This is a genomic window from Bradyrhizobium sp. BRP23 (genome assembly GCF_020194135.1).
GTDB classification, from domain to species: Bacteria; Pseudomonadota; Alphaproteobacteria; order Rhizobiales; family Xanthobacteraceae; genus Bradyrhizobium; species Bradyrhizobium yuanmingense.
Window position 1 is genome coordinate 115,344 of sequence record NZ_JADYVW010000011.1, and the last position, 56,321, is coordinate 171,664.

Here is a 56,321-nt window from a genome sequence, read left to right on the forward strand (position 1 = left end):
ACGCCGCGGCAGCGGATCATCTCCCCGAAGCGGACGAGATCGCGCGCGGTGACCGAGATGCCGCCGGCAATGCGGCCCATGCCGTGGCTATCGAGTGTGAGAGAGCCGTCCTCCTCCGCGCCCAGGGGCTGCCACAGAAACTCGGAGAGAATAAGATGGTAGGGCATCCCGCAGGCGCGTTCATAGACCCAGCCGAGCACCTCGGTATTGGGCGAGACGTAGTGGAACACCTTGCCGTGCGGTTTGCCGCTGCCGCGCAGCGTCGTCAGATAAGCGCGCTGATGGCTGGGCTCGACGTCCGGCGGCGGCACGTCCCAGCCCGAGGAGAACCGATAGCGCGCGAGGTCGCCGGCGGGGTCCTCGTAATCCTCCTCGAACTTGATGGCGACGGCCATGTCGAGCAGGTTGCGGACGGTGCAGCCGGCGTAGGCCGATGTCTCCAGCTCCGGCACGTAGCGCAGCACCCTCGCCTCTGGATCGACCAGGCCGCGCGCGGCCAGCACGCCGCCGAGCGTGCCAGCGATCGCCTTGCTGATCGAGCAGATCAGGTGCGGCGTGGTCGCGCTCATGCCGTCGCCGTACCATTCATGGATCAGCGTGCCCTGATGCATCACGAGGAGCGTGTCGGCAAAGGTTTCGCGCAGCGCGCATTCGATCGTGGTCGCTTTGCCATCAGGCCCGGTGAAGCCGAGCTTTGCCAGTTCGCGCGGGGCGCTTCTCATTGGCGTCGGCCGGGCGGAGCGGCGAATCTCTGCGGTCGGCAGCACTTCGCGGGTGTGGGTAAAACCCCAGCGGATCGCGGGAAAGCTGCGCCAATTGGCGCGCGTCACCTGAGCCTCGGGTACGGGCGGGCTGCCGCGCATGACATCGGTCGATCGCATCTCGCTCCCTCCGCGAAGCGCCGTCCCGGCAGCGATGTCGGAACGGCAGGACGGAAGCCTGCACGGCGGCGCTGTCAGGCGTTATCGAGATCCGGCAATATTTTGCTGGACAGCGTCTCTGGCCGTGCCAGTCTGGCGCGGGTCCTGCTCGGTGCTGGACTCAAGGATTTCGACGTATTGCCATGGCCTTAAGGGCAACTCTTCCGATTCAAGACTCGGCTGCCGGCTTGCTCCAGGCGAACAGCACGGATGTCGATGAGCATTGCGCAAGCCTCGGCCGCTGGCGGCTGAGCTACGATCAGATCAGCGCCGGCGCGTTCCGGGGCAGTTTCACGCAACTCTCCTTGCCGCGGCTGGAGGTGTTCTGCGAGATCACCAGCCAGCAGGTCCGCCAATATGGCCAGCTTGGCGCCGACAGTTTTGGCATCGGCCTGCCCTGGCACGGCGACGGCGAGCTCAGCTTCAACGGGACCGGTGCCAGCGGCGCCCGCGTCCTCGCCAGCATCGACGCCGAGATCGACATGTGTACCCCGAAGGCCTTCGAGCTGCGCGGCGTCGTTGCCAGCACGGTGTTGATCGCAGAGCTCGCCGCCTGGCTCGACATCGAGCTGCCGCGCACCGCCTGGCACCGGCTGCAGGTGATCGAAATGGCGGAAGCGCCGGTCGCGCGGCTGCGGGCGCATCTGGCCGCCATTCAAGCGACGATCACGACCGCTCCGGCAACGTTCAACGATCCGGCGGCGAGGCAGGCCCTGGAAGACGCCCTCCTCGTCGAAATCATGGACATGCTGCCGACCGCACGTCCGAGCGATCCCGGCCGCAGTGCGGCGGCTCGGAAGCGAACCGTGGATCGTGCCCGCGAGCTGATGCATGGCAGGGGCGATCGCTCGCTCTCGCTGCTGGAGGTCTGCAAGGCCGTCGGCGCCAGCCCGCGCAAGCTCGGCTATTGCTTCCAGGAGGTTTTGGGCACGAGCCCGATGCACTATTGGCGCGCGATGCGACTGAACCGTGTGCGGCGCGATCTCAAGGGCGCCGGCGGCAACGAGACCTCGGTCTACGACGTCGCGGTGCTGCACGGATTCTGGCACTTCAGCCAGTTCTCGCTCGACTACAAGCGTCACTTCGGCGAGCTGCCCTCGCAGACGCTGCGTCGCGCGAGGTGTGCCGCCTGATCGGATTCAGCGATGCCGCAGCCGGCGGTTGACCCGGCGCGCCAGGTAATCGCCGGCGCTCTGGACTATCTGCACCAGTGCGATCAGCACGACCACGACGGCCAGCATCATCTCCGGCATGAAGCGCTGATAGCCGTAGCGGATGCCGAGATCGCCAAGGCCGCCGCCGCCGACTGCGCCGACCATCGCGGAATAGCCGAGCAGGCTGACCACCGCGAGCGTCAGCGCCAGCAGCAGGCCGGGCAGCGCCTCCGGGATCAGGACCTTGAGCACGATCTGGAGCGGCGATGCGCCGAACGAGGACGCGGTCTCGATCAGGCCGCCGTCGACCTCGCGGATCGCAGCCTCGACGAGGCGCGCGATGAACGGCGTCGAGGCGATGGTCAGCGGCACGATAGCGGCGGTCGAGCCGATCGAGGTGCCGGCAACGAGGCGCGTGAACGGGATGATGGCGACGACGAGGATGATGAAGGGCGTCGAGCGCGTCGCATTGACGACGATGCCGAGCACGCGATTGACGATGGGCGCCGCGAACAGCTCGCCTTTGCGGCTGGTGGCCAGGAACACGCCGAGCGGCAGGCCGAAGGCGGTGCCGAGCAGCGCCGCGATGCCGACCATGTACAGGCTTTCGAAGGTAGCCTGGACGATCAGGTTGATGAGTTCAGGCGACATAGCCGAGACGCTCCGCCGAGAATTGATATTGAGAGAGCCAGGCGAGCGTCCGCGTCACCGCGTCCTCGCCGCCGGGAATGCCGAGCGTGAGCGAGCCGACATGCTGGCCGCCGATCTCGTCGATGCGCGCAGACAGCAGCGCGACGTCGAGCCCGAGCTCGCGCGCGAGCCGGGCCACCACGGTGTCGCCCGCCCCTGCCCCGCGCACCTGGATCCGGATCACGGCCTGCCCGCCGGCAGGCTGCTTCGAAACGATTCGGCTCTCCAGCGAGACCGGCAGGCTGTCGCCGATCACCTCGGCCAGGAAGGACTGCGTGATCGGATGTCTTGGCTGCGTGAAGATGTCGGCGACGTGACCACTCTCGACGACGCGGCCGGCGTCCAATACCACCACCTCCTTGGCGAGCTGGCGCACCACGGACATCTCGTGGGTAATCAGCACGATGGTCACGCCGAGCTCGCGGTTGATGTTCGCAAGCAGATCGAGGATCGCGCGCGTGGTCTGCGGATCGAGTGCCGAGGTCGCCTCGTCCGACAGCAGCACGCTTGGCCGTGTCGCCAGCGCGCGGGCGATGCCGACGCGCTGCTTCTGGCCGCCGGACAGTTCGGAAGGATAGCGGTCATGCTTGTCGGCGATGCCGACCAGCGCGAGCAGCTCGGCGACGCGGGCCTTGATGTCGGCCTTGGTCCAACCGGCGATCTCCAGCGGCAGCGAGATGTTGTCGGCCGCGGTGCGCGAGGACAGCAGGTTGAAATGCTGAAAGATCATGCCGATCGAGCGCTGCGCCAGCCGCAGCTCGCGGCCGGCCAAGGCCGAGATATCGCGGCCGTCGACGATCACGCGGCCCGTGGTCGGCTTCTCCAGGCCGTTGATCAGCCGGACCAGGCTCGACTTGCCGGCGCCAGAGCGGCCGATCACGCCGGTGATGGAGCCGCGCGGAATGGCGAAGTCGATGTCTTGCAGCGCGTTGACGCCGGGCTTGCCGCGATAGGCCGGATAGGTCTTGGAGATGCCGGCGAAACGGACCATCGCGTCCGGCACGGCGAGCGCGGGTGAAATCGCTTCGAGCGTTTCGATTGGTCGTTCGATCGCGAGCGATTGGTGGGCATTCATGGAGATGGCCTTCATGCACGATAGCTCGGTCACCCGCATGCCCAGGGCACATGGGAACCGGTCGCGTCTGCGACGGGGTGAAAATGGCGATGGGGGCTCAATCGAGCGCGCTGCACCGCAGCACGCACCTTCGCTGTTTCTGGTCTTCCTTGCAATCTCAGATAATTGGAAGGACTTGGACGAAGTTTTCCCGATCGCCTCCTGGCGGAGAAGATTATCCGCCGACGATCGGCGCTGTGATCACCGACCCCGGAACCGCGGCTTGCGGCGCGTCAGGAACGCCTCGACGCCCTCCTTGTGGTCCTCGCTGAGGCTGGCGAGCGCGAACTGATCGACATCCATGTGGCTCGCAAGGTCGTCCAGCGCATGCGCGAGCCGGTTGACGGTCAGCTTGGTCATGGCGACGGACAGCGGCGGCTGCGCGGCAACCTTGCGGGCAAGCTCCATGGCGGCATCGAGCGCATGGCCGGGATCCGCCACCTGCTCGACGAGCCCCCATTCATAGGCCTCGTCCGCGCTGATACGCTGGTCGGCCAGGATCACCGCCTGCTTGGTGCGGGCCGGCCCGATCAGATGCAGCATGCGCGGGATGCTCTGCCAGCTCATATTCATGCCGAGCCCGATCTCGGGCACGCGCAGATGCGCATCGCGCCCCATCACCCGGAAATCGAGCGCCACCGCGAGGGCGACGCCGCCGCCGACGCAAAAGCCTTCGATCGCGGCGATGGTGATCTGCTCCATCTCTTGCCAGGCGTGCGTCAGGCGCGGCCCGAGCTTGAGGTGCCGCCGCAGCGCGCCGAGGTCCATCTCCTTGCGCGAGCGTCCCTCAGCGTCCTTGAGATCGAAGCCGGCGCTGAAGGCGCCCGAGCTGCCGGTCAGCACAACGACCGAGGTCGCTGCATCGTCCTCGAAGCTGCGCGCGGCCGCCGTGAGCTGGCGCAGCGCCTCCGGCGAGAGCGCGTTGATGCCGTCGCCGCGGTCGAAGCGCACGACCGCGATCCGCCCCTCCGGCCCGAGACCCTTCTCGATCTTCACGTAGTCGGTCACCATCATCTCCACGATGTTTGCGGGATGCTAGCGCACAACTGCCCTCACGCATACGTGCCAGGACTGCACTGCAACGAGCCCTCGACAGCCCCTAGCCATTGCGCCTATCTTCCGCCGCATGAGCCAAGATCACGACCATCATCACCACGATCACGATCATTCCGAGCTGTCCGAGACCGAGCTGCGCGTGCGCGCGCTCGAGACGATCCTGACCGAAAAAGGCTATGTCGAGCCGGCTGCGCTCGATGCCATCATCCAGGCCTATGAGACCAAGATCGGTCCGCACAATGGCGCGCGCGTGGTCGCCAAGGCCTGGACCGATCCCGCGTTCAAGACCGCGCTGCTGCAGGACGGCTCCAAGGCGATCGGCACGCTCGGCCATGTCAGCCGCGTTGGCGATCATCTCGTCGTGGTCGAGAACACGCCCGAGCGGCACAACATGGTCGTGTGCACACTGTGCTCCTGCTACCCCTGGGAAATGCTCGGGCTGCCGCCGGTCTGGTACAAGGCCGCGCCCTACCGCTCGCGTGCGGTGAAGGACCCGCGCGGCGTGCTCGCCGATTTCGGCGTCGCGCTGCCGAAGGACACCGAGATCCGGGTGTGGGATTCCACCGCCGAGACGCGCTTCCTGGTGCTGCCGATGCGCCCCGCGGGCACGGAAGGCTGGAGCGAGGAGCAGCTCGCCGAGCTCGTGACGCGCGACTCCATGATCGGCACCGGTTTCCCCAAGACGCCGGGCGCACCGTCGTGAACGGCGTGCACGACATGGGCGGCATGGACGGGTTCGGCAAGGTCGAGCCTGAGCCGAACGAGCCGATGTTTCACGAGGAATGGGAGTCGCGCGTGCTGGCCATGGTGCGCGCGATGGGCGCGGCCGGCGCCTTCAACATCGACACCTCGCGCTTCTATCGCGAGACCTTGCCGCCGCACGTGTATCTGTCGAGCTCCTATTACAAGAAATGGTTTCTCGGGCTCGAGGAGATGCTGATCGACAAGGGCTATCTCACCCGCGAGGAGGTCGCTGCCGGCCATGCGATGCAGCCTGCAAAGGCGCTCAAGCACGGCAAGTTCGACCGCGCCAATGTCGAGCGCGTGATGGTGCGCGGCAAGTTCGGCCGCCCTGCCCCGGCTCCGGCGAAATTCAACATCGGCGATCGCGTCCGCGCCAGGAATATTCACCCAGCCACGCACACGCGGCTGCCGCGCTATGTCCGTGGCCATGTCGGCGTGGTCGAGCTGAACCATGGCTGTCACGTGTTTCCTGACACGGCGGCGATGGAGCGCGGGGAGAACCCGCAATGGCTCTACACCGTGGTGTTCGAGGGCCGCGATCTCTGGGGCCAGGACGGCGATCCCACGCTGAAGGTCTCGATCGACGCGTTCGAGCCCTATCTGGATCCGGCGTGATGAGCAGCGCGCTTGCGGCCGCCGCGACGGCGGCGATCCCGAGCATTCCGTGCGACGACGACGGCCCGGTGTTCCGAGCGCCCTGGGAGGCGCATGCCTTCGCGATGGCCTTGAGCCTGCACGAGCGCGGCGTATTCACCTGGCCGGAATGGGCCGCAGCACTCGCAGACGAGATCAAGCGCGCCCAGGCCGCCGGCGACCCTGATACCGGCGAGACCTACTATCTGCACTGGCTCGCCACGCTGGAGGGCCTCGTCGCCCGCAAGGGCGTCGCGTCGATGGAGACGCTGCACCGCTATCGGAATGCGTGGGACCACGCCGCCGATCGCACGCCGCACGGCAAGCCGATCGAGCTCAGGCCGGAGGATTTTGGCTAGCTGATTGCTCCGTCGTCATTGCGAGCGCAGCGAAGCAATCCAGAATCCCTCCGCGGTGGCAGTCTCGATTTCTTCGTCGCAAGGGCTCCTCGCAATGACGACAGAGCGAGCCTACCGTCCCGCCACGTACTCGTTCCACCCCTTCGCCCGCAAACTGCAGGCCGGGCACTCGCCGCAGCCGTAGCCCCAATCGTGCCGTGCGCCGCGTTCGCCGAGATAGCAGGTGTGCGACTGCTCGCGGATGAGATCGACCAGCCCGGCGCCGCCGAGGTCATGGGCGAGCTTCCAGGTCGCGGCCTTGTCGATCCACATCAAGGGCGTGTGCAGCTCGAACTGCCTGGCCATGCCGAGCGAGAGCGCGGCCTGCATGGCGCGGACGGTCTCGTCACGGCAATCGGGATAGCCGGAATAATCGGTCTCGCACATGCCGCCGACGATGTGGCTGATGCCGCGCCGGTAGGCCAGCGCCGCGGCGAAGGTCAGGAACACGAGGTTGCGGCCCGGCACGAAGGTGTTCGGCAGACCGTCCGCGCCCATCGCGATCGCGACGTCGCGGGTCAGCGCCGTCTCGGACACCGCCGCCAGCGTCGGGATCGACAGCGTGTGGCTCTCGCCGAGCCTTGCGGCCCAATCGGCGCGCAGGCCCTTGATGCCGTCGAGCAGGCGGTCGCGGCAGGCAAGCTCGATGGCGTGGCGCTGGCCGTAGTCGAACCCCAGCGTCTCCACACGCGCGAAGCGGCTCAGCGCCCAGGCGAGGCAGGTGGTGGAATCCTGGCCGCCGGAGAACAGCACCAGCGCGGTTTGTGAGGAAAATGCATCACTCATGGCCCGCGCTTTAGCATCGCACGACTTGCCCGCCAATCGGTGGAAATCGGCCAGTTCCGCCGCCTTGCGCTGGGATCGGGGGCCCGCTTTTGGCATAAGGCTCTGTATCCCAGGAGACTGCCCGGCAATGACCCCTTCCCGCGACATTTCCCGCCTGATCGAGATCATGGCGGCGCTGCGCACGCCGGTGACCGGCTGCCCCTGGGACCTCGAGCAGAATTTTTCGACGATCGCGCCCTACACGATCGAGGAAGCCTATGAGGTGGTCGACGCCATCACCCGCGGCGATCTCGACGATCTCAGAGAGGAGCTTGGCGATCTCCTGCTCCAGGTCGTGTTCCACGCCCAGATGGGCTCGGAGCAGAACGCGTTCGATTTCGGTGATGTGGTCCTGGCCATCACCCGCAAGATGATCCGCCGCCATCCCCACGTCTTCGCCGACAAGGACGGCAATCTCGCCTCCTCCCACGTCAAGGAAGTCTGGGACCGCATCAAGGCGGAGGAGAAAGCCGAACGCGCCGCGCGCCGGCCGCCGGAGGAGGCGCCGACGCACAAGTCGCTGCTCTCGGGCGTGAAGGCCGGCCAGCCCGCGCTGACGCGTGCGATGGAGCTGCAGCGCAAGGCCTCCACCGTCGGCTTCGACTGGAACGACCCGCGCGCGGTGCTGCACAAGATCCGCGAGGAGGTCGACGAGATCGAGGCGGCATTGGACCGCAACGACAAGCGGGAGATTGCGGAAGAGACCGGCGACCTGATGTTCGCCCTCGTCAACCTCGCCCGCCATGTCGATGCCGATCCGGAGGCTGCGCTCCGCGCGACGAATGCAAAATTCGAGCGGCGCTTCGCCTATATCGAGCGCGCACTGGAGGCGCAGGGCCGGACGCTCGAGCAGGCCTCGCTGGCGGAGATGGATGCGCTGTGGAATGCCGCGAAAGTGGAGACGAAGGTGACTTCGGAGACGCGAACCGCGTAGTCCAGATGCGCGCCGGCCTCACGCCGGCAGATGTGGCACCGCGTCGAACCTGTTCACCACGATGTCCCGCTTGGTCTCGTCCACCCGCACGGTCATGTCGAAGCGGCCGTCGTGGAGCTCCTTCGACAGCACCTCGGCATTGCGGTGCAGCCAGCTGATGCCGGCGCCGTCGGCGGCGTCGATGGAGAGATCGAGCGTGGTCCTTTTCGCCGCGAGCCGCTGCTCGATCGCGGCGAGCAGAGCATCGACGCCCTCGCCCGACACGGCTGAGACCAGCATCGCCGGATGATCCTCCGGCCTGCGCGCGGCGATGTTGAGCAGCTCTTCGCGTTGCTCGGGGTCGAAACGGTCGATCTTGTTCCAGACCTCGATGATGCGGCCGGAATCATCAGGGTTGATGCCGAGCTGGCGCAGCACCGCATCGACGTCGCTCTGCTGCGCTTCGGCGTCTTCATGCGAGATGTCGCGGACATGCAGGATGACATCGGCTTCCAGCACCTCCTCCAGCGTGGCGCGGAAGGCGGCGACGAGCTGCGTCGGCAGGTTGGAGATGAAGCCGACGGTATCCGAGAGCATCGCCTTGCCGCCATGCGGCAGGTTGAGCGCCCGCAAGGTGGGATCGAGCGTCGCAAACAGCATGTCGGCCGCCTGCACGTCGGCGCGGGTCAGGCGATTGAACAGCGTCGACTTGCCGGCATTGGTGTAGCCGACCAGCGCGACGACACGATACGGCACGCGTTGACGGCCGGCGCGATGCAGACGCCGCGTCGCCTGCACCTTTTTCAGCTCGCTCTCCAGCTTGGAGATGCGCTCCTGGATCAGGCGGCGGTCGGCCTCGATCTGCGTCTCGCCGGGGCCGCCCATGAAGCCGAAACCGCCGCGCTGGCGTTCGAGATGGGTCCAGGAGCGCACCAGGCGCGAACGCTGGTAGTTGAGATGCGCAAGCTCGACCTGCAGCGAGCCTTCCCGGGTCTTGGCGCGGCGGCCGAAGATTTCGAGAATGAGCCCGGTGCGGTCGAGCACCTTGGCATGCCATTCCTTTTCGAGATTGCGCTGCTGGATCGGCGACAATGCGCAATCCATCACCACGAGCTCGACCTCGAGGGTCTTGATCAGCCCGGCGATCTCCTCGACCTTGCCTTTGCCGATATAGGTCGCGGGGCGGATCTGGCTGACCGGCGCGACGATGGCATCGGCAATGACGAGATCGATCGCACGTGCGAGGCCCGCGGCTTCATCGAGCCGGGCCTCGGTATCGCGCAAGGCATGAGTCTCCGATTGCGCGTCGGCGCTGCCCGCGCGCACGCGCAAGTAGGGGCCGATGACAAGCACCCGCCCCGTCTGCGTAGCCCCTGCCGACCGCGGACGGTCGGCATCCCCGTCGAAATTCCGGGGTTCCAATCAGGTCACTCTCAAGCCGGCTGGTCCTCGCCGCCTTCGAACAACTGAATCGGAGCGCCCGGCATGATGGTCGAGATCGCATGCTTGTAGACCAGCTGCGAATGACCGTCGCGCCGAAGCAGCAAACAGAAATTGTCGAACCAGGTCACGATGCCCTGGAGCTTCACTCCGTTGACCAGAAAGATCGTCAGTGGCGTCTTGGTTTTGCGAACGTGATTAAGGAAGGTGTCCTGTAGGTTTTGTGCGCGGTCTGCCGCCATTGTTTTTTTCTCGCTTTGAGTTTCTTTTTATTGCGCCGAATGCGGCCCTCTTTGTGGAGTTCGGGGCCTCCTCCGGTTGCCGTCCCTCATGAGATCCCCCTCGGAAGGAACAGCGGTTCGATTAGAGGACAGGTCGGGGTATTAGGCAAGCCGCTTGAAGCGGCAGGCGTGGCCCTATTGCCCCGAAAAATTACGGAAATCGATGATTTTCTTTGCCTATTCCCGAGATGCCGCCGCAGCGTCGCAGCATTAGCCGACGCCGAGCGCTTTCAACTTCCGGTGCAAGGCCGAACGTTCCATGCCAACGAACTCGGCCGTTCGAGAAATATTTCCTGAGAAACGGCTGATCTGTGCAATCAAATAGTCGCGCTCGAACACCTCGCGTGCTTCGCGCAGCGGCAGGCCCATGATGTGCTCGCCATTGTTGCTGGTCGGCATCGCCGGCACCATCGAGCCGACATCCTGCGGCAGCATGTCGGCGGTGATGATGACTTCCGGCCCGCCGGCGGCCAGAATCATGACTCTTTCAACGTTGTTGCGGAGCTGGCGCACATTGCCGGGCCAGACATGCGATTGCAGCACCGCCATTGCGTCCTGACCGATCTGGCGCTTGGGCAGGCCGCTGCCGGCCGAGATCTGCTCCATGAAATAATCGATCAGTTCCGGAATGTCCTCGCGCCGCTCCGACAGTGCGGGCACGCGGATCGGCACCACCGAGAGCCGGTGGTAGAGGTCCTCGCGGAAACGGCCGGCCGCGATCTCCTCCTCGAGATTGCGGGCGGTCGATGAGATGATGCGCACGTCGACCTGCACCTTGGCGGTGCCGCCGACGCGCTGGAACGACTGCTCCACCAGCACGCGCAGGATCTTGTTCTGGGTCTCGCGCGGCATGTCCGCGATCTCGTCGATGAACAGCGTGCCGCCATGCGCCTCTTCGAGCGCGCCGGGCTTGCGCGGCTGCTCGCCATTGGACTGCTCGACGCCAAACAGCTCATGCTCCATTCGCTCGGGCGTGATCGCGGCGGCGTTGATGACGACGAACGGACCGTCGGCGCGGCCCGAAGCGATATGCAGCGTGCGCGCGGTCAGCTCCTTGCCGGCCCCGGCGGGGCCGACGATCAGGATGCGGCTGTTGGCCTTGGCCGCCCGCTCGATGGTTTGGCGCAGCTGGTTCATGCTCGGCGAGCGGCCGACGAGCTGGCTGGCGCTCGGGGCGAGCTGCTTCAGTTCCTTGACCTCGCGCTTCAGCCGCGAATTCTCCAGCGCTCTGGTCGCGACCAGGATGAGGCGGTCGGCCTTGAACGGCTTCTCGATGAAGTCGTAGGCGCCGCGCTTGATCGCGGCGACCGCGGTCTCGATGTTGCCGTGGCCGGAGATCATCACGACGGGCAGATCGGCATTGTCCTTCTTGACCTGCTCCAGGAGCTGCAGGCCGTCGAGCTTGGAGCCTTGCAGCCAGATGTCGAGAAACACCAGATGCGGCCTGCGATTGGCGATCTCGGCGAGCGCCGTGTCGCTGTCACGCGCGGTCCTGGTGACGAACCCCTCGTCTTCGAGAATGCCTGCAACGAGATCGCGAATATCGGCTTCGTCATCGACAATCAGAATTTCACTTGCCATGGATCGCGCCTGTCTTGTCAGCTGCCTGTTGAGGCTTCGATTTTGGTTGAATCATTGGTCTTTTCAGCCGGCTCTTTGGTTCCGGCGGCCGGCTCTTTTGTTGCCTGGGTCGCGACGGATTCCGTCGCCGTTTGCGTGATGTCGGGCTTGGAGGTTGTCCCAGTCGCGTCGTTGACCGTCGGCACTTGCTCTGTTGTCGCGGACTTCGCGGGTTGCCCCGACACGGCAAAGCGCATGCGCATCCAGGCGCCGCGCTGGCCTGGGCGGAAGTCTGAGGCGTCCTTCAGCTCGATCCGCCCGCCATGGTCTTCCAGCACGCGCCCGACGATCGCAAGCCCCAGCCCGGTGCCCTTGGCACGCGTGGTAACGTAGGGCTCGAGCAGACGCGAGCGCGCGACCTTGGGCAGGCCGATGCCGTTGTCGATGACGTCGATCAGCACGTCGTCGCCCTCGCGCGACACCACGACGTCGATACGCCCCTTGCCGAGCTCCTCGGGCGGGACCTGCTCGATCGCCTCGGTGGCGTTCTTGACGATGTTGGTGACAGCCTGCGAGATCAGGCGCCGGTCGAACTGGGCGCGCAACGGATCCTGCTTGAACTCGGCCTCGATGTCGATTTCGGGATGGGCGACCTTCATCAGGAACACGGCCTGGCGCACCGTGTCGGCGACGTCCTCGCCTTCCATCACGGGCTTCGGCATCCGCGCAAAGCGCGAGAACTCGTCGACCATGCGCCTGATGTCGTCGACCTGGCGGACGATGGTATCGGTGCACTGGTCGAAGATCTGCTTGTCCTTGGTCTCGGTGATGTCCTTGCCGAACTTGCGGCGGATGCGCTCGGCCGAGAGCTGGATCGGCGTCAGCGGGTTCTTGATCTCATGCGCGATGCGGCGCGCCACGTCGCCCCAGGCCGAGGTACGCTGCGCCGAGACCAGCTCGGTGATGTCGTCGAGCGTGATGATGTAGCTGTCATGCGGCTGGTTCTTCTCGGCGCTGACGCGGACCGACAGGTTGCGCTCGGTGCCGTCGCGGGTGATCGTGATCTGGCCCTGCACCAGGCGCTGGGTGCCTTCCCGCGCCGTCTTCATCATCTCGTCGAGCTCGGGCAGCACGTCGGAGAGCGGATGGCCGAGCGTCTCGGCTTCGGAGTGCCCGATCAGTTTCTCTGCGGAGCGGTTGAGGATGCCGACGCTGCCGGACGCGTCGACGCCGATGATGCCGGCGCTCGCGGATGACAGCACCGCCTCGATGAAGCGGCGGCGGCTGTCGATGAGGTCGCTGGCATTGACCAGCTCGTCGCGCTGGCTGCGCAATTCCTGCGTCATCTTGTTGAAGGTCTCGCCCAGCTGGGCGAGATCGCCCTCCGACTGGTGCACGGGCACCTGGACGTGCAGGTCGCCGGTCGAAACTGTATGTGCCGCGTTCATCAGCCGCCGGATCGGCGAGACCAGCGAGTTGGCGAAGTTGAGACCGATCAGCACCGAAGCCATGAGAATGGTCAGCGCGATCACCGCGAACATCAGCGCGAAGGCGACCTGGATGCCGAGCCTGCGCGATTCGATCTGGGCGTATTCGGCGACGCTGACCTCGGTCTGCTTGAGCTGATTGACGACATTCGGATCAAGCGGCCTGGCGACATAGAGGAAGGTGTCGTTGAAGGCGCGCAGGCGGATCACCGCGGCAACGAAGCTCGCATCGGGAAGCACCGCGATCTCGGGCTCGTTCTCGTTGACGTTGCTGAGAAAGTCCGGCGCCGGTGGCGAATAAGCGAGCCGCATGCCGGTGTCGGCGGATTCCAGGATGTTGGTGTTCTTGTCGATGATCATCGCGCCTGGCAGGTTGCGCGACGCGGCGCTCGCCGTCAGCATCTCGCGGAACGAGCGGCGGTCCTGGTCGTAGAGCGGCCGGGCATGGGCGATGTCGTTGGCCATGCCGAGAATGTCGCCGCGGATCAGCTGGGCATGGTCCTGCATATAGGCCCGCGCGATCGTCAGCGAGTTCTGGATCACCTCCTTGGTCGGCCCGGAGAACAGCCGGTCGAGGCCGCGCTCGATGGTGACGTTGGCGACGACGGCGACCAGCACCGCCGGCAGCACCGCCACGATCGAGAACAGGCTGACGATCTGGACGTGGAGACGCGCCGCCGCCCTGCCCCGCCGCCGCGCCAGGATCAGCTGCCAGAGTTCCCGGATAATGATCCCGACCAGCAGCAGGATCGTGGCGGCATTGATCAGATAGAATGTGCGGACCACCCCGGGCGTCGGCTCGATCGTGCTCAGACCCGTCAGGACCAGGAAGGTCAGGAAGGCCGACAGCAGCGCCAGCGCGACGGCAAAGGGCGCCAGCCAGCGTCGCACCGACCAGCGCCGGGGCTCTTCCGCTGGGGCCGTGTCAAAGTGTGCGGCCGAGGTATCTGCGCTGGTCATTCCGGCAATGATGCTGAAAACGGGTCCGCGGACGCGCGGATACTGATGTATTCGTACCACATTGTTGCCGAATTGCGACAATTCCGCGGCGTGTTCGCCCTGACGGACCCGCGCAATCCACAGGCACATGCCGCCTGGGCGGAACGGATTCCCGCCGTCCCGGCTTAATCCGCATGGATAGGATCTTTCTCGCGACGATGGTTTCGGCCGTTCTGCTGCTGATCGTGGCCGCCGACCTCCTGGTCAACGGCCTCGGCCTTCAGCAGCCGCCGCTGAATGTCGCCAGCGTGGTGCCAGCCTCCGGCGGACTGGTCAGATAGGCGCAATGGCCGCGCTGCGGCCGACGACCAATTTGAATGTGCGGGCGGAACATTAGAGTCCCGTCAGGACTTGTGCTCACCGCGTCAGCCACAACGGCCAGCGCGATCCGGACAGGCTCAGCTCTGCCTTGGTAGGGGGAGCTGAGCCACCGGTCCGCGCTAGCGCGTTTGGCGTTCGTCGCAAGAAAGTCAGCCCCCGCTCCGATACACCTGGATGTCGAGATCCCGGATCTTCTTCCGCAGCGTGTTGCGGTTGAGGCCGAGCAGGTCCGCGGCGCGGATCTGGTTGCCACGGGTGGCGGCGAGCGCGGCCGTGAGCAGCGGCACCTCGATCTCCTTGAGGATACGGTGATAGAGGCCGGGCGGCGGCACGCCGTTCGGGAAGCCCTGGAAGTGCGAGGACAGATACGCCTCCACGGCGCCGCCGAGATTGTCGACCCCCTGCTGGACCGCAGCCCCCGGGCTGACCGAGGGCGGCGCGAGCTCGCCGTCGATGACGGAGGACGTGATCACGTCCTGCGGATAGAGCGCGGCGAGCCGCCGGGCGAGGTTTTCCAACTCGCGCACGTTGCCGGGCCAGCGGTGCTGCTTCAGCCGCTCCAGCGCCAGCGTGTCGAGCTCCTTCGGCGGCAGACCGTCCTTCTCGGCCAGCGTGAAGAAGTGCCGCACGAGATCCGGCAGGTCCTCGATGCGCTCGCGCAAGGGCGGCAGCCGCAGCGGGACGACGTTGAGGCGGAAGAACAGATCTTCGCGGAACAGGCCCTGCTGAATTAGCACGCGCAGGTCCTTGTTGGAGGCCGCGACGATGCGCACGTCGGTCTTGATCGGAGTGCGGCCGCCAACGGTGGTGTATTCGCCCTGCTGCAATACACGCAGCAGGCGGGTCTGCGCCTCCATCGGCATGTCGCCGATCTCGTCGAGGAACAGCGTGCCGCCCTCGGCCTGCTCGAACCGGCCGGAGGCGCGGGTGTTGGCGCCGGTAAAGGCACCGCGCTCGTGGCCGAACAATTCGGACTCGATGAGATCGCGCGGGATCGCCGCCATGTTGACCGCGACAAAGGGGCCGTTGCGGCGCTTGCCGTAATCGTGCAGCGCTCGCGCCACCAGTTCCTTGCCGGTTCCGGACTCACCCGTGATCATCACGGTGAGATCGGTCTGCATCAGGCGCGCCAGCACGCGGTAGATTTCCTGCATCGCCGGCGAGCGGCCGACCAGCGGGATCGCCTCCATCTCGGCGTCCTCGTCCGGCGACGAGGTCCGCTCCTTCGGCTCGGCGAGCGCGCGGCCGACGATGGCGATCAGTTCCTTCAGGTCGAAGGGCTTTGGCAGATATTCGTAAGCCCCGCGCTCGGAGGCGCGGATCGCCGTCATGAAGGTGTTCTGCGCGCTCATGACGATGACGGGCAGGTTCGGCCGCATCTTCTTGATCCGCGGCAACAGGTCGAAGGCGTTTTCGTCCGGCATCACCACATCGGTGATGACGAGATCGCCCTCGCCCTGGCTGACCCAGCGCCACAGCGTTGCGGCATTGCCGGTCAGCCGCACTTCGTAACCGGCGCGGGACAGTGCCTGATTGAGAACGGTGCGGATGGCGGTATCGTCATCGGCTACGAGAATGCTACCTGCGGGCATCGTTGATCCTCATTTTGCCCCCTGTGACGCAGGCGACGACTTCCCGGCAGAGCCGTCGCGACTGCTTTGATCGGCGTGTTTGACCGATGTGGAATACATCGGCATCAGCACGCGGAAGGTGGTCTTGCGCGGCTGAGATTCGCATTCGATGATGCCCCCGTGATCGCCGACGATCTTGGCGACCAGCGCAAGGCCGAGACCCGAGCCGGTCTGCTTGGTGGTCACGAAGGGATCGAACAGGTTGGGCAGAAGATCGTCGGGCACGCCGGGTCCGTTGTCCTTCACACAGAATTCGAGCGGAAGGGATACCCGCGATTTTTGACCGGGGACTGACAGGCGCACACCGGGTCGGAACGCGGTGGTGAGCTGGATCTCGGCATCGGGCACGTCGATCAGCGCTTCGGCGGCGTTCTTCACGAGATTGAGGAACACCTGGATCAGCTGGTCCTGGTTCGCCAGCACCGGCGGCAGCGAGGGATCGTAATCCTCGACGAAGCGGATGTTGCGGGCAAAGCCCGACTGCGCCAGCCGCTTGACGTGATCGAGCACCGAATGGATGTTGACGGGGCCGCGCACCACGGGGCGCTCGTCGCCGAACACCTCCATGCGGTCGACCAGCGTCACGATGCGGTCGGCCTCGTCGCAGATCAGCCGCGTCAGCATGCGGTCCTCGGACGAGGCCTGCTGCTCGAGCAGCTGCGCTGCGCCGCGAATGCCCGAAAGCGGATTCTTGATTTCATGCGCGAGCATTGCTGCTAGCGCTATCACCGAGCGCGCTGCGCTGCGATGGGTGAGCTGCCGATCCATCTTGTCGGCGATGGTGCGCTCCTGCAGCATCACGACGATATGGCCGGGCCGCTCGGTGAGTGGAGCCACGTGCAGGTCGACCTGGCGGTCGCCGCCCATGCGCGGCGTGCCGAGATCGACCTTGTATTCGTTGACCGGCGCGTTCGAGGAGCGCACTTGGTCGATCAGCGCCAGCAACGGGCTGCCGAACGGCACCAGCTCCTTTAGCGACTGCCGCTTCAGGAATTGCGTGGAGATCTCGAAGAAGGCTTCGGTGGCGATGTTGGCGGCGACGATCTTGCCGTCGGGCCCGATCATGAGCACGGGGTTGGGCAAAGCATCCAGGATTGCGTCGCTGTCGGACTGAAGCGGCCGACGATGTTCAGCGGCTGAACTCATGCAGCAGCGCTCCATGCGAAGTCGTCGAAGGCGTCTTGCAGTGCATCGTGAACGAGGCGCGGATCCTCCGAGACCAGGATCTTCTGCCGCCAGGATTTCAGCTTCTCGGCCGGCGCACGGCTCGCCTGCGCTGCGACGTCGAGCGCCCAGCCCAGATGCTTGCGGGCGTGCCTCAGTCCGATGCGCAGGCCATAGAGCGCACAAACGCCGTCATAGAGCGTGCGGACATAATGCAGCTGCGTCTGGAGCGAGGGCACGGCTTCCTCGGCCCCGCCGTTCAGACGGCGGCCGATCTGGCCAGGCAGCCAGGGCTGGCCCTGCGCGCCGCGGCCGATCATCACGGCGTCGGCGCCCGAGGCGTCCAATGCCGCCAGCGCCTTCTCGTAGGAGGTGATGTCGCCGTTGACGACGAGCGGAAGGGAGGTGGCCTCGCGCACGGCGCGGATCGCATCCCAATCGGCCTCGCCCTTGTAGAACTGGCAGCGGGTGCGGCCGTGCACGGTGACGAGCTTGATTCCGGCGGCCTCGGCACGTCGCGCCAGCTCCGGCGCGTTGCGGCTGCGGTCGTCCCAACCGAGGCGCATCTTCAGCGTCACCGGCACCTTCACCGCCGCGATCGTCGCTTCGATCAGGCTGACGGCATGGTCGAGGTCGCGCATCAAGGCCGAGCCGGACTGGCCGCCGGTGACGTGTCGGGCGGGACAGCCCATGTTGATGTCGATGATATCGGCGCCTTCCGCTTCGGCGATCCGGGCGCCTTCGGCCATCCAATGCATCTCGCAGCCGGCGAGCTGGACCACATGCGGGCCGATGCCAGTGGCTTCGCAGCGCAACCGGGACATCCGGTGGCCATTGGCGAGCTCATCGCTCGCGGTCATTTCAGACACAACGAGACCAGCCCCAAGCTCGGCGGCCAGCCGGCGGACGGGCGAGTCAGTCACACCCGACATCGGCGCCAGGAAGACCGGGGTGGCGACTTCAATATCGCCTATTTTCAACGGCTTAGAGCCTGATACTGCCGAGCCGGTCACAGGGGTCCCGTTGACTGGGCAGGGCCTCATCGCGCCTGCCAGGATCTATCTTGCGCACAATTCTTGTGCAGTCAAGCGTCATGCCTACAGTTTAGACAGTTCTGTAGATCTTTCAAGTGCAGTGCAGCAAAATGCTGTTTCCCACAATCCGGGGAAACCCCCTTTTTTTGCGGGCCTGCCGTGCTAGAGGCATGCCGGCAAATCACCCCTGCTCTTTCATTAGCAATTGAGTATTTGAGTCCTATGGCGAAATCACAGCGCACCGCGGTCGTCCTCGTCGCAGCCGGGCGTGGACTGCGCGCCGGCGCCGGCGGGCCGAAGCAATATCGCGAGATCGGCGGCGTGCCCGTGATCCGCCGCGCCATGGAAGCCTTCAGCGGTCACACTGAGGTGTTCGCGGTGCAGCCGGTGGTGAACCCCGACGACAGCGCCATGTTCACCGCAGCGGTCGCAGGGCTCAGGCACGAGCCACCGACCAATGGCGGCGCGACGCGGCAGGCTTCGGTGCTCGCCGGCCTCGAAGCGCTGGCCAAGCACAATCCGGACATCGTGCTGATCCACGACGCCGCGCGCCCCTTCGTCTCGGAAGGCGTGATCTCGCGCGCGATCGAGGCGGCGAGCCGCACCGGCGCTGCGATCCCCACCGTTGCCGTCACCGACACCATCAAGGTCACCGGCGAAAGCGGCAACGTCGAGGCCACGCCGGAGCGCGCTTCCTTGCGGATCGCACAGACGCCGCAATCCTTTCGTTTCGACGTCATCCTCGAGGCGCATCGTCGTGCGGCAAGGGATGGACGCTCGGATTTCACCGACGATGCCGCGATTGCCGAATGGGCAGGATTGACGGTTGCAACCTTTGAAGGCGATGTTGCCAACATGAAGCTCACAACTCCCGAGGATTTCGTGCGCGAGGAAGCGCGCCTGGCCGCCCAGCTCGGCGACATCAGGACCGGCACCGGCTACGACGTGCACGCCTTCGGCGAAGGCGACCATGTCATGATCTGCGGCGTGCGCGTGCCGCACACCAAGGGTTTCCTGGCTCATTCCGACGGCGATGTCGGCCTGCATGCGCTGGTCGACGCAATTCTCGGCGCTCTCGCCGACGGCGACATCGGCTCGCACTTCCCGCCGAGCGATGCGAAGTGGAAGGGCGCCTCCTCCGACCAGTTCCTGAAATATGCCATCGAGCGCGTCGCAGCGCGCGGCGGCCGCGTCGCCAATCTCGAGGTCACGCTGATCTGCGAGCGGCCGAAGATCGGCCCGTTGCGCGACACCATGCGGGCGCGCATCGCCGAGATCTCCGACGTCGACATCTCGCGCATCGCAGTGAAGGCGACCACCAGCGAGCGGCTCGGCTTCACCGGCCGCGAGGAAGGCATCGCGGCCACCGCGAGCGCCACCATCCGCCTTCCCTGGGGCATCTAGGCCATGGGCGGCAGCGACGCACGCGCCCTCTCCCGCTCGCTGCTCGATCTGTGCCGGATGCGCAAGCTGACGATCGCAACGGCCGAATCCTGCACCGGCGGTCTCGTCGCGGGCGCACTGACTGACGTCCCGGGCTCGTCCGATGTCATCGACCGCGGCTTCGTCACCTATTCCAACGAGGCCAAGCGCGCGATGCTTGGCGTCGAGGCGAGCACGTTGGCCAATTTCGGCGCCGTAAGCAAGGAGACCGCGACCGCAATGGCAATCGGTGCGCTTGAGCGCGCCGATGTCGATCTCGCGGTCGCCATCACCGGCATCGCCGGCCCGGGCGGCGCCACGCCTGGCAAGCCGGTCGGTCTCGTGCACTTCGCCGCCGCCGCCCGCGACGGCCGCATCATCCACCGCGAGCACCGCTTCGGCGCCATCGGCCGCAGCGCGGTGCGCGCCCGCTCCGTGGTCGAGGCGCTGCGCATGCTGATGGATCTGGCCCGCGGCCCGCAAGTCGCGGCCAAGCCGCAGCGCACCGCCGCCAGCCGCCTGCGCCCGCGTGTGACGCGCTCACCGCGCCGGCATGTGGTGAAACGCAGGCCGCCACGTCCGCCGCGGGGATAAATCGTCTCAGGCGGCCGTGGCAAGCAGCGCGCTCGCATGATCGAGCACGCACTGCTTGACCGCGCCAGCTTCAGACGGTTTCGCCTTGGCGCTAACCGTCAATTCCAGGATCGGCGCGGCGGGATTGGCGACATCGAGGACCTTGCTGACGGAGACGGCAGGTTGCGCCTGATCGTCGATGCGGGAATCCTTGCGAAGCTCCTTCAGGATGCGATCGGCCAGCGCCGGAGCGGCGCCGGCGGGGACCGGAAACGTCACCTTGATCTCGCCCGTGCCAGGATAGGCGCTGTGGTTGATGATGGCCGCGCCCCAGACCTGTCCGTTCGGCAACAGGATCTGCGTGTTGTCGGGCGCGACCAGCTCGGTCATGAACAGCGACAGCGACCTCACCTTGCCCGCCTTGCCGGCGACCTCGACATCATCGCCGATGTGAAATGGCCGGAACAAGAGCAGCATCACGCCGGCGGCGAGATTGGACAGCGTGCCCTGCAAGGCAAGACCAATGGCGAGCGAGGTCGCACCCAGTACGGCAACGAGGCTCGCCGTCTGGATGCCGAACAGCTGCAGCACGGCGATGCCGACGACCGCGAGCACGCCATAGCGCGCAAGGCTGCCCACGAACAGCGTCACCAGCGGGTCGACGCGATGCGTCACGCTGAGAACGCGCGTGACGAAGCGCTGCATCGCAGCGGACAGATACCAGCCGACCGCGAGCAGCAGGACCGCGTAGATCGCGTTCAGGCCATACAGGACAAGCGATGCTTTCAACGTGTCGAAGTTGATGGTCATGGCGGCTCCAACCCGGTCAGTCGGTTGAGAACGCGCCGCGATGCGAAATGATCCCGGTGGATGCTGATGGGGAACACGGAGCGATGTTGGATTGGGAGGGGCACGCCCGCCGCTCCATTGTCATTGCGAGCGCAGCGAAGCAATCTAGAATCCCCCCGCGGAGACACCCTGGATTGCTTCGCTGCGCTCGCAATGACGGTGGAGAGAGCAGTGCTGATCGCGACTACGTCGACGCCAGCTTCGGCCGGCCGTAGATCGCGTCCGCCCGTTTCTCGAACGCCGTCGAGAACCGCGCGAAGGCGGCATCGAACATCGAGCCCATCAGCATCGCCAGCATGCGGCTCTTGAATTCGTAGGCGAGGAAGAAGCCGACGTCGCAGACGCCCTCGCCCTTGGGCTCGAACGTCCAACGGTTTTCCAGATTCCTGAACGGACCTTGCAGATATTCGACCAGGATCTTCAGATTGGCGCGGTCGAGCGTCACGCGGCTGGTGAAGGATTCCTTGACCAGCTTGAACGACACCGTCATGTCGGCGACCAGCACCTCGGTGCCGTCGGGTTTCGCCATGCGCTGGCGCACCTTCAGCGCGCTGCACAGCGGCACGAATTCCGGGTAGCGCTCGACATCGGCGACCAGATCAAACATCTCGGACGCGCTGTGGTTGACACGGTGCTTGCTCGAAACTCGATGCATGGTACGTCAGCGGGCGTGAGCTGCCCGCGCAGCCTTCAGTCTCGCGAAATCCTCGCCGGCATGATGCGACGAGCGGGTGAGCGGGCTTGCCGACACCATCAGGAAGCCCTTGGTGTAGGCGATCTTTTCGAAGGACGAGAACTCGTCCGGCGGCACGTAGCGCATCACCGCGTGATGCTTGCGGGTCGGTTGCAGATATTGTCCGATGGTCAGGAAGTCGACGTCGGCCGAGCGTAGATCGTCCATCACCTGCTGCACCTCGTGGCGCTCTTCGCCGAGGCCGACCATGATGCCGGACTTGGTGAAGATGGTGGGATCGAGCTCCTTGACCCGCTGCAGCAGCCGGATCGAATGGAAGTAGCGCGCGCCGGGCCGGACCGTGAGATAACGCGACGGCACCGTCTCGAGATTGTGGTTGAAGACATCGGGCTTCGCCGCGACGACGATTTCGAGCGCCCCCTCCTTGCGCAGGAAGTCGGGCGTCAGGATCTCGATCGTGGTCGAGGGACACGCGGCCCTGATCGCGCGGATAGTCCGAGCGAAATGCTCGGCACCGCCGTCAGTGAGGTCGTCGCGGTCGACCGAGGTGATGACGACGTGGGCCAGGCCGAGCTTGGCCACGGCCTCGGCAACGTGCTGCGGCTCGGCCGCGTCCAGTGCATTGGGCAGGCCGGTCTTGACGTTGCAGAAGGCGCAGGCCCGGGTGCAGGTGTCACCCATGATCATAAAGGTCGCGTGCTTCTTGTCCCAGCACTCGCCGATGTTCGGGCAGCCCGCTTCCTCGCACACCGTATGCAGGCCGTTGGCGCGCACGATGTTGCGGGTATCGGCATAGCCGCGGGTGTTCGGCGCGCGCACGCGGATCCAGTCCGGCTTCGGCGGCGAAGCGGAATCGGGCCGATTCACCTTTTCGGGGTGGCGCGGGCGCAGCGGGTTCGAGATGGTATCGACAATAACGACCATGGGGTGTCCGGTCTGTTCAGGTCCTACCTAGTCGGTCTGGCCTGGCATCGCAACCCGGCTCGCCCCGCTTCAGGGAACATGGCAGATATGGGCAATATCTTGCTCTGTTCTCAGGCGATTCTCACCTCGAATGGCTCCAATCTCGAACGCTTCACCACCGCGGCTCGGCAAGCCCCTGAAGCGCGCCTTCTTCGGACGCAGCGTCCATGAGGTCGCGCCCGACCTGATCGGCGCCACCATGCTCGTCGACGGCGTCGGCGGGATCATCGTCGAGGTCGAGGCCTATCACCATACCGACCCGGCGGCGCACTCCTATCGCGGGCCGACGCAGCGGAACCAGGTCATGTTTGGCCCACCTGGCTTTGCCTATGTCTACCGCTCCTACGGCATTCATTGGTGCGTCAACTTCGTCTGCGAGGAGGAAGGCTCGGCCAGCGCCGTGTTGATCCGTGCGCTGGAGCCGACGCATGGCCTGGCTGCGATGCGCCGACGCCGGCATCTGCAGGAGGTGCGTGCGCTGTGCTCGGGCCCTGGCAAGCTGACCGAGGCGCTCGGCATCACCATCGCGCACAACGCCCTGCCGCTGGACCGGCCTCCCATCGCGCTGCATGCGCGAACCGAGGATGTCGAGGTCGCAACCGGCATCCGCATCGGCATCACCAAGGCGGTCGAGCTGCCCTGGCGCTACGGCGTCAGGGGCTCGAAGTTCTTGAGCAAGCCGTTTCCGAAATAAGCCTAAAGCGCGATGAATCATCATCGCGCTTTAGGTTATTGTTTGAGCATGATCTTTCCGGAAAACCGCTGCACACTTTTCCGGATCATGCTCTAAGACGCCTGCTTCAGCCGCTCCATCGCCTCGAGCAGCTTGGCCTTGCGGGCCAGCGCCGCCTCGCGCTTTTCGCGCTCCTCCTCGACGACTTCCTCGGCCGCGTTGGCGACGAACTTCTCGTTCGCCAGCTTCGATTCGGCGCGCTTGATGTCGGCCTCGGCCTTGGCGATCTCCTTGTCGAGACGCGTGCGCTCGGCGGCGACGTCGATCACGCCCTTGAGCGGCAGCGCGGCGACCTCGCCGCGCACCAGCAGTTGGACAGCGCCGTCAGGCGCGCGGTCGGCGAACGAGATGTCCGACAGCCGCGCCATACGCTTGATGACATCGGTCCAGCGCGGCGCGCGCTCCTTGGTTTCGGCCGAAGCGCCTGCGAGCACCAGCGCCGTCAGCGTTGCCGGCGCGATATTCATCTCGGCTCGCACCGAGCGGATCTGCGTGACGAGGTCGATGACCCAGCCGATCTCGGCTTCGGCAGCCGGATCGGTGAAGTCGGCATGATCGAAGATCGGCAGCACCCAGGCCGGCGAGACGAGCGCATCGGTCGGTCCCGTGGTCGCCGCAAGCATCGCGAGCTGCTCCGGCGTCGGCTCGACGGGCTTCAGCGGCCACGGCGCCAATGCGAGCAGGCCCTCGCGCCTGGCCGTCACCTCCCACAGCTCTTCGGTGATGAAGGGCATGAAGGGATGCAACAGCTTCAGGATCTCGTCGCGCGCCCAGGCGACCATGGCGCGGGTCTCGTCCTTGGCAGGGTTGTCCGGACCGAGCAGCACGGGCTTGGCGAGCTCGACATACCAGTCGCAATAGACGTTCCAGACGAAGCGATAGATGCTGCCGGCTGCATCGTTGAAGCGATAAGCTTCGATCGCCTCGGTCACCTCGCGCGTGGTGTGGGCGGTCTCATGCGCGATCCACCGGTTCAGCGTCTCCTTTGCCTTCGCCGGCTCGAAACCATCAGGCACGGCGCAGTGGTTCATCTCCGCGAACCGGCACGCGTTCCAGAGCTTGGTCGCGAAATTGCGGTAGCCTTCGACGCGGCTAGTGGCGAGCTTGATGTCGCGCCCCTGCGCCGCCATCGCGGCCAGGGTGAAGCGCAGCGCGTCGGCGCCGTATTCGTCGATCAGGTGGAGGGGATCGATGACGTTGCCCTTCGACTTCGACATCTTGGCGCCCTTCTCGTCGCGGACGAGGGCGTGGATGTAGATGGTCGAGAACGGCACTTCCTTCATGAAGTGCAGGCCCATCATCATCATGCGGGCGACCCAGAAGAAGATGATGTCGAAGCCGGTCACCAGCGCATTGGTCGGATAATAGCGCTGCACCTCGGGCGTCTCGTCGGGCCAGCCGAGCGTCGAGAACGGCCACAGCGCCGAGGAGAACCAGGTGTCGAGCACGTCCTCATCGCGCGTGATGAAGCCTTCCCGCTTGTTGCGGTCGAGCGCCATCTCGCGGCCCTGCTCGGGCGTAATGACCTCCTGCTCGACGTAATAGCCGAGCGCGTGGCTGATGGCCTCCTCCTCGGTCTCGGCGACGAACACCTTGCCGTCAGGGCCGTACCAGGCCGGGATCTGATGGCCCCACCAGAGCTGACGCGAGATGCACCAGGGCTGGATGTTCTCCATCCACTCGTAATAGGTCTTTTCCCAGTTCTTCGGCACGAACGTCGTTTCGCCCGAACGCACCGCCGCGATCGCAGGTCTCGCCAGCGTCTTGGCGTCGACGTACCACTGGTCGGTCAGGTAGGGCTCGATCACGCTGTTGGAACGATCGCCGTGCGGCACCATGTGGGTGTGCGGCTCGATCCGTTCGACGAAGCCGAACGATTCCAGCCGCTCGACGATGCGCTTGCGCGCAGCGAAGCGGTCGACCTTGTGGAATTCCTCGGCGAATTGCGCAGCGCCTTCGGGCAGGTCGCGCAGATAATCCTCGTTGTCGAGGAGATCGAGACAGCCTTCCCTGTCGAGCACGCTGATCCGGCGCAGCCCGTGGCGATTGCCGACCTCGAAATCGTTGAAGTCGTGCGCCGGCGTCACCTTCACAGCGCCCGATCCCTTTTCGGGATCGGAATACTCGTCGGCGACGATTTTGATCTTGCGGCCGACCAGCGGCAGGACGACATTCTTGCCGATCAGCTTCTGGTAGCGATCGTCCTCCGGATGGACGGCCACGCCGGTATCGCCGAGCATGGTCTCGGGGCGCGTGGTGGCGACCACGATGAAGCTCGAGGGATCCTCGGGGTTGAACGTCTTGCCCTCGATCGGATAGCGCAGATACCAGAGGTGGCCCTTCACTTCCGTCTGCTGCACTTCGAGATCGGAGATCGCGGTGAGCAGCTTGGTGTCCCAGTTCACCAGCCGCTTGTCCTTGTAGATCAGGCCCTCGCGGTGCAGCTCGACGAAGACCTTGACGACGGCCTTCGATAGGCCCTCGTCCATGGTGAAGCGCTCGCGCGACCAGTCGCAGGACGCACCGAGGCGCTTGAGCTGGTTGATGATGGTGTCGCCACTCTCGGCCTTCCACTGCCAGACCCGCTCCAGAAACTTTTCGCGGCCCATCTCGCGGCGACCGGGCTGCTGGCGCTCCATCAGCTGCCGCTCGACCACCATCTGGGTGGCGATGCCGGCATGGTCGGTGCCGGGCTGCCACAGCACGTCGCGGCCCCGCATGCGCTCGAACCGGCAAAGGATGTCCTGCAGCGTGTTGTTGAGGGCGTGGCCCATGTGCAGCGAGCCCGTCACGTTCGGCGGCGGGATCACGATGGTGAAGGGCACGGCATCACGGCGGTCGGGCCGGCCAGCCTTGAACGCAAGGCTGTCCTCCCACACCACGGACATGCGGGTTTCGATATCGGCGGGTTGGTAATTTTTCTCGATCATGGGGCTGCTAGAAAGCCGCGCGAGGGGGCCAAGTCAACGAAAAGCTCAGGGAAAGCGCGGCGGCGACAGCGCTTTCCGACCCGGTCCGGGCTCGAATATGACACCCGAAGCCAGGCTTTATGAGGGCCCTTCGGCCGCCCTCAGCGGCCGCCGCGCGAGACCCGCTCGATTTCGGCCTTCACGATGCGTTCAACGAGGCCGGGCAGGTTGTCGTCGAGCCAGGACTTCAGCATCGGCCGCAGCATCTCCTTGACCAGGTCCTCCAGCGTCCGCGCATTGCTGCTGAGCACCGTATGGGCCAGGGAGTTGAAGGCGGATTCGACCGCGGAGACCGTCGATTGCGCGAGGATCGGCTGCTGCGGGGGCAGCGGCGGCGCGTCGAAGTCCACCGGCGCGTAGGACGGCGGCGGGGCGGGACGCGGCGGCTCGGCGAATTCGAGATCGTCGCGTGGCTCGACCTTGCGGAAGGTCGGCGGCGGCGGAGGCGGCGTCGGGTCCATCGCCATGTCGTCGGTCAGTTCGAGCACGTCGGGCTCGGGCTCTGGCTCGGGCGCGCGGACCTCCGGCGTAGGTGTGGCCGCATCGAGACCCGCCAGCAACGCGTCGATATCGTCCTGGCTGTTGGATGCGTCCGCCGCGGGCGCCGGCGCCGGCTTTGCAGCCGGCGGCGGTGCCGGCTTCTCGGCGGCGGGTTTAGGCGGAGCGACCTTGGATGGCGGAATGTCGTTCATCGCCTGCGGCTTCGGCGGCGCAGCGGGCGCAGCAGCCTTCTCGGGCTTGGCGGCCTCAGCCGGCGGGGGCTTTGCCTCGTCGTCGGCAATGATGCGCCGGATCGAGGCCAGAATCTCCTCCATCGAGGGTTCTGTGACCTTTGCAGGCTGCGTCATCTCCGACTCCACATCATCAACGCCCTCGCATGCGTTGTTTTACACCAAGCACGGCAGGATTGGCCGGTTCCGCGACGATGGGTCCGCCATTTTCGTCGCCGCAGCCCGACTTGTCCCCAGATCACGGCTCGACGCGCAGCGGTGCGCCCCTGCCCCCGGCGCCGAAGCGTTACGCACACGACATCAACGCGGGCGAATCGACCCGCATCATCTTGGCAAGGCTATGTCAGGGATTTTGACGATTGCAAGCAAAGCACCGGTCGACCTCGGCTATTGGCGAGATCGACCGGATGATTACGGGAATCAGCGGCCGTCAGGCGTGCGCACACCCGCCCAGCTGTCCCGCACCTGATGATAGTGAACGCTGGGGTCGTAGGTCGTAGTCGCAAGGCCGAGGACCTGCGGCGATAGACGCCCGACCGCCGCGAGGACGTTATACGATGCGACCACGCGATCGTGCTGCGCGGTCACCAACGCAACGCGCGCGTTCACCAGCGCCTGCTGCGCATTGAGCACGTCCAGCGTGGTGCGCTGGCCGGCCTTGGCCTCCTCGCGGACGCCGTTCAGGGCGATCTCGGACGCCGTCACCTGCGCCTGAGCCGACTGCACCTGCGCCTTGGTGGCCTGCAGCGAGCCCCACCATTGCACAATGGTCGCGCGGGTCTGGTCGCGAGTCGTTTCGAGGTTGAGCCGCTGCTGCGCCAGGTTCTCCTTGGACTGGCGGATCAGCGAATATTCACCACCGCCATTATAGATCGGCACGGTGAGCTGCGCGATCGCCGATGCGGTGTACGAACGCATCTGAATCAAGGATTGTTCGTCGGCCCGCTGGGCCGTTGCCTGAACCGAAAGTGTCGGCAGCAACGCTCCTTCATTGATCTTGACCTGCAGATAATTGACGTCGATGCCGTACATGGCGGCCGTCACGTTGGGGTGCTCGATCAGGCCGAGCTCGATGGCGGAAGCCAGCGTCTGAGGCAGAAACCGATCGACAGGCGAGCCGGGCGCAAGATTCGTGGGCTCGTTGCCGATGATGCGACGGTAGTTCGCGCGGGTCGTCGTCAGATTCGCTTCAGCGGTGAGCGCCTGGGTCCTCCCGGCCGCCAGTTGCGCTTCCGATTGGGCGACGTCGGTGCGGGTCACTTCGCCGACATTGAAGCGGTCGCGGGTCTGCTTCAGTGTCTGCTCGAGGACGCGCACGTTGCTGCGCTGGACTTCGAGCGTGGCGGCATCCCGCAGATAGTCCATGTAGGTCGTCGCGGCGCTCAGCAGTACGCTCTGATCCATACCGCGCAGCGCTTCACGCGTACCAGACACCTGGCTCTCCGCCGCGCGGGTCCGGTTGGCGGTCTGGTTGCCATTGTAGAGCGTCTGTGTCGCCGTCACGCCAATGCTGCGAGGCACCCTCGTTCCGTAGACTGAGTTGGTCCCCGGGGCACTCTGCAAATCTTGATATGAATAGCCACCGGTCGCTGTCAGATTGACCCTCGGGCGATAGCCCGACAAGGCCTGAGGCACGCCCTCGTCAGTCGAGCGCACCTGGGCACGCTGTGCGTTGAGCTGCGGGTTGTTCTGATAGGCGCGCACCAGCGCGCCCTCGATCGTATCCGCCAAGGCAGGTGTCGGCCCGGCAAGCGCCAGCAGCAGGACCGAAACCGCAGCTCCGGTGAAGAGCTTCACCCCATGCATCCGTGAAATTCCGTTCGTTCTAGCGCCCTGCTCGTGCCCGCGAGCCGGGGTACCGTACCAATGGAGTCGTTGCCCCGCCGCAACATAGGACGCGGTCAAGCGCGACGGAACTACCTGGGGGTGGTTCTCAGTGGAAACTCTTCGCGTGCAGCATCCCGGCCACACTTCTGATTCAGAACGGGATTTGGGGCGGCTTTGGGGCCGTCAGAAGACAAAGGCAGCCGCCCGTTCCAGCCCGGGAAGCACCGGGGCGGCGGCGTCGAACAGGGTCCGATGACCGAATTCGCCGTGGGTACGGGTCACGATCGTGGCGCGCGGCGGCCTCGATTCGGCCGACACCCCCACCAGGCGCCCACCCTCCTTCAGCTGCCCGAGCAGCGCTTCCGGCATCACCTCGGCCGCGCCGTTGAGGAGAATCACATCATAGGGGGCAGCAGCAGGGTCCCCCTCGGTGCAGGCCGCCGCCTTGCAGGCGACATTGGCAAGCCCCTGGGCGGCGAAGGCGTCGCTGGCCTTGGCCGCCAAAGCCGAATCGCACTCGGTCGCCGTGACCTGACGCGCGAGCTTGGCGGCCAGTGCGGCGAGATAGCCGGTGGCGCAGCCCACGACCAGCACGTTGTCATCCGCGCCGATCTCGGCGGCCTGGAGCAGCTTGCCGGTCAGCGCCGGCTTGATCAGGAACCGCTTGGCGGCGCCTTCGCTGACGTCGAGGTCGAGATCGAGGTAAGCCAGCGCCTGCCGGCCGGCCGGCACGAAGGCCTCGCGCGGCACCGTGAGCATGGCATCGAGAACACGACGGTCGGTGACGTCATTGGTGCGCACCTGGCCATCGACCATTTTTTGGCGCGCGGTCGAAAAACCGGACATTTGCGGACCCTGCAATGCGGACGATGCCGCGGAGAAAAATCGCGGCATCTTTTGGAGCATGCTCGGTCAAAACGCAACATAGCGGTTGGCGATGCGCGTTTCGCCCTCCGCAACCTCTCCTGATGGAGGGCCGGGCCGGCCCTATTCGATGGCGACTGCCAGGCGGCCAATGAGGCCAGCGACCTCGTCAAGCCGCGCCGAATCCGGCGCCTCGACTGCGCGCGCGAGACAAGCGAGGCATTCATCGTCGCTGAGCTCGGGGATGCCGGCCGGCAGAATCGAGGGGGCCAAATCAGAACGGTCGACCTTGTTGTCTGGCATGGGAATCAGCTCCGCGAGTGTCCGGCAGATCCACGCTCGACGTAAATTGAGTCGTTTTGGCGCCGTCCGAATGGCGGGACCTCGCCGACGCACAGGTGTTCGAGCGCGATTCCGTGCTGCACCCCGGTGCTTCGCTCTAGATTTCAGGCAAAGCACATAGCACGCAGCATCAGGATGCAAGGGCAAGCTTTTGAATTTAGTAAGATTCGGCTCTCCGGACTGGATCCGGTTTTGTTACGGAAGCGTCGGTTTCTCTTGAGCCTTTTAGCGCGCCTCAGCGTCGAGGTTCCCAAATCATTCCCAAGGCCTACCATGCGTTCACGTTGGAGAAGGGCGCGCTGACGGCGCGCAATGATCCAGAGGCCCTTGACCCATATCAAGGGAGCCCGTCGCCCGCCCGCCAACATCCACACATTACCGCCCTTCAGCCCATCGTCGGGCGACCGGGAGTTTCGATCATGAAGGCTGTTTCCGTCGAAGAAGCCGTTGCGATGATCCCGGCGGGCGCCAGCGTCATGGTTGGCGGCTTCATGGGAGTTGGAACGCCGGAGCGGCTGCTCGACGAAGTCGTGCGTCAGAGGAAGACGGGTCTGACCTTGATCTCGAATGACGCGGCCACGCCCGGCAAGGGCGTCGGCAAGCTGTTCGATCAGGCACTGGTGTCGAAGCTGACGGCAACGCATATCGGTCTCAATCCGAAGGCGCAGCAGCAGATGCTGGCGAACCAGATCGCGGTCGACCTCGTGCCGCAAGGCACCTTCGTCGAACGCATCCGCGCCGGCGGGTGCGGTCTCGGCGGGGTGCTGACGCCGACCGGGGTCGGAACGCTGGTGGCCGAAGGCAAGCGCCAGATCGAAGTCGACGGCAAGCCGTTCCTGCTGGAAACGGCGCTGCGGGCGCAATTCGCATTGGTGCACGCCTTCCTCGCCGACTACCTCGGCAACCTCGCCTACGCCCTCACCTCGCGCAACTTCAACCCGGTCATGGCGATGGCAGCCGACACCGTCATCGTGACGGCGGAGCATATCGTCCCGGTCGGCGTGATCGCGCCCGATCACGTCGTCACCCCCGCGCCGCTCGTCGACTATCTCATCACCAACGGATGACATCATGGATCCCCAGATCATCATCGCCCGGCGTGTCGCCAAGGAGCTGAGGAGCGGTAATCTCGTCAATCTCGGCATCGGCATTCCGACCCTGGTCGCCAATTATGTGCCGTCGGACCTGAAGGTCTTCTTCCAGTCCGAGAACGGATTGATCGGCACCGGGCCGATTCCCGAGCAGGGGATGGCGCACCCGACGCTCACCGATGCCGGCGGACGCCCGATCAGCGCGCTGCCGGGCGCCTCCACCTTCGACAGCGCGATGTCGTTCGGCCTGATCCGCGGCGGCCACGTCGATGTCACCGTGCTCGGCGGTCTCCAGGTCGATGCGCATGGCCATCTCGCGAACTGGATGATCCCGGGCAAGATGGTCCCGGGCATGGGCGGCGCAATGGACCTCGTCACCGGCGCCAAGCGCGTGATCGTCGCCATGCAGCACGCGGCCAAGGGCAAGTCGAAGATCGTGGTGAAATGCTCGCTGCCGCTGACCTCGGCACGCCCTGTCAACCTTGTCGTGACCGACATGGCCGTGATCGGTTTTCCCGATGGCAAGGCGACGCTGCTGGAAACAGCACCCGGCATCAGCGTCGGCGAGGTCATGGCCTTGACGGAGGCCGAGCTCGCCATTCCCGACAATGTTCCGGAAATGAAGCTCTGAACAGGTCAACCATGCGAATATTCAGCGACTTCAACGAGATCAAATCCGCAATCGGCACCGAGATCGGCGCCAGCGACTGGATCGAGATCACGCAGGACCGCATCAACCAGTTCGCCGAGGCGACCTGCGACGAGCAGTGGATCCATGTCGACCAGGAGCGCGCCAAGCAGGAGATGCCGGGCGGCAAGACTATCGCCCATGGCCTGCTCTCGCTTGCCCTTGCCCCGCTGTTCATCCGTTCGGTCATCGGCCTGAAGGGGCTGCGCAACACGCTGAATTACGGTGCTGACCGCATCCGATATCTCGCGCCGGTTCCGGCGGGCTCGAAGTTACGCGGCCGGGTCACGATCGCGGAAGCGGAGGACGTGCCGCCGGACGGGCTGCGCGTCAACTACCACCTCGTGATCGAGATCGAGGGCGGCAAGAGGCCGGCCTGTGTCGCCGAATTGATCGCTCTGCACTATCGCTGAGTCAAAGAGTCGAAAAACAACCCCATGCACAGTAGACATGGGGCTGATCTGATTGATGTTTCCTGTTCGCCCGGAACCGGTTGCTCCGTCGGGCAAAACACTGGCAATATTGTCACCATCGATCGTGGGTCGCCGGACTGCTCAGCGCGTCAATCGACGATGTGGTGGCCGCCGTCGACGTCGAGGCCCCGCCGGGATCAGCTTGGCGCCGTGGATGGTCACGCGGCACGTCCTCCGAACCAGGCACCGAAATAGCCTGCATAAAGTGCCGGTGATTCGAGGTTCATCGAATGCCCTATGCCTGGCACGACGACCAGCCGGCAATCCGGCATCGCTTCGGCCATGGCACGGAGATCGGCCGGCGCGATCCAACCGTCCCGCTCGCCCCACAACACGAGGTGCGGATGCCGGATCTCGGACATACGGCGCTCCAGCTCACGGCTCTCCTTCTCCCGCGTCAGGTTCACCGGCGTGCCGATCCAGATCCCCTCCGATACGCCGAAGGTCTGCCCAATGATCCGATCGAACAGCGTCTGGATCTCTCCCAGCCCCTCGCGAAAGCGAGGGACCATGTTCGGCCCCATGCTCTCCGGGACGAACAGCGAAGAAGCGGCTGTAGCCATCACGGACCGCGTCAGCTCCTTGTTCGACATCATGGCCCTGAATAATCCGATCTGATCGGCATCGAAGGCCATGCCGAGCGGCGTTACCGGATCGAGCGCGAACACACGGCCGAAGCGCTGCGGCTGCTCGAGCAGCATTCTGGCGGCGATGATGCCGCCGGTGGAATGTGTCGCGAGATGGCAATAGCCGATCCCGAGCGTATCGAGCGCCGCCAGCATGTCCTCGGCGTGCTGCCGCATGGAGTAGTTGGAATAGTCGGCCGACGGCTTCGGCCGGTCGCTGTCGCCACAGCCGCGCCAATCGATTGCAACCACACGGAGCCCGATCGGAAACAATGGCGCGGCGAGCTCGATCCAGTCCTTGCTGGCGAGATTTCCGTGGATGAAGACGACGGTGACGTCGCCTCCTCCCCACTCCCGCCAGCCGAGTCGGAGTTCGCCCGCCTGCACCCTTGGCATCGCCGGGCCCTACTTGTTGAGGCCAGCCGTCGGAGCCGCTCCAGGCGGTGTCGGCGCCACTGGCAAGGCAGAGACGACGGCGCCCTTGATCATGCGATCGGTTCCGAGCGGCGATGATGTGTCCACCTCCCCGTTGGTCACGAAATCCACGACATCGGCAGCGTATTCCACTGGATTGTCGGTGTGGATGAAGTGTCCGGTCTCCGGATAGATCTTGAGCATCGGCCGGTTGCCGGCATTGGTCATACGCGTCATGAACGGCGTGATGACGTCGCGGCCGAGGTCCGTCAGGCCGTTGAACGCAGGCGTCGGAATGAACGGCTCCTTGTCGCCGAACGCCAGGAAGATCGGCGCTTTGATCTGGGTGACCCGCTCATAGAGGTTCTTCGGGTCATCCTGCTGGAGCTCAGCACCGATCGTGTAGATGTCGAAGATGAAGACGTTGCACCACTGATCGAGCTCCTTCGGGTTGCCCTTGGTAAGCCCGGCGCGTTGCTCGGTATGGAAACGGGCATATTCGCTGTCGTTGAAGAAGTATCCGCTCTTCGCAGCCGATACCACGCCGGTGTCCGGATCACGTTTCTTGAAGTAGAAGAAGTCGCGGACGTTCTGCTCGCTCCGCGCCTTTTCCGCAGCGAGAATACCGGTCTGGTCCCAGACCTGCTTCCACTTGTCGAAGTCTCGGCCGAGACCGTCGGCGAACAGAGGCGCCTTCTTGTCCTTGGCAATGGTGATCTCGCGCGAATATTCCTCGAGGCCGGACGGCGCCTCCAAGGCGAGGCCCTGCACCGCATCAGGCCAGGTCAGGGCGTAGCCCACGACGAACTGGCCGCCGAGCGAGTGGCCGAGATAGTACGCCTTCTTGACTCCGAGCTGGTTGACCACGAGGTCGTAGATCACCTCGCGCATGTCCTGCATGGTGCGAGCGGGATTCTTGTCGAGATTGCCGGGCCCCGACATGCCGTAATGCGGTAGGTCCGGCACGATCACGCGCAGGCCGCTGCGCAGCGCATACTGCATGATGTTGCCGTAATGGCCGCCGAACGCGCCCTTGCCGTGGATGATGACGAGCACCTTCGGATCCTTGTCGGTGCCGGCATACTCGTCCATGTAGCCGATTTCCCAGGAGTTGCCGCTCTTGTCCTTGGCACTGCCGAACTTGACCGGATAGGGATAGGTCACGTAGGCCTTCCAGAACGACTTCTTGGGATCGATCGTCTGGGCGACGCCGGGCACGCGATAGTTCTTGTCGACGAATTTCTGGGCGCGATCGAGGGCCGCCACGTCATCCATGAAGGCGACGAACTTCGGATCGTTCTTGCGCTGGTTGATGATCGGGAACACGCCGTAATGCGCGACCGGGCTCTCCTGTGCGATGAGGTCAGCGCCGGGCACGCGATCAACGGCCTTCTGCGCCAGCTTGAAGTTGAGCCAGAGGTCGTTGGTGATGTGCATCACCAGCGTGCGAGCCTGAATGCGACCGAGATAGGGATTGACGTTATGGGTCTCGCCGACCCGATTGCGCCAGACGAGATCGACGGCGTCGTAGAGCTTGGCGCGATTAATGACGTTGAGGCCGGCCTTCTCGTTCGGCGGATCCCAATAGAAAATCTCGGGCTGTACCGCCGCCCAGTTCTGGGTCGTGCGGAAGGAAAAGTCATAACCCGTCATGCCGAGGATCGACCAGCCGAAGGCCACGCCCGGCACCGGATGCTTTTCCTTCGGGAGCTTGTAATAGTCGCCCTCGGTCGCCTGCCAGACCGGATCGCCCTGGATCGCGGCTGTCATCATCTGGAAGGTCCAGTTGCCGACCGGGTCGTCGCCATCCGATTGCGTGGTGCCGCCGATCGGCATCAGGGCGCTGACATATTCCGGATGCATCACGCCCCAGACGTAGGTCTGCGTGCCACCCATGGAGACGCCGGTCACCAGCGCGACGCGCGCGACCTTCAGCTCGTCGCGCAGCAGGCGGTAGTTCGCCTGCACCATGTCGTAGTAGCTGTATTGCGGAAACTTGATGCCTAGGCCGTCGGATGGCTTGCTCGCGCCCCAAGTGCCGAGCGGATCGACCATGATGACATAGTAACGATCCGTATCGATCGGCCGGCCCGGACCAATGATGGGTACGCCACCCGACAACGCCGCACCCTTGACCCACTGTTCGTACATGTCGGTGGAATCGCCGGAATAATAGGAGTTGATCACGATGGCATTGGTGATCTCGCCCGCCGCGTTGCGCCTTGCGTTGCCGACGGCGATGTAAGCCGTGCGCAGCTTGCCGGCCCCGAGCGATTCCAGCGTGACGCCGCCCTCGCCGCCGTTCTCCCATTTGGAAGGGTCGGTCAGGTCGTACTTGCCGCCCAGGCGGAAGTTGGCGATCTCGTAGGTCTTCTTCAGCCCGTCATGCTGCACCTGCGACGAACGGCGCGTGAAAGGCTGTGCGGTTGCGATCGCCGTTCCGAGCAGCAGCACGATCAGGCTCAACAGGCAACGATTCAACGCATCTCGTCCGGCCATGATGCGATCCTCCCTGGAAGATTTTCCTGAAACGCTAGGCAGGGCGGCCGGGGAAGGTTTGATCTAGCTCAATGGAATCCGCTCGGAGGAATCGAGGATCGCGGGCATCAAAAGACCGGCGGTACCCTCGCGATGCCCTTCCTCAGCCACGGCTCATATCGGATCCGCTATGAGCTCGACGGGCCGGCGGGCGCACCGGCCTATGTTCTCGTGAACGGGCTGACGCAATATTCCGAGCTGTGGAGCGCCTATCGCGAGGCCTTGTCGGCGCGAGGCTTTCGCGTTGCGACCTTCGATCTTCTCGGCCAGGGCGCCTCCGACAAGCCGAGGCTCTTCATCAGCCAGGACGATCAAGTCGCTGCACTGCGCCTCCTCATCGACGAACTCGGGGACGGTCCGATCTTTCTGAGCGGGATCAGCTTTGGCGGCCTGATCGCGCTGCGATATGCGATCGAGCATGGCAAGCGGCTGGCCGGGCTGGTGCCGATGAGCTGCTTTGCGGAGCTGTCGCCGCAACTCTTGCTGCTTGGCAATGCGCTGCGGACCGGCCTGATCCTCGGTGGCACGAGTTACCTCCAGGATCTCCTGTTGCCCATGAACCTCTCGGACCAATGGCTGAAGCCACTGCTGGACAAGCTCGAGAGCGTGAAGCGGCAAGGTTGGCTGGTCAACGACGTCTACGCGCTGCAAAACCTGATGGAATCTTTCCTCGACTTCCAGCCGCTCACGCCGCGCCTGTCCGCGATCGCCGTTCCGACCATGATTCTCAACGGCGAGTTCGATTTCCTGACGCCGCGGGCTCTCCACGAAACATTGCGTGTCGAGATTCAGAACAGCTCATTGGTGATCATCCCCAGGGCCTATCACGCCTTCACGCTGGAGAAAGGGGCACTGACCGCCGATCTGCTGGCGCGCTTTGCCGAAGACGTGCTGGCCGGCCGCTGGCAGGGCAATCAAGCGGTCTGGGTGGCGCCGGACCAGCCCGGCGGCGAGCTCACGCCGTTTCCTGCCGGCTACGATCATCTGCGTGCCATCCCGGTCAAGCGAGCGCTGCCATGAGCGGCTTCCTCGGTCCCGTCGCGCCGGACGGTCGCATTCCACCGAACCAGCAGACGAAGGTCGCAGCATTCCTGATTTCGGCGCACGGCGCCCTGGCTCGGCAATTCGCTTTCATGCTGCCCGCGAGGCTCGACGCGGCATGGCAGACCGAATTGAATGCTCAATTTTATCGCGAGACCGAGATCGTCTCGCTGCTGCTGCGCGCCACGTCCTGGGTGGTGGATCCTTCCCTGGGTTACATGTTCGCCTCCTGGGAGTCCGCCTGGCTGCCTGCACCGGTCGAAGGGATCGCAGACCCTCGCCTTGCCCAAATGATTCACCTCGCAGCGCTTGCCCACGCCGTGCATGCCGGTATACGGCCGGCTGCGCTCCTACCGATCGAGGCCAATGCGCAGGATCCTTTTGTTATGGCGCTACGCCGGATCGAATTCGAGAGTGGCCGGCTGTTGCAGGCCCAGATTCTGTTTCTGAAGAGCACAGATCTTGCGCCGCATCGCGACGCGGTCAGTGCGGCGCTCGCGCAGCGTCACGCCGGAGTCCGCAAGCTCTGGCGCGAATTACTTGAGAGCATCGGCATCGGCGCACCGCCGGCATGACCACGCGCGGTTGCGCCGGTCAATCGATGATGTGATAGCCGCCGTCGATATAGAGCACACCACCGGTGATCAGCTTGGCGCCGTCGAGCGCCAGGAACGCGGTGGCATTGCCGACATCGTCGATGCTGACGAGGCTGCGCGAGGGCGCCTTGGATTGCGCCTTGTCCATCAGCTCGTCGAACTCCGGAATGCCGGAGGCTGCGCGGGTCGCGAGCGGTCCCGGCGAGATCGCGTGCACGCGGATGCCCTTCGGACCGAGCTCGGCAGCGGCGTAGCGAACGGCGGCCTCGAGCGCCGCCTTGGCGACGCCCATGATGTTGTAGTTCTCCACCACCATCTGGCTGCCGTAATAGGTCATGGTGAACATCGTGCCGCCGTTCTTCATCAGGGGTTCGGCCAGATGTGCCATCCGCAGGAAGGACCAGCAGGAGACGTCCATGGTCTTCAGAAAGCCGTCGCGGCCGACATCGACGACGCGGCCGTGCAGTGCTTCCTTCGGCGAGAAGGCGATGGAATGAAGCAGGAAATCGAGCTGCCCCCACTCCGACTCGATCCGCTCGAAGACCGCCTCGGTCTGGCCTTCGACCATGACGTCGAGCGGCAGGAAGATCGGCGCTTCGAGCGCCTGCGCCAGCGGCTCGACGTGCTTCTTGGCGCGGTCGTTCAGATAGGTGACGGCGAGGTCGGCGCCGAGCGCGCGAAACGCCCTGGCGCAACCCCAGGCGATCGACTGGTCGTTGGCGATGCCGACGACGAGGCCCTTCTTCCCCTTCAGAGCGACCTTGCTGTCCGGAAATACTGGAATCATGACACCCTCTCTTGTCTGGGGTTGGGCGATTGGCCGTTCATCAACAGCGTCAGCGTGTGCTGCGCAATCATGAGCTCCTCGTCCGTCGGGACGACGTAGACCGGAACGAGACTCGTCTTTGCCGATATCAGCCGCGAATGGCGCGTGTTCTCGGCTGGGTCGAGTGCCACGCCAAGCCAGCCGAGCTGCTCCGCCACACGCGCGCGGATGCCGCTCGAGTTCTCGCCGATGCCGGCGGTGAAGACGAAGGCATCGATCCCCTGCAACGCCGCCGCCAGCATTCCGGCGTTGAGGCCGATGCGATAGACGAAATAGTCCACCGCCAGCTTCGCTTGCGGATCCGTGCTCGCCTCCAGCTCGCGCATGTCGTTGCTGAGCCCGGAAAGCCCCTTCAATCCGCAATCGCGATAGAGAAAATCCTGCACCTTCGACGGCGTCATCCCCTTCTCGGACAATAGGTACAGCACGACGCCCGGATCGAGCTGGCCCGGGCGCGTGCCCATCGGCAGCCCATCGAGCGCGGTGAATCCCATCGTGCTCTCGACGCTCAGCCCATTCTTCATCGCGCACATCGACGCGCCACTGCCGAGATGGGCGACAATCACCCGGCGCTTTGCGACCTCTGGCGCAATCTGGGGCAAGGTCCTGGAGATGTACTCATAGGAGAGCCCGTGAAAGCCGTAGCGTCGCACACCTTCGGCGTGAAGCTGGTAGGGGATGGCGTAATGATCGGCCAGCGGACCGTGCGTGCGGTGAAACGCGGTGTCGAAGCACGCGACCTGGGGTATCGTCGGGAAATTGGCCAGGATCGAGCGGATCGGCGCCAGATTGTGCGGCTGATGCAGCGGCGCTAACGTGACGAAGCGTTCTAGCCGTGCCACCACGCCATGATCGACGAGAATTGGCCGCTCATGATCCGGCCCGCCATGGACGACGCGATGCCCGACCGCCAATGGATGGATGCGCGCCTCGTTCCGCAGCCATTCCCCCGCGACTTGCATCGCCGCCGGCACGTCCGGAATGGCCTCGATCGGATAGGCCCGGTCCGCCATGGGATCATTGCCTGCCCTGCTCGCCCGCAAGCGCGGACGGCTGCCGATGCCGTCCACCTGCCCCTTGATCAGGCGGCGCAGAACGCCCTCACCCTCGACCGCAAAGACCTGGAACTTGACGCTCGATGAGCCGGCGTTGACGACGAGGATGCTGTCCATGGCGGTCACGCCGCGACTGTCGGCGCCTTCTGGCGCCGCGCGTGAGCATAAAGTGCAGCAACTGCGCAGGACGCCATCCGCGCTCTTGGGCTGTCCGCACGCGAGGTCAGGACGACGGGGACGCGCGCGCCGAGCACAATGCCGGCGCCGTCGGCCTTGGCGAAATAGGCGAGGTTCTTGGCCAGCATGTTGCCCGCTTCGAGGTCGGGCACGACCAGGATCTGAGCACGGCCGGCCACCTCGGACTTGATGCCCTTGATCCGCGCGGATTCGAGGTCGATCGCGTTGTCGAACGCCAGCGGCCCGTCGATCACGCCGCCCGTGATCTGGCCGCGATCCGCCATTTTGCAGAGCGCCGCGGCCTCGATCGTGGATGGAATCTTCGATGTGACGGTTTCGACCGCGGAAAGGATGGCCACCCGCGGCGACTTGCCGAAGCCCGCCTGATTGTAGAGATCGATCGCGTTCTGAATGATGTCCCGCTTGGCGTCCAGATCGGGGAAGATGTTGATTGCGGCGTCAGTGACGAAGATCGTCTCGGCGTAGGCCGGCACATCCATGACGAAAACGTGGCTGATGCGCCGATCGGTGCGCAATCCCCCGACTTTGCCCGTGACGGCTCGCATCAGCTCGTCGGTGTGAAGGCTGCCCTTCATGAGCAGTTCGCCGCGCGCGGCATGGATCAATTCGACACCCCTCGCCGCGGCTTCGTCGCTGTGCGCGGCATCCACGATCTCATAACCCGAGATGTCCAGGCCGAACGTGCCAGCCGTATCCCGGATCTTCCGCTCCGGTCCGACCAGGAGCGGCCGGATGATGCCGGCAGACGCGCTGTCGACGGCGCCGCGCAAGGATGTCTCATCGCAGGGATGCACCACGACGGTCGGCGTCGGCGGGATTGCCCTGGCCGCCGCGATCAGGCGATCATACTTGCTGGGAGACTGCGTGGCCGTCGCATCTGCTGACATGATGTCGCTCCCGATCCTTGCAACTCGCGTTACGACGCCTTCGCCTTGGGATCGAAAGGGGCAACGTTCGACGCCCTTTCGGCACCTTCCGCGGTGTCGAGGCCAAACAGGCCGGCGATCTGCCGCAGCCGGTTGGCGCGCTCGCCGGTGACATCCGCACTGGCCGACAGCACCTGCTCGATCGCCTCGAATGCTGCGCGGCGAACGTTCATGTCGTCAGGCAGCAATTTCGGGATTGCAGCGAGCGCCCCTTCCCGGTCGAGCAGCAGCATGAAGAACTGCTCGCGTACCAGCATCTTGAACTCGGCAAGAGACATGCGTGCGCCGCCATGATCCCGGCGGACCCGGCGCAGAGCCTCGATGCTGCGTTCGTCCACCATCCCCCGTGCCGAGCCGACATAGAGCAAAGCGCGCAACGCCGCTTCACGGAGGCCGCCCTCACCGATCCGCGACTTCAGCTCGGCAATGCGCTTCTCGAGCATGGTGCGATGCTCGGCGGACATCTCACGCCGACGCGACGGCGTGGACGTCGGATCGATCCCGACCGCCGCCTGGAGCGCCGGGGATCCGTAGACGCTGAGGAACATCGCTTCGCTGAGCGCCTCCTGTGAATCGCGCCAGCTGTCGAGGGCGTGAACGACCTGCTTCGAGATCTGCTCCTGGAACGCCAGGAACGGATTGTCCGCAGCGACCGGCTTGCGCTTCTCGGCGGCCTTCTCGGCCAATGATTTCACCGTCGCCATGAAAGGATTCTGGCTGCTGAACAGCTCGTACTGCAGCCGCAGCGGATGCATGTTGTGAGCCCATTCGGCCATCTGTGGCGTCACCATGCGCTTGAGCCATGGCTGGACGAATTTTCGATAGGCCGCCAGGTTGATTTCCGAGATTCGTTTGGCGGTGGCAAAGCGTCGCTCGTCCTCAGGCGAATTGCCGCCCATGGCGCGGATGTCGTCGAGCGTCCGCGCTTCGCAGCGCATCACCCACTGGCCGACGACCAGATCCGAACTTGCGGTTTCCTCATCCTTCGCCTCGAACGTCGCTTCATAGAGTCCGGGCGGCAGAACGTCGATGAGGTCGATGTTGCTGGAAAATTCCGCGTGCTCCTTCTTGGCGACGCCGCCGGAGACGAAGATGCCGAGATGGCCGATGTTCTGGTGCACGGTGTAGACGATGGTCTGGCCATAGGCCCTGATCTCATCGACATCGGCATAGCAATCGAGGATCCAATGCAGCGCCTGCTGCGGCGGCGTGATGTTGTCGCCCTCCGAGCAGAACACCACGATAGGGGATCTGATGTTGCGAAGGTCGACCTTCCGGCCATCGGACATTTCGATGTTGCCGGCCGCGAGGTTGTTGCCGACGAACAGCTCATCGACGATGAATTGGATCTCCTCGGCGTTCAGGTTGACGTGGCCGCCCCACCAACGCTCGAATTCGAGATAACGATCCGCCTCGGTGTCGACCTTGGAATAGACGTTGTATTGCTTGGTCCAGAGCGTATTCGACGGGTTCTGGTTCTCGAAGTTCTGCACCAGCCAAGCACCATCGAACTTGCCGGCGCCGAGATCCGAGGTCAGGGCCGTCAACCAGCTTCCGCCCAAGAGCCCGCCCGAGTAGCGCATCGGATATTTTCCATGCACGCCGGCCCAATAGGCCAGCGGCGCGCCGGCGATGATCAGCGGGCCGAATAGCTCGGGACGCAGCGAGGCCAGGATCATGACGGCCCATCCGGCCTGACAATTGCCGATCACGCAGGGCTTGCCGTCGGCATCCGGGTGAAGGCTCATGACCTTTTCGATGAAGATGGCTTCGGCACGCGCGATGCGCTCGATGGTCTGACCGGGCATCGGGTCCGGCAGGAATCCGATGAAGTAGCAGGGATGGCCTGCTTTCATCGCCACCCCGATCTCGCTGTCGGCCTTGAAGCCGCCGATGCCGGGGCCGTGGCCCGCACGCGGATCGACCACGACGAACGGCCGCCGGTTCATGTCGATCTCGACGTTGGCGGGCGGAACGATGCGCACCAGCGCGTAATTGACGGGCTCGGCGAGCTGGCGCCCGTCGATGATCAACTCCGCCGCATATTGCAGAACATGCGGGGCGGTTTGCGCGAGGTGCTCCCTGTACTGGTCCCCGCGCCGGCGCATGATATCCAGGAACAGGATACTGCGCTGTCCCGCATCGACGAGGTATTCGACTGCCGAGGCGACCAGCCCCGACATGGGACCGCCCGGAATTTGCATCTTGTGCATGGACATGTTCTCGACCTCTCCGTCGCCTCGGCCAATTGACGGCTTGGAGCGAGGACGAACGTTGATCTAGGTCAAGATGATCTGCACGCTTCGGAGGCGTCTATCCTGCATTATAGGGCATGAGACCCGGCCGGGCGGTTTTGAAAGAGCGACATCGGTAATGTCCCAACCTGCAACTTACAGCGTGCAAACCGTGCTGAAGGACAGCACCCCGATCCAGGTCCGCGCGCTTCGCGCCAGCGACGAGGCGGACATGCTCGCCGCCGTCGCGCGTACCGGACCGCAGTCGCTGCAGAACCGGTTCTTCGTTTTGAAACGGCATTTCTCGGAGAAGGAGCGTGCCTTCTTCATGGACGTGGATTTCAGCAATCACGTTGCGCTGGCCGCTCTCGCCGAGGAACAGGGTCGATACGCCATTATCGGCGGCGGCCGGTACGTCATCGTCGAGCCCGGTCGGGCCGAGATGGCCTTCGTCGTGGTGGATGCCTGGCAAGGTCGCGGGGTGGGCTCCTTATTGCTGAGGCACCTGACAGAGATCGCGCGCGAACAAGGCGTAAGAGAGCTCACAGCCGAGGTTCTGTCCGACAACATGCCCATGCGCAGCGTGTTCGCGAAGGCGGGCTTCAAGCTCGCGCGGAGTGACGATCCGAGAACGGTGCACCTGTCGCCCACGCTTTGATCCGCGCGCCCGGCTTGAGCCTCACCTCAAAGCGATCGTGATCCGACTGATATTGGCCGCCAGCTCGAGTCCCGCCTTCGGGCCTTGCAGCACCATCGTGACGCCCTTTTCATTGCGCAGGTGCACACCATTGGCGCCGCCGACCAGCGCAAAGCCGCCGCCGACGGAGCTGTAGTTGCCGGCGAAGTCACTGACCTCCCGGATACCGGATGCCCAGCCGTCGAGGCGGCCGACCGTTGCACCGACCGTGATGCCCAGGCTCACGCCGCTGACGTTGAAGGGGTAGGTCTTGCCCCGGTACGTCAACACGCCGCTGCCCACGCCACCGCCGGCCAGGAATCCCGCCTTGACGATCTTCACTCTGACCTGACCGGTGGCCTGCGCGAAGGACGGCGCCGCCGGCAGGGTCAGCCCGAGCGCGAGCAGGAGCAGCGCGACCAGGCGAAATGCGCGCATGCGCGGCTCAGGGTTTTGCGGCATCGACTTTCTTCCAGGTTTCATCGGGATTGAACAACGTGGTGCGCTGGGCGATGAACTCGGTGCGCTTGCCGAGATCCTTCTGGTAGACGACGCCGTCATGATTGACCAGGAAGGTCATGACGCCCGAATTGCCGTATTCCGCGGGCCAGGCGATCAGGGCGAAGCCGCCGATCATCTTGCCCTTGACGACGTAGTTGAGCGCACCGCCGCGCGCATCCCGCCCCTGCGCTTTGAGAATCCGGAAGTAATAGCCGTGATAGGGCGTCGGCCCGACATCACCGCCGCGATAGCCCTCCTTCGTTGCTTCGGCCGCGAGCGCGCCGAGCGGGCTCGGGTCGCTGTCGTCGCGCCAGAACAGGCCGTCCTTCTTGCCGGGCGAGGAGGAGATGCGCTGCGCGTAGACGCCGACGCCCTCGCCGCGGTCCTTTTCCGCATATTCGTTTTGCGCGTCGACGAAGGCGAGCGCGGTCTGGATCGCGTCGAGCTCGTTGCGGCCGATGCGACGGCGCAGCACCTCAATGCGTCCCTCGTCGGTGTCGAACGCCCAACCCGTCCTGGTGTTGACCAGCGGAATTGGAAACGGAAAATCGTCCGGCCCGAGCATCAAGGTGGCGGTCTTGTTGCCCTCCGCCTTGATGCCGTGCTTGGCGTCGTACATCGCGGTGAAGCGCGCTCGAATGTCGTTGTCGGCAACCTCGTCGCCGGACGACACGATGTCCTCTGCATTCCTGCCGAGCACTTTCAAGATGTCTTTCGGGCCGCTCTTGACCGCGGCGGCAAGCGCAGACGCGGCCTCTTCCGGTGTCTTGTAGGATTCCTGTGCGAGAGAGGCCGACCCGAGCAGCGCGAGCGCGAGGACGCCGGGCATCAGCGCACGGCTAAACGATTTCAGGCCGGTCATGGCATCACCTCCGCAGGAATTTTCGCGCCGCCGGCGAGCCAGTCGCGATAGGTGCGGAACGCCAGCCCGAGTTTTTCGTAATGGACGCGCAGATAGCCGTCGCTGCCGCGGGTCACGGCAGCGGGCATCACCTGCTCGACCTCCTGCGCCATCACGCCGACATAGGCCTTGTCGCTGCCAACGTAGCTGAAGCGATAATAGCCGAGGCCGTTCGAGAGATGACCGAGCAGGACGACATCATGCTTCAGCGCTGCGTCGGAACGCCGACCACCGCCGCCGCCGCCACGGAAGCCGCCTCCGCCGCCGCCGCGCATCGCCATTCCGCCACCGCCGCCGCGGCCGGCAAAGCTTGGTCCGCCGCCGCCACCGCGCGGCATGCTCGCCATGCTGGCGCGGCCGCGCGCGGATGCCGCGGCAGCCGAGCGGCCGGAGGAAACGTTCATGGCCCCGCCACGATTGCCGCCGCCACGATTGGCCGCACCGCCGCCGGCGCGGTTCGCAGCCTTGGCGCGATCGCCACCGCCCTTGGTCGCACCTTTGGCACGATCACCGGCACCGGCACGATCGCCGCCGCCAGGCCGGTCGCGCGTCCCTGCGCTGGGGCGATCGCCCGCGCCCGGACGGTCGCCACGATTGCCGGCGCGATCCCCTGCGCGATCTCCTGCGCGATCTCCTGGACCGCCGCGATCACCCGCACGATCTCCCGCCCGGTCCCCGGCACCCTGGTCGGGGCGCAGCACCTGGTTGCCGTCGCGGCCGCGGAAATCCATCCGGTCCGACACGCCGGCCTTCAGATTGTTGTTGCCGAAGCGCTGCTGAACATTGCTGTTGTTGTAGCGCACACCGCCGCGATGCGCCGGATTGTGCTGCCAGCCATTGCCGATATTCGTGGTGCGATGGTTGACATAGACGTTGCGGTTGCCCCAGTTGCAGCCGCCGCCCCAGTAATTGCCCCAGCGTCCGATCGCCCAGGCCGTGCCGAACGCGATGCCGGCGGCGACCACGCCGGCGCCGATATAAGACGGGTAGCCCCAATAATAGGGCGGATACTCCGCATAGGGCCAGCTGCCGTAGACCGTCGCCGGGTCGTAATACGGCACGTACATCGCCGCGGGATCGGCCTGCTGGATCACGACGACCTGCTTGCCTTCCTGAGACTGGACGCTGACCTTCTGCTGCTTGGTCGTCACCAGCTTCTTGTTGTCATAGGCCTTGTTGCGCAGACGCTGGATCGCGTCCATTACGTCGGGCTGCTGGGCGAGGAAGGCATCGCCCAGCTTCTTGGTCCAGTCGAGCTGCTCGCTCATCATCGCGAGGACATCGGCGGTGCTGGCCAGCGCCTTGACGCTGTCGTCCCAGCCCTGCTTTTCCACTTCCGTCTTCAGCGCATCGCCCTTCAGGCTCTTGCGCTCCTTCAGCCAGCGGTCGGCCTGCACCACCTCCAGCGGATAGGTCGAGGCGGCCAGTACATTGGCGAGCAACTCGTCCGGATAAAGCGCGATCGGCGCGACGAGGGCCTCGAGCTGCTCGGGCTTCAGGAGCTCGGCCGCCGGTGCGGGCGGGCTGGCAGGCTGCGCCTGCGGCGCCGGGGCTGCAGGCGTCGTTGGGGTCTGCGCCATTGCGGCGACCGAAGTTGCCATCAACAGCGCCAGCGCCATCAGGGTCTTGCCGCAACGAAACATCACATCCTCCCTGGGACTTCGAGTGCGGGAGGATCAAGCCGGGGCGCAGGCGTTTGTTGATCGAGATCAACGAAACGAGGCAGTCGGGGCTGCCGCAGCGCAAGATCGGATTATCATTCGATCAGCTCGGCATCCAGCAGAAGCCGGCTCGGGACCGTCAGGCCGAGCGCCCTGGCCGTCTTCATATTGATGACGAACTCAAACCTGGTGGCAAATTGCACCGGGAGAGTGCTGATATCGGCACCGCGCAGGAGGCGGTCGACATAGCCGGCGCCATCACGAAATTGCTGGGTCAGATCTGCACCATACGACATCAGCCCGCCATTCGACGCGTAGAAACGGACTGCGAAGATGGCGGGCACGCGCCGCTGCGCCAGCAATGCAATGGCCATCGCGCTGTGGGTTCCGAAGAAGCCGCCATCCGGCAGCACGACGAGGCCGCCGCCTGTGCGCGCCGCCGTCTCGATCGCTCCCGCCATCTCCGGACCGCTGCGAACGCTCGCACCGGCGATCTTGAGGCCGAGACGGCTTTCGATCTGGTGCGCCGCTTGAACATAGAACGGTCCGTAGGGTGCCGATTCCGGATTGAACAGCAGGGCCGCATGGCTCATTCCCGGCACCATGTCCTTCAAAAGGCCGAGCCACTTCCCGCTCATCGAATGCTCATAGAGCGAAAAGCCGGTCAGATTTCCGGCCGGCCTGGCCAGATTGGCGACAAGCCCCGTCCCTACCGGATCGGAAAGCCCCACGAAGACGATCGGAATTCGTTGCGTTGCATCGCGCAGCGCCCGTGTTGATCCGGTACTGGTCGAGAGCAGCACGTCCGGCGCCGCGGCGACGAGCTCGAGCGCCTCCAACTTCTGGCGCGCCGGATCGGGGCCCGGCCAGCGCACCTCCAGGCGGTAGTTCTGGTTGGCGATCCAGCCTCGATCGGTGAGACCCTGCTGAAAGGCATCCACGCGCATTTGCGCGCCGGGATCACGAGCGACATTGCCCGTCAGCACGCCGACGGCGGGCATTCGGTCCTGGGCGTTCGCCAGGACCGGCAACGCAGCAGCAGCACCAACCAGCGTCATGAAGTCACGACGTCTCATACGCCTCACGCTCGCCTGTCGTACTCGTCATGCGATCGAGAGAGAACGGCTTCAGCGCCGTGATGTTTGATCAAGATCAAGATACCGCCCGCTCAGCGAGCGGTCGGAAGCCTGATCGTGAACAGTGCGCCGCCCGCGGGCTGGTTCGCAGCAGCGATCGTGCCGTGATGGGCCTCGACGATGGTTCTGGCGATTGCAAGGCCCATGCCCATGCCTTGCGGTTTGGTCGTGAAGAACGGATCAAACAGGTTTGCGAGATCGGAGGCGGGTATTCCGGGCCCGGTGTCGGCGATCCTGATTTCGGCCTGATTGCCGGCAAGCTGGGTCGCGACGCTGACCTCCCGCTTTCCGGCCTCCGCATCGGAAATCGCATCCATCGCGTTGATGATCAGGTTGAGAATGACCTGCTGAAGCTGGACCGGATCTCCCTTGACGTGAAGGCCGGCCAGGGCCGGCAAATAGCTCAACGTGATCCGGCGTCCCTGAGCGAGGGCCTTCACCAGATCGATTGCTTCGCGCACTGTATCGTTGAGCTCGATGTGCTTGACCTCAAACGGGGTCTTTTTCAGAACGCTGCGCAGCCTACGGATCACCTCGCTCGCCCGTTGGTCGTCCCTTCTGATGTCGGCGAGGATCTGCTGAATCTCGACAAGGTCGGGCTGAGCGGCCCTGAGCATGAGCTCTGCAGTCTCCGCATTGGTCAGAATCGATCCGAGTGGCTGGTTCAGTTCATGTGCGATCGATGTGGTCAGCTCGCCAACTGCCGAGTAGCGGTTGACGTGGGCGAGTTCCGCCAGCCGCTGACGCGATTCGACTTCGGCGACGCGGCGCCGGCGACGCTCGTGCAGGAGCCCGCTGATGAGTCCGGTCTGGACCAGGAACACAGCCGAGATCATCAGCATCTGCCAGTGATAGCGCTGCCAGATACTCGGCTCGCGAAACAGGATGGTGCTTCCCTTGGGCAGGCGACTCTCGCTGATGTCCCAGCGCTGCAGCTCCCGCCAGTCGTAACGCGGCGCGGCGAAGGCGATCGGCTCATAATTGATGCTCGCCGGTTTCGCGCCGCCGAGAATGCCGATCGCGGCGCTGACGGTCCGCGACGTCGTTTCCCCAATCAAGTGCATCGGTCCCCCGACCGTGCTCTCGCCGAAGAACGGCTCCTGGTAGGAGAAGATCGGGGCGTTCGCGACGGCATGCAGGCTGCGCAGCGCCCAGTCGCTCTCATAGACCACCCCGGCCGCATCGACGGACATCAGCCCCCAGAACAGCGCGGTGTGAGACGGGAGCTTCGATGAGCGCTTCAGGATCTCCTCGAACGACAAATCCGAGTACCAAACGAGTTCGATCCGCTCCGCAAAAGGTTTCAGCTCCCGCTTCAGCTCCTCCGTCCAAAACCTCTCGAGCGGCGAAGCTCCGACCACGATCGCAACCGATTTTGTATCGGGCAGGACCTGAAGAATGTTGTCGAAGGCCGCGACGAAATCGTTGCGGACAGCCACGACGACATCGTTGTCGCCGAGATTGGCGCGATCGATCAGTCGATGCTCGACTGCGGTCAAGATCAGCGGCGCATCGGGGAACAGCCGAGCGCGGTATTTCTGCGCAAATCGGGCGGCGGGCGCGCCGATGCTCACGACGATGTCGGGCGTCGCCCCCTGGTACAGCGAGTGCAGATACTCGACGAAGGGCGCCTCGGGACCCGGATTGTTGAAGCGCGCGGTGAGCAGCGCGTGCTCCTGGATATCCAGTGGCCAGGGCGATTGCCGCTCGAGCTCGGCCTTGATGTCGCGCGCATACTCGCTCCATGGCCGAAACTCGCGGCCGAAGGAATGCAGCAACAGCACGCGCTTAAGCTCTCCGCGCCGGCTCCGCTCGACCGCACCGGCTTGCCCAGCAAACAGGCACTCGGCCACGAGCAGGCCGAGACAGAGGAGCGCGGCAGCGAGCCGTGGCTTCACCCGGTCTTTGCACGCGCCCCCGCTCATGCTGCACCTCGCAGCTTACGGCCAGCTGCTTTCCAGGCAATTCTAGCTGGAATCGCACCATACGGACAGCCCCCGACGCGGGCCTGAGCAGCGCGTGACGACGCGGCCATAGGCGTCCACCAGTTGCGCGCAGGACGGCGCATAATAGGCGCCGGCGGCCGAAATGGCAGGCGAGGACGACTTTCGGAGACCACGTCTCGTCCGTCCTCTTCTCTCGTTCAATGCCCGCCGCTCAGCACGAGCGTCTGGATCGGCAGCAACAGCGCCTGGATCCGCAGCAGCAGCGCGTGCACGAGGCCGACACCGTCGACGACGTGCAGCGCGATCTTCCGGCTGGTCGAGGTGTCCTTGGCCGAAATCTCCTCGTGATTGCTGGTGTAGGCGTTGACGATGCAGCTCGAGCCCGGCGTGACACCGTCGAGACCGCCCTTGTAGAGCGGCTCCAGGAAAACCAGGATCGTGCCGGGACGGACGGCATTCTGCGGATCGATGAGCTGCTCGCCGGTGCGAAACTGCCCGGCCGCGATGTAGTCCTGCACCGTCGTGATCACCATGGGAATGATCACCCACGGCTTGGATATGCAGGTCGCTTCCGCCACCATGCCGGTCTTCATGACCTGCGCCTCAATCTGGCCGAAACCGGCCTGGAGCGCCTTGCGGCCCGCACCCTCCGGAACGAGAACACCGGCGGGGCGCATCAGCTGGTTGACGACATCGCCGGGGCGAACCAGGAACTGCTCGACGCGCCCGTCGACACCGGCACGCACATAGGTCTTGTCGAGATCGACCTGAGCCTGATCGAGCGTGGCTTCGGCGCTGGCCTTCTGGGCCGGCAGCAGAACCGAGACCTGCAAGGACGCCGACTGCTTCACCGCGGTCGCGGCGTCGATGCCAGACTGTCGCTGATCGACCAGCACCTGGAGCTTGTCGATGTCACGCTGCGGAACGATGCCGGGATTGCGGCGCTGGAGCTCGGACTTGACCTCGAGCTCGTCTTTGGCCTGCTGGTAGTTGGCCCTCGCTTCGCCGAGCTGCGCCTCGGCCTTGACCACGTCGGCCTGCGCCGTCTGCATGGCGGCATCGACTTCTGCCACCTTCCGCTTGGCGGTCTCGACCGCAGCCTTTTGCTTCGAGCTATCGAGCGTGAACAGCACATCGCCCTGTTTGACGGGCGCGGTGAAGCCGACTTTGACCTCGGCAACACGGCCCGAGCCTTCGGGCAGAATTGGCACGGTGCGGAAGTACAGCGTCGCCGACGATGTCGCCGGATGGAAGTAGAAGATCATGGTGATGAGCGACACCGTCAGCATCAGGCAGGCGGTGATGCCCCAGCGCAGCTCGTACCAGACCGAGAAGAAGGTGATTTCCTTCCCGAAGCGCTTGCCCTGGGCGTAGCGGCGGTACAGGTAGTCCGGAAGGATCGTGACGAGGGAGCAGATCAGCAGCTCAAGCATGACTGCGCTCCTTCTCCTTGGCGGGTCCCGGCTTGTCCGCGGGGGGCGGTGCGACGGCCGCCTCAGCCTGGACTTCCTCCGCATCGGAGGCCGGCGTCGCGTCGGCGATCTTCTCGACGGACCCGGCAATGCTGCGCAGCGGCGTGCCGAAATCCGGAAGATCGATCATTGCGAGGAGCAGTCCGGCGATCCAGAAGATGTGCATGTGCGTGAACAGCGAGATCAGGCCGAGCACGGCGACTAACTCGAACTGCAGTTTATGCGTTTTGTGCGCCATCCGCTCGGGCAGGCTGTGCAGTTTCCAGTAGAGCGTGCCGACCCAGAGCACGGCCCCAATCAGGAATACGCCCATCACCACCATCAGCGTATCGGTCCCGCTCCCCGGTGCGAGATAAAACGGCAGATGATGCGGTGCCATCGGATGAAGCTGCTCGCTCAAACGTCTCTCCCGGTCAAAACGTCCATGGGCGGCACTGTGTTCGGGTATGTTCGCGTTTGTTTGATTTGAGTCAAGGGAACACGTCAGGGCCAACCCTAGCGTCAGCCGCATGCTGATTGGACAACCATCAGGAGCCGCCCGCCATGCCCGGCCTAGACGATCTCATCCCCAGCGCAGCCCAGATTCGTAAGGAAGCCGCCCTCAAGGAAGCCGAAAAGGCGGAGGAATATGTGCGCCTTGCCGCCGCGGCCGAGGCGGAGAAGCGCGCCTTGATCGAGCGCTTGAGCAAGCCCTCGGGCAAGACCGAGGAGGAGAAGATCAAGCTCGCCTCGACCGTGATCCAGCGCGCGGTGCGCAACGGCCTCACGGAAGTGCTGGTCTATCGCTTCCCCAACTCGCTCTGCACGGACAAGGGCCGCGCCATCAATCAGATGGAGAAGGGCTGGGAGAACACCCTGACCGGAATTCCCAAGGAGATCTTCCAGCTCTGGACCGATTACCTGAAACCGCGCGGCTATCGCATCGCCTATCAGATCATCGATTTTCCGGGCGGCGTGCCCGGCGACATCGGCGTGACCATTTCCTGGGACGATTAGCAACAGGTGGGATCGGCATGGCGAAGGACGGCCCTGCGGAGCGGATGAAGCGGAAGGATTACGAGAAGGAGCTCGAGAAGCTCCAGGTCGAGCTGTGCCATCTCCAGGACTACGTGCGGGAAAACAAGCTCCGGGTCATCGTCCTGTTCGAGGGTCGGGACGCCGCCGGCAAGGGCGGCACGATCAAGGCGATCACCGAGAAGGTCAGTCCGCGCGTGTTCCGGGTCGTCGCCCTGCCCGCGCCGTCCGACCGCGAGAAGACACAATTGTTCTTCCAGCGCTACATGGAGCGATTTCCGGCCGGCGGCGAGATCGTGATCTTCGACCGGAGCTGGTACAACCGCGCCGGTGTCGAGTACGTCATGGGCTTCTGCACCCCCGCCGAGCACGAGCGTTTCCTCAACCTGTGCCCGCAGATGGAGAAATACGTCATCGACGGCGGCATCATCCTGATCAAGATCTGGCTCGAGGTCGGCATGGACGAGCAGGAGCGCCGTTTCAAGGCCCGCATCGACGACCCGGTCCGACAGTGGAAGCTCAGTCCGATGGACCTGGAATCCTTCCGTCGCTGGTACGATTATTCGCGCGCGCGCGACCTGATGCTGAAGAAGACCAGCACGAAGGATGCGCCCTGGAACATCGTCCGCTCTGACGACAAACGAAGGGCGCGGCTCAACTGCATCGCGCACCTTCTCGGCGCCATCCCCTTCAAGCGCATCAAGAAGGACAAGATCAAACTGCCGAAGCGCTCCGACAAGGGACGCTACAACGACCAGGCCAGCCTCAAGAAAATGAGTTTCGTCGCGCAGCGCTATTGAGCAGCGTCAGGCCGCTAAAGCGCGATGCGATTGGAATGAATCGTCATCGCGCTTTAGGTTGTTGTTTGAGCATGTTCTACACACTTTTCCGGATCATGCCCTAGGGGCCCGACGCTGCCGTCGATCGCTCAATGGCCATACAACCCCTTCAACTCGATTTCAGGCGGATCGTGACGCCACCGACTGCAGCCGATACTTCCGCGCCGACCCGTGGGCCGCTGAGCTGGAGGATCACGCCATTGCTGTTTTGCAACTGAACGGCGCCGGCACCTGCGGCGATTGCCCCACCCGCTCCTCCCACGGCATAAGAGCCTTCGATCGACGCCGGCCCCTTTAGATTGAGCGCGCGGCCGACGAACTTCGTGGTCGACGCTCCGATGGTGAGGCCCACGCTCATGCCAGACACCGTGAATGGGTATTTCTTGCCCCGGTAGACCAGAACGCCCTCACCGCCACCGGCGCCGACGATGAAGCCACCCTTGGTGAAGACGACCGCGACCTGGCCGGTGTCGGCACGCGCGGACGTGCTAAAGCCGGCAACAGCGGCGAGCGAAGCGACCAGGACGGCGCCGAAGGACAGTTTTCTCATGACGTTTTCTTCCCCTTATTGAGCCAGGATCATCGCGAAGTAGCCGAAGATGGTGAGAAGGATGCCCGAGACGGCATAGCCGACCGGGAATCCGATCCAGGGCACGGAGCTCTGGATCTCGACCGCGGCCTCGCGGCACGGGCCGGAATGCGACCGCGCGCCGGCAACGCCGCCCATCAGCACCGCCGGATTGATCTTGAAGACGTGGAAGCCGATCGCCCAGACGATGAACGGCGGGATCGTGCACGCGATGAAGCCGACGATGAAGATCTTGAGCGCGAGCGCGCCGGTGAGCTGAGCCAACAGGCCGGCGCCGGCATTGACCCCGACGATCGCGACGAACACAACGAGGCCGAGATCCTCGAGCACGTTTCGCGCCGCGTTCGGCGTATTGCCGAAGAAGCGCAGCCGCGACACGACCGAGGACACGATCACGCCGGACAGCAACAGCCCGCCGGCATTGCCGAGACCGACCTTGGCACCGAAGGCGGGGAATTCGATCATGCCGATGAGGAAGCCGATGATCATGCCGACCGACAGGGTCAGCAAGTCGGTCGAGGTGTTGGCGCGCGCGATGCGGCCCCACATCTCGCCGAGCTCGTTGACCGCCGACTTCAGGCCGACCACCGAGACGATGTCCATGCGCTCCAGCTTGGTCTTGAGACCGGCCGGGATCTGCACCCCGCCCCGCTCGACCTTGGTCACCTGCAGCTGGCCGGCGATGGCCGTGTCGCGGAAGGACTCGAAGGTCCGCCCGACGACGTCCTTGTTGAAGACGACGATTTCCGCCTGGTCCATGGGTATACCGAGCGTCTTGGCATCGGCGACCTCCGGACCAATCAGGCCCATCTTCTCAGTCAGATGCTCGGTCGATCCGCCCAGCGCGACGATATCGCCCTTCTGCAGCACGAGCTCGGGATCAGCCCCCTGCGGCTCACCATTGCGCCCGACATTGACGATACGGTACTCGGGATTGACCGTGCGGAATTTAGCGATGCTCATCCCGATCGTCGCAGGATTCTCCAGCCGGTAGGCCCGCAGACCGAACTGACGGTAGCCGGTCAGGGCGCCGCCTTCGAGATCTTTGACGCCGAACTCCTGCTCATACTTCTTGGCGGCGGCCTTGGCATCGACGCCCCACCAGCGCGGCAGGTATTTGCAGATCAGGATGATGCCGACGGTGCCCCAAATGTAGGTAATACCGTAGGACAAAGCGATCATGCCGGAGGCATCCTCGGGCTTCATCCCGGCAGGCAGTTTCACGACTCCCGACGTGACGGCCTGCTCGGCCGAGCCGATCGCCGCCGACATGGTCTGCGATCCCGCCAGCATTCCGCCAGCCGCACCGGGCGGCAATGCGAAGAGCTTCGCCCCAAGCACGACGAGGGTCAGGCCGATCACACTCGACACCACCGCGAGGAACAAGAATTTGATCCCGTCGCCCCGCAGGCTGTTGACGAAGGACGGACCTACGCGCAGGCCGACGCCGTACATGAAGAGATAGTAGAACAGGCTCTTGGCGAAGTTGTTCAACTCCAGCTTCACGCCATAGCTGGATGCCCAGACCGAGATGCCCGCGCCGACCACGATGGCACCGGCGACCATGCCGAGGCCATAACCCTTGATGCTGGCTCGGCCGATATAGACGGCGAGACCGACCACGAAAAACAGCAGCAGATACGGGTACTGTTGCAAGAACTGGAAAAATGCCTGCATGTTCGTCCCCTCCCGACCTATGACGCGGCCTTGAGCTTCGGCTGCGCGCTGGGCTTTGGCCTGCCGAGCTTGGCCAAGGCTTCCGTCCGTACGAGTTTCAGCCCTTCCTTGGCGTCGTAGCCGTGGATCTCCTTCACATCGAGCTTGCGCATGAAGTCGATCGTCTCCTGGGTGATGACCTGGCCGGGCACCATGATCGGGAAGCCCGGCGGATACGGGATCACGAAGTTGGCCGAGACGAGCTCGGGCCCGGCCTTCAGCCGCCGGTCGATCTCGGGATCGTTGAGGCGGATGTGCTCGCAGCCGGCGACGTCATAGGCCGCGTAGAAGCCGCTGCGGATGTCGCCCTCGTTGGTCTTGGTGCCAGCATCGCCGCGGAAGCTCGGGTGGAAATGCGAGAAGTTCGGCAGATCGGGCACGTCCTTCATGAGGCTCGTCACCCGTGCCTCGAAGGTCTTTCGCGCATTGGCACCGCCCTGGGCCAGGCCGCGGTCGATCTCGCCCGCGATCTCGGCGAGCACGCGAACGAGATGCGCGACGTCGCTGCGAGTGTTGTTGATGTTGGATTGGACCAGCACCGAGTTGCGGGAGGTCTTGTTGACCTGGATGTTGTACTCGTTGGCAAGAATGCCCTTGAACTGCGTGCCGTCATAGCCGGCCGTGCCGCATACCAGCGTCATGCGGGTCGGGTCGAGGCAGAACTCGTCCTCGTCCAGGCTCTTCAGCGTGTTCGCCCAGTTGACGCCGGGGGCGAGGAAGTCGGTGAAGCCGCTCTGGCGGTACTGCGCCGGCACCATGGCGTCGGCACCGAGGATGCGGAAATATTTCGAGATCAGCGGGTTGTTGTTGACCGCCTGGCGGATCGCGAACGC

At 64.7% G+C, this 56,321-nt stretch carries 53 protein-coding genes (2 of these 53 cut by a window edge); 17 read left to right on the top strand and 36 right to left on the bottom strand.

The genetic code is table 11. From position 1 onward, the window contains the following. Positions 1 to 881 carry the 5' portion of a serine hydrolase gene (locus I6F24_RS27235; RefSeq protein WP_225149678.1) on the bottom strand. Its footprint begins 310 nt before the window's first position, so the window shows 881 of its 1,191 coding nt (coding positions 1-881); its start codon is at positions 879 to 881; its stop codon lies off the left edge, out of view. Between the two features lie 182 nt (positions 882 to 1,063). On the opposite strand from I6F24_RS27235, the gene I6F24_RS27240 reads away from it, so the two are divergent. Beyond that, positions 1,064 to 2,053, top strand: coding sequence for a helix-turn-helix domain-containing protein (locus tag I6F24_RS27240; protein WP_225149677.1), 990 nt, complete (start codon positions 1,064 to 1,066; stop codon positions 2,051 to 2,053). Between the two features lie 6 nt (positions 2,054 to 2,059). On the opposite strand, the gene I6F24_RS27245 is transcribed toward I6F24_RS27240, so the two are convergent. The 3 genes from I6F24_RS27245 to I6F24_RS27255 form a co-directional block, all read right to left on the bottom strand. Further along, positions 2,060 to 2,725 carry a methionine ABC transporter permease gene (locus tag I6F24_RS27245; protein WP_057029183.1) on the bottom strand — a complete coding sequence of 222 codons (666 nt, stop codon included), beginning with the start codon at positions 2,723 to 2,725 and terminating at the stop codon, positions 2,060 to 2,062. Continuing rightward, entirely contained in the window at positions 2,715 to 3,854 is a 1,140-nt protein-coding gene (locus I6F24_RS27250; RefSeq protein ID WP_225149676.1) for a methionine ABC transporter ATP-binding protein, read from the bottom strand. The genes I6F24_RS27245 and I6F24_RS27250 overlap by 11 nt, the downstream gene beginning before the upstream one ends. A gap of 225 nt (positions 3,855 to 4,079) precedes the next feature. Continuing rightward, positions 4,080 to 4,886: an enoyl-CoA hydratase/isomerase family protein gene (locus I6F24_RS27255; RefSeq protein WP_225140911.1), complete on the bottom strand. Its 807-nt coding sequence runs from the start codon at positions 4,884 to 4,886 to the stop codon at positions 4,080 to 4,082. 118 nt (positions 4,887 to 5,004) lie between these two features. On the opposite strand from I6F24_RS27255, the gene nthA reads away from it, so the two are divergent. From nthA to I6F24_RS27270, 3 genes are read left to right on the top strand one after another with little or no spacing between them, the layout of a single operon-like run. Beyond that, positions 5,005 to 5,637, top strand: a complete 633-nt coding sequence (gene nthA, locus I6F24_RS27260; RefSeq protein ID WP_035999337.1) for a nitrile hydratase subunit alpha — start codon at positions 5,005 to 5,007, stop codon at positions 5,635 to 5,637. Further along, positions 5,634 to 6,293, top strand: coding sequence for a nitrile hydratase subunit beta (gene nthB, locus I6F24_RS27265; RefSeq protein ID WP_225149675.1), 660 nt, complete (start codon positions 5,634 to 5,636; stop codon positions 6,291 to 6,293). Before nthA ends, nthB begins: the two co-directional genes overlap by 4 nt. Further along, on the top strand, positions 6,293 to 6,670 hold the full coding sequence (locus I6F24_RS27270) for a nitrile hydratase accessory protein (RefSeq protein WP_036028031.1): 378 nt from the start codon (positions 6,293 to 6,295) through the stop codon (positions 6,668 to 6,670). The genes nthB and I6F24_RS27270 overlap by 1 nt, the downstream gene beginning before the upstream one ends. A gap of 111 nt (positions 6,671 to 6,781) precedes the next feature. Here I6F24_RS27270 and queC read toward each other — a convergent pair whose 3' ends face one another. After that, the gene (gene queC / locus I6F24_RS27275; protein WP_036028030.1) at positions 6,782 to 7,495 is read right to left on the bottom strand and encodes a 7-cyano-7-deazaguanine synthase QueC; all 714 of its coding nucleotides are present in this window, start codon (positions 7,493 to 7,495) and stop codon (positions 6,782 to 6,784) included. Between the two features lie 127 nt (positions 7,496 to 7,622). On the opposite strand from queC, the gene mazG reads away from it, so the two are divergent. Next, positions 7,623 to 8,468 carry a nucleoside triphosphate pyrophosphohydrolase gene (gene mazG / locus I6F24_RS27280; protein WP_225149674.1) on the top strand — a complete coding sequence of 282 codons (846 nt, stop codon included), beginning with the start codon at positions 7,623 to 7,625 and terminating at the stop codon, positions 8,466 to 8,468. An 18-nt stretch (positions 8,469 to 8,486) separates the two neighbouring features. Here the strand turns inward: mazG and hflX are convergent, their stop codons facing one another. The 4 genes from hflX to I6F24_RS27300 form a co-directional block, all read right to left on the bottom strand. Then, complete coding sequence (gene hflX / locus I6F24_RS27285; protein WP_225129987.1) at positions 8,487 to 9,869, bottom strand: GTPase HflX; 1,383 nt, start codon at positions 9,867 to 9,869, stop codon at positions 8,487 to 8,489. 11 nt (positions 9,870 to 9,880) lie between these two features. Then, positions 9,881 to 10,129, bottom strand: a complete 249-nt coding sequence (gene hfq / locus I6F24_RS27290) for an RNA chaperone Hfq (RefSeq protein ID WP_007591126.1) — start codon at positions 10,127 to 10,129, stop codon at positions 9,881 to 9,883. A 249-nt stretch (positions 10,130 to 10,378) separates the two neighbouring features. Further along, positions 10,379 to 11,749 carry a sigma-54 dependent transcriptional regulator gene (locus tag I6F24_RS27295; protein WP_035999365.1) on the bottom strand — a complete coding sequence of 457 codons (1,371 nt, stop codon included), beginning with the start codon at positions 11,747 to 11,749 and terminating at the stop codon, positions 10,379 to 10,381. Positions 11,750 to 11,766: 17 nt separating this feature from the next. Beyond that, the gene (locus I6F24_RS27300) at positions 11,767 to 14,175 is read right to left on the bottom strand and encodes a PAS domain-containing sensor histidine kinase (RefSeq protein WP_225112867.1); all 2,409 of its coding nucleotides are present in this window, start codon (positions 14,173 to 14,175) and stop codon (positions 11,767 to 11,769) included. Between the two features lie 173 nt (positions 14,176 to 14,348). Between I6F24_RS27300 and I6F24_RS27305 the strand changes: the two genes are divergently transcribed. Then, positions 14,349 to 14,495, top strand: coding sequence for a hypothetical protein (locus I6F24_RS27305; protein WP_167361662.1), 147 nt, complete (start codon positions 14,349 to 14,351; stop codon positions 14,493 to 14,495). A gap of 189 nt (positions 14,496 to 14,684) precedes the next feature. On the opposite strand, the gene ntrC is transcribed toward I6F24_RS27305, so the two are convergent. Genes ntrC through dusB form a run of 3 tightly spaced genes read right to left on the bottom strand, consistent with a single transcriptional unit; the run spans position 14,685 to position 18,310 of the window. Continuing rightward, positions 14,685 to 16,127 (bottom strand): nitrogen regulation protein NR(I), encoded by a 1,443-nt coding sequence (ntrC, locus tag I6F24_RS27310; protein ID WP_225149673.1) that lies wholly within the window; start codon positions 16,125 to 16,127, stop codon positions 14,685 to 14,687. Positions 16,128 to 16,136: 9 nt separating this feature from the next. Beyond that, positions 16,137 to 17,312, bottom strand: coding sequence for a nitrogen regulation protein NR(II) (locus I6F24_RS27315; RefSeq protein WP_035999469.1), 1,176 nt, complete (start codon positions 17,310 to 17,312; stop codon positions 16,137 to 16,139). Further along, entirely contained in the window at positions 17,309 to 18,310 is a 1,002-nt protein-coding gene (gene dusB / locus I6F24_RS27320; protein WP_085968735.1) for a tRNA dihydrouridine synthase DusB, read from the bottom strand. Before dusB ends, I6F24_RS27315 begins: the two co-directional genes overlap by 4 nt. A gap of 276 nt (positions 18,311 to 18,586) precedes the next feature. Between dusB and I6F24_RS27325 the strand changes: the two genes are divergently transcribed. Both I6F24_RS27325 and I6F24_RS27330 read left to right on the top strand, forming a co-directional pair. Continuing rightward, the gene (locus I6F24_RS27325) at positions 18,587 to 19,768 is read left to right on the top strand and encodes a bifunctional 2-C-methyl-D-erythritol 4-phosphate cytidylyltransferase/2-C-methyl-D-erythritol 2,4-cyclodiphosphate synthase (RefSeq protein ID WP_225112866.1); all 1,182 of its coding nucleotides are present in this window, start codon (positions 18,587 to 18,589) and stop codon (positions 19,766 to 19,768) included. A 3-nt stretch (positions 19,769 to 19,771) separates the two neighbouring features. Continuing rightward, on the top strand, positions 19,772 to 20,380 hold the full coding sequence (locus I6F24_RS27330) for a CinA family protein (protein ID WP_225112865.1): 609 nt from the start codon (positions 19,772 to 19,774) through the stop codon (positions 20,378 to 20,380). 6 nt (positions 20,381 to 20,386) lie between these two features. Here the strand turns inward: I6F24_RS27330 and I6F24_RS27335 are convergent, their stop codons facing one another. The 3 genes from I6F24_RS27335 to lipA all read right to left on the bottom strand — a co-directional run bounded on the left by I6F24_RS27335 (position 20,387) and on the right by lipA (position 22,826). After that, positions 20,387 to 21,169, bottom strand: coding sequence for a mechanosensitive ion channel domain-containing protein (locus I6F24_RS27335; protein ID WP_225149672.1), 783 nt, complete (start codon positions 21,167 to 21,169; stop codon positions 20,387 to 20,389). Positions 21,170 to 21,392: 223 nt separating this feature from the next. Beyond that, positions 21,393 to 21,863, bottom strand: a complete 471-nt coding sequence (locus I6F24_RS27340; RefSeq protein ID WP_027542754.1) for a type II toxin-antitoxin system RatA family toxin — start codon at positions 21,861 to 21,863, stop codon at positions 21,393 to 21,395. A gap of 6 nt (positions 21,864 to 21,869) precedes the next feature. After that, positions 21,870 to 22,826: a lipoyl synthase gene (lipA, locus tag I6F24_RS27345; RefSeq protein ID WP_035999382.1), complete on the bottom strand. Its 957-nt coding sequence runs from the start codon at positions 22,824 to 22,826 to the stop codon at positions 21,870 to 21,872. A gap of 130 nt (positions 22,827 to 22,956) precedes the next feature. Between lipA and I6F24_RS27350 the strand changes: the two genes are divergently transcribed. Further along, positions 22,957 to 23,559 (top strand): DNA-3-methyladenine glycosylase, encoded by a 603-nt coding sequence (locus I6F24_RS27350; protein WP_036028025.1) that lies wholly within the window; start codon positions 22,957 to 22,959, stop codon positions 23,557 to 23,559. Positions 23,560 to 23,651: 92 nt separating this feature from the next. Here the strand turns inward: I6F24_RS27350 and I6F24_RS27355 are convergent, their stop codons facing one another. From I6F24_RS27355 to I6F24_RS27375, 5 genes are all read right to left on the bottom strand, one after another. Next, positions 23,652 to 26,528: a valine--tRNA ligase gene (locus I6F24_RS27355; RefSeq protein WP_225112863.1), complete on the bottom strand. Its 2,877-nt coding sequence runs from the start codon at positions 26,526 to 26,528 to the stop codon at positions 23,652 to 23,654. A gap of 140 nt (positions 26,529 to 26,668) precedes the next feature. Then, positions 26,669 to 27,415 (bottom strand): DUF2497 domain-containing protein, encoded by a 747-nt coding sequence (locus I6F24_RS27360; protein ID WP_225149671.1) that lies wholly within the window; start codon positions 27,413 to 27,415, stop codon positions 26,669 to 26,671. A gap of 303 nt (positions 27,416 to 27,718) precedes the next feature. Next, positions 27,719 to 29,104 carry a TolC family outer membrane protein gene (locus tag I6F24_RS27365; RefSeq protein WP_035999388.1) on the bottom strand — a complete coding sequence of 462 codons (1,386 nt, stop codon included), beginning with the start codon at positions 29,102 to 29,104 and terminating at the stop codon, positions 27,719 to 27,721. Between the two features lie 204 nt (positions 29,105 to 29,308). Next, complete coding sequence (locus I6F24_RS27370) at positions 29,309 to 29,971, bottom strand: protein-L-isoaspartate O-methyltransferase (protein WP_036028010.1); 663 nt, start codon at positions 29,969 to 29,971, stop codon at positions 29,309 to 29,311. 141 nt (positions 29,972 to 30,112) lie between these two features. Next, the gene (locus tag I6F24_RS27375) at positions 30,113 to 30,292 is read right to left on the bottom strand and encodes a hypothetical protein (protein WP_035999393.1); all 180 of its coding nucleotides are present in this window, start codon (positions 30,290 to 30,292) and stop codon (positions 30,113 to 30,115) included. A 458-nt stretch (positions 30,293 to 30,750) separates the two neighbouring features. Between I6F24_RS27375 and I6F24_RS27380 the strand changes: the two genes are divergently transcribed. The 3 genes from I6F24_RS27380 to I6F24_RS27390 are packed head-to-tail and all read left to right on the top strand — an operon-like array spanning position 30,751 to position 32,523. Beyond that, the gene (locus tag I6F24_RS27380; protein WP_035999395.1) at positions 30,751 to 31,398 is read left to right on the top strand and encodes a CoA transferase subunit A; all 648 of its coding nucleotides are present in this window, start codon (positions 30,751 to 30,753) and stop codon (positions 31,396 to 31,398) included. 4 nt (positions 31,399 to 31,402) lie between these two features. Then, the gene (locus I6F24_RS27385) at positions 31,403 to 32,053 is read left to right on the top strand and encodes a 3-oxoacid CoA-transferase subunit B (protein ID WP_035999398.1); all 651 of its coding nucleotides are present in this window, start codon (positions 31,403 to 31,405) and stop codon (positions 32,051 to 32,053) included. 11 nt (positions 32,054 to 32,064) lie between these two features. Beyond that, positions 32,065 to 32,523, top strand: a complete 459-nt coding sequence (locus I6F24_RS27390; RefSeq protein ID WP_036039469.1) for a MaoC family dehydratase — start codon at positions 32,065 to 32,067, stop codon at positions 32,521 to 32,523. Between the two features lie 218 nt (positions 32,524 to 32,741). Here I6F24_RS27390 and I6F24_RS27395 read toward each other — a convergent pair whose 3' ends face one another. Next, a complete protein-coding gene (locus tag I6F24_RS27395; protein WP_225149670.1) occupies positions 32,742 to 33,605 on the bottom strand; it encodes an alpha/beta hydrolase in 864 nt (287 codons plus the stop codon). Positions 33,606 to 33,614: 9 nt separating this feature from the next. Then, complete coding sequence (locus tag I6F24_RS27400) at positions 33,615 to 36,122, bottom strand: alpha/beta hydrolase (RefSeq protein WP_225149669.1); 2,508 nt, start codon at positions 36,120 to 36,122, stop codon at positions 33,615 to 33,617. A 132-nt stretch (positions 36,123 to 36,254) separates the two neighbouring features. Between I6F24_RS27400 and I6F24_RS27405 the strand changes: the two genes are divergently transcribed. Then, positions 36,255 to 37,181, top strand: a complete 927-nt coding sequence (locus tag I6F24_RS27405) for an alpha/beta hydrolase (RefSeq protein ID WP_225112858.1) — start codon at positions 36,255 to 36,257, stop codon at positions 37,179 to 37,181. A gap of 113 nt (positions 37,182 to 37,294) precedes the next feature. After that, positions 37,295 to 37,777 (top strand): hypothetical protein, encoded by a 483-nt coding sequence (locus I6F24_RS27410; protein ID WP_346656935.1) that lies wholly within the window; start codon positions 37,295 to 37,297, stop codon positions 37,775 to 37,777. 19 nt (positions 37,778 to 37,796) lie between these two features. Here the strand turns inward: I6F24_RS27410 and fabI are convergent, their stop codons facing one another. From fabI to I6F24_RS27430, 4 genes are read right to left on the bottom strand one after another with little or no spacing between them, the layout of a single operon-like run. Next, positions 37,797 to 38,585, bottom strand: a complete 789-nt coding sequence (fabI, locus tag I6F24_RS27415) for an enoyl-ACP reductase FabI (protein WP_036028003.1) — start codon at positions 38,583 to 38,585, stop codon at positions 37,797 to 37,799. After that, on the bottom strand, positions 38,582 to 39,796 hold the full coding sequence (locus I6F24_RS27420) for an acetate/propionate family kinase (protein ID WP_109145805.1): 1,215 nt from the start codon (positions 39,794 to 39,796) through the stop codon (positions 38,582 to 38,584). The genes fabI and I6F24_RS27420 overlap by 4 nt, the downstream gene beginning before the upstream one ends. Before the next feature lie 5 nt (positions 39,797 to 39,801). Next, on the bottom strand, positions 39,802 to 40,764 hold the full coding sequence (locus tag I6F24_RS27425; protein ID WP_225149667.1) for a phosphate acetyltransferase: 963 nt from the start codon (positions 40,762 to 40,764) through the stop codon (positions 39,802 to 39,804). A gap of 29 nt (positions 40,765 to 40,793) precedes the next feature. Beyond that, the gene (locus tag I6F24_RS27430; RefSeq protein ID WP_057029173.1) at positions 40,794 to 43,022 is read right to left on the bottom strand and encodes a DUF3141 domain-containing protein; all 2,229 of its coding nucleotides are present in this window, start codon (positions 43,020 to 43,022) and stop codon (positions 40,794 to 40,796) included. Between the two features lie 154 nt (positions 43,023 to 43,176). Here I6F24_RS27430 and I6F24_RS27435 point away from each other — a divergent pair, with 154 nt between their 5' ends. After that, positions 43,177 to 43,695 carry a GNAT family N-acetyltransferase gene (locus I6F24_RS27435; protein WP_225149666.1) on the top strand — a complete coding sequence of 173 codons (519 nt, stop codon included), beginning with the start codon at positions 43,177 to 43,179 and terminating at the stop codon, positions 43,693 to 43,695. Between the two features lie 21 nt (positions 43,696 to 43,716). Here I6F24_RS27435 and I6F24_RS27440 read toward each other — a convergent pair whose 3' ends face one another. The 7 genes from I6F24_RS27440 to I6F24_RS27470 form a co-directional block, all read right to left on the bottom strand. Next, entirely contained in the window at positions 43,717 to 44,151 is a 435-nt protein-coding gene (locus I6F24_RS27440) for a hypothetical protein (RefSeq protein ID WP_346656936.1), read from the bottom strand. 7 nt (positions 44,152 to 44,158) lie between these two features. Continuing rightward, entirely contained in the window at positions 44,159 to 45,076 is a 918-nt protein-coding gene (locus I6F24_RS27445; protein WP_225149664.1) for a DUF2950 domain-containing protein, read from the bottom strand. Next, entirely contained in the window at positions 45,073 to 46,758 is a 1,686-nt protein-coding gene (locus I6F24_RS27450; RefSeq protein WP_225149663.1) for a DUF3300 domain-containing protein, read from the bottom strand. Before I6F24_RS27450 ends, I6F24_RS27445 begins: the two co-directional genes overlap by 4 nt. Before the next feature lie 113 nt (positions 46,759 to 46,871). Beyond that, complete coding sequence (locus I6F24_RS27455; RefSeq protein WP_225149662.1) at positions 46,872 to 47,834, bottom strand: ABC transporter substrate-binding protein; 963 nt, start codon at positions 47,832 to 47,834, stop codon at positions 46,872 to 46,874. Between the two features lie 110 nt (positions 47,835 to 47,944). After that, entirely contained in the window at positions 47,945 to 49,837 is a 1,893-nt protein-coding gene (locus I6F24_RS27460) for an ATP-binding protein (protein WP_225149661.1), read from the bottom strand. Between the two features lie 218 nt (positions 49,838 to 50,055). Beyond that, positions 50,056 to 51,291: an HlyD family secretion protein gene (locus I6F24_RS27465; protein ID WP_109143801.1), complete on the bottom strand. Its 1,236-nt coding sequence runs from the start codon at positions 51,289 to 51,291 to the stop codon at positions 50,056 to 50,058. Next, positions 51,284 to 51,709, bottom strand: coding sequence for a hypothetical protein (locus tag I6F24_RS27470; RefSeq protein WP_035999432.1), 426 nt, complete (start codon positions 51,707 to 51,709; stop codon positions 51,284 to 51,286). The genes I6F24_RS27465 and I6F24_RS27470 overlap by 8 nt, the downstream gene beginning before the upstream one ends. A gap of 164 nt (positions 51,710 to 51,873) precedes the next feature. Here I6F24_RS27470 and I6F24_RS27475 point away from each other — a divergent pair, with 164 nt between their 5' ends. Then, on the top strand, positions 51,874 to 52,326 hold the full coding sequence (locus I6F24_RS27475; RefSeq protein ID WP_035999435.1) for a hypothetical protein: 453 nt from the start codon (positions 51,874 to 51,876) through the stop codon (positions 52,324 to 52,326). A gap of 17 nt (positions 52,327 to 52,343) precedes the next feature. Further along, positions 52,344 to 53,144 (top strand): polyphosphate kinase 2, encoded by an 801-nt coding sequence (gene ppk2, locus I6F24_RS27480; protein ID WP_109143802.1) that lies wholly within the window; start codon positions 52,344 to 52,346, stop codon positions 53,142 to 53,144. A 148-nt stretch (positions 53,145 to 53,292) separates the two neighbouring features. Here the strand turns inward: ppk2 and I6F24_RS27485 are convergent, their stop codons facing one another. The 3 genes in view from I6F24_RS27485 to I6F24_RS27495 are tightly spaced (at most 17 nt apart) and all read right to left on the bottom strand, a layout consistent with a single transcriptional unit that may run on beyond the window. Further along, positions 53,293 to 53,733, bottom strand: coding sequence for a hypothetical protein (locus I6F24_RS27485; protein ID WP_035999439.1), 441 nt, complete (start codon positions 53,731 to 53,733; stop codon positions 53,293 to 53,295). 15 nt (positions 53,734 to 53,748) lie between these two features. Continuing rightward, positions 53,749 to 55,449, bottom strand: a complete 1,701-nt coding sequence (locus I6F24_RS27490; protein WP_035999441.1) for a transporter — start codon at positions 55,447 to 55,449, stop codon at positions 53,749 to 53,751. A 17-nt stretch (positions 55,450 to 55,466) separates the two neighbouring features. Then, positions 55,467 to 56,321, bottom strand: the end of a protein-coding gene (locus I6F24_RS27495; RefSeq protein WP_225149660.1) for a decarboxylase. It continues 1,899 nt past the right edge of the window; 855 of the gene's 2,754 nt are visible here — the last part of the coding sequence; its start codon lies off the right edge, out of view — the gene reads right to left on this strand; its stop codon occupies positions 55,467 to 55,469.

Coding starts and splice junctions, on each gene's coding strand:
- I6F24_RS27240 (WP_225149677.1), top strand. CDS start 1,064: ATGGCCTTAAGGGCAACTCTTCCGATTCAAGACTCGGCTGCCGGCTTG.
- I6F24_RS27245 (WP_057029183.1), bottom strand. CDS start 2,725: ATGTCGCCTGAACTCATCAACCTGATCGTCCAGGCTACCTTCGAAAGC.
- I6F24_RS27250 (WP_225149676.1), bottom strand. CDS start 3,854: ATGAAGGCCATCTCCATGAATGCCCACCAATCGCTCGCGATCGAACGA.
- nthA (WP_035999337.1), top strand. CDS start 5,005: ATGAGCCAAGATCACGACCATCATCACCACGATCACGATCATTCCGAG.
- I6F24_RS27270 (WP_036028031.1), top strand. CDS start 6,293: ATGAGCAGCGCGCTTGCGGCCGCCGCGACGGCGGCGATCCCGAGCATT.
- queC (WP_036028030.1), bottom strand. CDS start 7,495: ATGAGTGATGCATTTTCCTCACAAACCGCGCTGGTGCTGTTCTCCGGC.
- mazG (WP_225149674.1), top strand. CDS start 7,623: ATGACCCCTTCCCGCGACATTTCCCGCCTGATCGAGATCATGGCGGCG.
- hfq (WP_007591126.1), bottom strand. CDS start 10,129: ATGGCGGCAGACCGCGCACAAAACCTACAGGACACCTTCCTTAATCAC.
- I6F24_RS27295 (WP_035999365.1), bottom strand. CDS start 11,749: ATGGCAAGTGAAATTCTGATTGTCGATGACGAAGCCGATATTCGCGAT.
- I6F24_RS27300 (WP_225112867.1), bottom strand. CDS start 14,175: ATGACCAGCGCAGATACCTCGGCCGCACACTTTGACACGGCCCCAGCG.
- I6F24_RS27305 (WP_167361662.1), top strand. CDS start 14,349: ATGGATAGGATCTTTCTCGCGACGATGGTTTCGGCCGTTCTGCTGCTG.
- ntrC (WP_225149673.1), bottom strand. CDS start 16,127: ATGCCCGCAGGTAGCATTCTCGTAGCCGATGACGATACCGCCATCCGC.
- I6F24_RS27315 (WP_035999469.1), bottom strand. CDS start 17,312: ATGAGTTCAGCCGCTGAACATCGTCGGCCGCTTCAGTCCGACAGCGAC.
- I6F24_RS27325 (WP_225112866.1), top strand. CDS start 18,587: ATGGCGAAATCACAGCGCACCGCGGTCGTCCTCGTCGCAGCCGGGCGT.
- I6F24_RS27330 (WP_225112865.1), top strand. CDS start 19,772: ATGGGCGGCAGCGACGCACGCGCCCTCTCCCGCTCGCTGCTCGATCTG.
- I6F24_RS27335 (WP_225149672.1), bottom strand. CDS start 21,169: ATGACCATCAACTTCGACACGTTGAAAGCATCGCTTGTCCTGTATGGC.
- I6F24_RS27340 (WP_027542754.1), bottom strand. CDS start 21,863: ATGCATCGAGTTTCGAGCAAGCACCGTGTCAACCACAGCGCGTCCGAG.
- lipA (WP_035999382.1), bottom strand. CDS start 22,826: ATGGTCGTTATTGTCGATACCATCTCGAACCCGCTGCGCCCGCGCCAC.
- I6F24_RS27350 (WP_036028025.1), top strand. CDS start 22,957: ATGGCTCCAATCTCGAACGCTTCACCACCGCGGCTCGGCAAGCCCCTG.
- I6F24_RS27355 (WP_225112863.1), bottom strand. CDS start 26,528: ATGATCGAGAAAAATTACCAACCCGCCGATATCGAAACCCGCATGTCC.
- I6F24_RS27360 (WP_225149671.1), bottom strand. CDS start 27,415: ATGACGCAGCCTGCAAAGGTCACAGAACCCTCGATGGAGGAGATTCTG.
- I6F24_RS27365 (WP_035999388.1), bottom strand. CDS start 29,104: ATGCATGGGGTGAAGCTCTTCACCGGAGCTGCGGTTTCGGTCCTGCTG.
- I6F24_RS27370 (WP_036028010.1), bottom strand. CDS start 29,971: ATGTCCGGTTTTTCGACCGCGCGCCAAAAAATGGTCGATGGCCAGGTG.
- I6F24_RS27375 (WP_035999393.1), bottom strand. CDS start 30,292: ATGCCAGACAACAAGGTCGACCGTTCTGATTTGGCCCCCTCGATTCTG.
- I6F24_RS27380 (WP_035999395.1), top strand. CDS start 30,751: ATGAAGGCTGTTTCCGTCGAAGAAGCCGTTGCGATGATCCCGGCGGGC.
- I6F24_RS27385 (WP_035999398.1), top strand. CDS start 31,403: ATGGATCCCCAGATCATCATCGCCCGGCGTGTCGCCAAGGAGCTGAGG.
- I6F24_RS27390 (WP_036039469.1), top strand. CDS start 32,065: ATGCGAATATTCAGCGACTTCAACGAGATCAAATCCGCAATCGGCACC.
- I6F24_RS27395 (WP_225149670.1), bottom strand. CDS start 33,605: ATGCCAAGGGTGCAGGCGGGCGAACTCCGACTCGGCTGGCGGGAGTGG.
- I6F24_RS27400 (WP_225149669.1), bottom strand. CDS start 36,122: ATGGCCGGACGAGATGCGTTGAATCGTTGCCTGTTGAGCCTGATCGTG.
- I6F24_RS27405 (WP_225112858.1), top strand. CDS start 36,255: ATGCCCTTCCTCAGCCACGGCTCATATCGGATCCGCTATGAGCTCGAC.
- I6F24_RS27410 (WP_346656935.1), top strand. CDS start 37,295: ATGCTGCCCGCGAGGCTCGACGCGGCATGGCAGACCGAATTGAATGCT.
- fabI (WP_036028003.1), bottom strand. CDS start 38,585: ATGATTCCAGTATTTCCGGACAGCAAGGTCGCTCTGAAGGGGAAGAAG.
- I6F24_RS27420 (WP_109145805.1), bottom strand. CDS start 39,796: ATGGACAGCATCCTCGTCGTCAACGCCGGCTCATCGAGCGTCAAGTTC.
- I6F24_RS27425 (WP_225149667.1), bottom strand. CDS start 40,764: ATGTCAGCAGATGCGACGGCCACGCAGTCTCCCAGCAAGTATGATCGC.
- I6F24_RS27430 (WP_057029173.1), bottom strand. CDS start 43,022: ATGTCCATGCACAAGATGCAAATTCCGGGCGGTCCCATGTCGGGGCTG.
- I6F24_RS27435 (WP_225149666.1), top strand. CDS start 43,177: ATGTCCCAACCTGCAACTTACAGCGTGCAAACCGTGCTGAAGGACAGC.
- I6F24_RS27440 (WP_346656936.1), bottom strand. CDS start 44,151: ATGCGCGCATTTCGCCTGGTCGCGCTGCTCCTGCTCGCGCTCGGGCTG.
- I6F24_RS27445 (WP_225149664.1), bottom strand. CDS start 45,076: ATGACCGGCCTGAAATCGTTTAGCCGTGCGCTGATGCCCGGCGTCCTC.
- I6F24_RS27450 (WP_225149663.1), bottom strand. CDS start 46,758: ATGTTTCGTTGCGGCAAGACCCTGATGGCGCTGGCGCTGTTGATGGCA.
- I6F24_RS27455 (WP_225149662.1), bottom strand. CDS start 47,834: ATGACGCTGGTTGGTGCTGCTGCTGCGTTGCCGGTCCTGGCGAACGCC.
- I6F24_RS27460 (WP_225149661.1), bottom strand. CDS start 49,837: ATGAGCGGGGGCGCGTGCAAAGACCGGGTGAAGCCACGGCTCGCTGCC.
- I6F24_RS27465 (WP_109143801.1), bottom strand. CDS start 51,291: ATGCTTGAGCTGCTGATCTGCTCCCTCGTCACGATCCTTCCGGACTAC.
- I6F24_RS27470 (WP_035999432.1), bottom strand. CDS start 51,709: ATGGCACCGCATCATCTGCCGTTTTATCTCGCACCGGGGAGCGGGACC.
- I6F24_RS27475 (WP_035999435.1), top strand. CDS start 51,874: ATGCCCGGCCTAGACGATCTCATCCCCAGCGCAGCCCAGATTCGTAAG.
- ppk2 (WP_109143802.1), top strand. CDS start 52,344: ATGGCGAAGGACGGCCCTGCGGAGCGGATGAAGCGGAAGGATTACGAG.
- I6F24_RS27485 (WP_035999439.1), bottom strand. CDS start 53,733: ATGAGAAAACTGTCCTTCGGCGCCGTCCTGGTCGCTTCGCTCGCCGCT.
- I6F24_RS27490 (WP_035999441.1), bottom strand. CDS start 55,449: ATGCAGGCATTTTTCCAGTTCTTGCAACAGTACCCGTATCTGCTGCTG.